52 protein-coding genes (1 of these 52 running past the window's edge) are annotated in these 57,671 nt (G+C 40.5%); 5 read left to right on the forward strand and 47 right to left on the reverse strand.

What is annotated here, in order from left to right:
- From glgD to glgB, 3 genes are all read right to left on the reverse strand, one after another.
- Positions 1 to 907: glucose-1-phosphate adenylyltransferase subunit GlgD (gene glgD, locus AB5754_RS03980; RefSeq protein ID WP_368259471.1), on the reverse strand; the 907-nt coding region annotated here is incomplete at its 3' end.
- Complete coding sequence (locus AB5754_RS03985) at positions 897 to 2,039, reverse strand: glucose-1-phosphate adenylyltransferase (RefSeq protein WP_311833323.1); 1,143 nt, start codon at positions 2,037 to 2,039, stop codon at positions 897 to 899. The genes AB5754_RS03985 and glgD, both read right to left, overlap by 11 nt.
- A 34-nt stretch (positions 2,040 to 2,073) precedes the next feature.
- A complete protein-coding gene (glgB, locus tag AB5754_RS03990) occupies positions 2,074 to 3,987 on the reverse strand; it encodes a 1,4-alpha-glucan branching protein GlgB (RefSeq protein WP_368251994.1) in 1,914 nt (637 codons plus the stop codon).
- A 746-nt stretch (positions 3,988 to 4,733) separates the two neighbouring features.
- Between glgB and AB5754_RS03995 the strand changes: the two genes are divergently transcribed.
- A complete protein-coding gene (locus AB5754_RS03995; protein WP_368259472.1) occupies positions 4,734 to 5,375 on the forward strand; it encodes a hypothetical protein in 642 nt (213 codons plus the stop codon).
- A gap of 254 nt (positions 5,376 to 5,629) precedes the next feature.
- Here AB5754_RS03995 and AB5754_RS04000 read toward each other — a convergent pair whose 3' ends face one another.
- From AB5754_RS04000 to parE, 7 genes are all read right to left on the reverse strand, one after another.
- Positions 5,630 to 6,070, reverse strand: a complete 441-nt coding sequence (locus AB5754_RS04000; protein ID WP_311833320.1) for a hypothetical protein — start codon at positions 6,068 to 6,070, stop codon at positions 5,630 to 5,632.
- A gap of 108 nt (positions 6,071 to 6,178) precedes the next feature.
- Positions 6,179 to 6,991, reverse strand: a complete 813-nt coding sequence (locus tag AB5754_RS04005; RefSeq protein WP_368259473.1) for a DUF1803 domain-containing protein — start codon at positions 6,989 to 6,991, stop codon at positions 6,179 to 6,181.
- A gap of 77 nt (positions 6,992 to 7,068) precedes the next feature.
- Positions 7,069 to 7,998 (reverse strand): manganese-dependent inorganic pyrophosphatase, encoded by a 930-nt coding sequence (locus AB5754_RS04010; RefSeq protein WP_368252248.1) that lies wholly within the window; start codon positions 7,996 to 7,998, stop codon positions 7,069 to 7,071.
- Positions 7,999 to 8,083: 85 nt separating this feature from the next.
- On the reverse strand, positions 8,084 to 8,857 hold the full coding sequence (gene pflA, locus AB5754_RS04015) for a pyruvate formate-lyase-activating protein (RefSeq protein WP_311833317.1): 774 nt from the start codon (positions 8,855 to 8,857) through the stop codon (positions 8,084 to 8,086).
- Between the two features lie 113 nt (positions 8,858 to 8,970).
- Complete coding sequence (pflB, locus tag AB5754_RS04020) at positions 8,971 to 11,250, reverse strand: formate C-acetyltransferase (RefSeq protein ID WP_311833316.1); 2,280 nt, start codon at positions 11,248 to 11,250, stop codon at positions 8,971 to 8,973.
- A 269-nt stretch (positions 11,251 to 11,519) separates the two neighbouring features.
- Positions 11,520 to 13,985 carry a DNA topoisomerase IV subunit A gene (gene parC / locus AB5754_RS04025; protein ID WP_368252250.1) on the reverse strand — a complete coding sequence of 822 codons (2,466 nt, stop codon included), beginning with the start codon at positions 13,983 to 13,985 and terminating at the stop codon, positions 11,520 to 11,522.
- A 33-nt stretch (positions 13,986 to 14,018) separates the two neighbouring features.
- Positions 14,019 to 16,049, reverse strand: coding sequence for a DNA topoisomerase IV subunit B (parE, locus tag AB5754_RS04030; protein ID WP_368252251.1), 2,031 nt, complete (start codon positions 16,047 to 16,049; stop codon positions 14,019 to 14,021).
- 148 nt (positions 16,050 to 16,197) lie between these two features.
- On the opposite strand from parE, the gene plsY reads away from it, so the two are divergent.
- On the forward strand, positions 16,198 to 16,824 hold the full coding sequence (gene plsY, locus AB5754_RS04035) for a glycerol-3-phosphate 1-O-acyltransferase PlsY (RefSeq protein WP_311833313.1): 627 nt from the start codon (positions 16,198 to 16,200) through the stop codon (positions 16,822 to 16,824).
- 105 nt (positions 16,825 to 16,929) lie between these two features.
- On the opposite strand, the gene AB5754_RS04040 is transcribed toward plsY, so the two are convergent.
- From AB5754_RS04040 to AB5754_RS04140, 21 genes are all read right to left on the reverse strand, one after another.
- Positions 16,930 to 17,805 (reverse strand): aldose 1-epimerase family protein, encoded by an 876-nt coding sequence (locus AB5754_RS04040; protein ID WP_368252252.1) that lies wholly within the window; start codon positions 17,803 to 17,805, stop codon positions 16,930 to 16,932.
- A 72-nt stretch (positions 17,806 to 17,877) separates the two neighbouring features.
- Positions 17,878 to 18,669, reverse strand: a complete 792-nt coding sequence (gene codY, locus AB5754_RS04045) for a GTP-sensing pleiotropic transcriptional regulator CodY (protein ID WP_368252253.1) — start codon at positions 18,667 to 18,669, stop codon at positions 17,878 to 17,880.
- Between the two features lie 18 nt (positions 18,670 to 18,687).
- A complete protein-coding gene (hslU, locus tag AB5754_RS04050) occupies positions 18,688 to 20,082 on the reverse strand; it encodes an ATP-dependent protease ATPase subunit HslU (RefSeq protein WP_368252254.1) in 1,395 nt (464 codons plus the stop codon).
- A gap of 11 nt (positions 20,083 to 20,093) precedes the next feature.
- Positions 20,094 to 20,639 carry an ATP-dependent protease subunit HslV gene (hslV, locus tag AB5754_RS04055; protein ID WP_311833309.1) on the reverse strand — a complete coding sequence of 182 codons (546 nt, stop codon included), beginning with the start codon at positions 20,637 to 20,639 and terminating at the stop codon, positions 20,094 to 20,096.
- 47 nt (positions 20,640 to 20,686) lie between these two features.
- A complete protein-coding gene (gene xerC, locus AB5754_RS04060) occupies positions 20,687 to 21,571 on the reverse strand; it encodes a tyrosine recombinase XerC (protein ID WP_368252255.1) in 885 nt (294 codons plus the stop codon).
- A gap of 431 nt (positions 21,572 to 22,002) precedes the next feature.
- Positions 22,003 to 23,301: an FADH(2)-oxidizing methylenetetrahydrofolate--tRNA-(uracil(54)-C(5))-methyltransferase TrmFO gene (gene trmFO / locus AB5754_RS04065; RefSeq protein WP_368259474.1), complete on the reverse strand. Its 1,299-nt coding sequence runs from the start codon at positions 23,299 to 23,301 to the stop codon at positions 22,003 to 22,005.
- 59 nt (positions 23,302 to 23,360) lie between these two features.
- Positions 23,361 to 25,439 (reverse strand): type I DNA topoisomerase, encoded by a 2,079-nt coding sequence (gene topA, locus AB5754_RS04070; RefSeq protein ID WP_311833306.1) that lies wholly within the window; start codon positions 25,437 to 25,439, stop codon positions 23,361 to 23,363.
- A gap of 118 nt (positions 25,440 to 25,557) precedes the next feature.
- Positions 25,558 to 26,415, reverse strand: coding sequence for a DNA-processing protein DprA (gene dprA / locus AB5754_RS04075; RefSeq protein ID WP_368252342.1), 858 nt, complete (start codon positions 26,413 to 26,415; stop codon positions 25,558 to 25,560).
- Positions 26,416 to 26,475: 60 nt separating this feature from the next.
- Positions 26,476 to 27,243, reverse strand: coding sequence for a ribonuclease HII (locus AB5754_RS04080; protein ID WP_368252343.1), 768 nt, complete (start codon positions 27,241 to 27,243; stop codon positions 26,476 to 26,478).
- On the reverse strand, positions 27,236 to 28,099 hold the full coding sequence (gene ylqF, locus AB5754_RS04085) for a ribosome biogenesis GTPase YlqF (RefSeq protein ID WP_368252349.1): 864 nt from the start codon (positions 28,097 to 28,099) through the stop codon (positions 27,236 to 27,238). Before ylqF ends, AB5754_RS04080 begins: the two co-directional genes overlap by 8 nt.
- Positions 28,100 to 28,673: 574 nt before the next feature.
- Entirely contained in the window at positions 28,674 to 31,235 is a 2,562-nt protein-coding gene (gene mprF, locus AB5754_RS04090) for a bifunctional lysylphosphatidylglycerol flippase/synthetase MprF (RefSeq protein ID WP_368252345.1), read from the reverse strand.
- Positions 31,236 to 31,322: 87 nt separating this feature from the next.
- Entirely contained in the window at positions 31,323 to 32,531 is a 1,209-nt protein-coding gene (locus tag AB5754_RS04095) for a hypothetical protein (RefSeq protein ID WP_368252346.1), read from the reverse strand.
- 331 nt (positions 32,532 to 32,862) lie between these two features.
- Positions 32,863 to 33,504 (reverse strand): DUF998 domain-containing protein, encoded by a 642-nt coding sequence (locus AB5754_RS04100; RefSeq protein WP_368252347.1) that lies wholly within the window; start codon positions 33,502 to 33,504, stop codon positions 32,863 to 32,865.
- Positions 33,505 to 33,598: 94 nt separating this feature from the next.
- A complete protein-coding gene (locus AB5754_RS04105) occupies positions 33,599 to 33,919 on the reverse strand; it encodes a DUF4870 domain-containing protein (protein WP_368252348.1) in 321 nt (106 codons plus the stop codon).
- 488 nt (positions 33,920 to 34,407) lie between these two features.
- Positions 34,408 to 34,953, reverse strand: coding sequence for a signal peptidase I (lepB, locus tag AB5754_RS04110; protein WP_311833298.1), 546 nt, complete (start codon positions 34,951 to 34,953; stop codon positions 34,408 to 34,410).
- The gene (locus AB5754_RS04115) at positions 34,931 to 36,376 is read right to left on the reverse strand and encodes a S41 family peptidase (protein WP_368252266.1); all 1,446 of its coding nucleotides are present in this window, start codon (positions 36,374 to 36,376) and stop codon (positions 34,931 to 34,933) included. The genes lepB and AB5754_RS04115 overlap by 23 nt, the downstream gene beginning before the upstream one ends.
- A 29-nt stretch (positions 36,377 to 36,405) precedes the next feature.
- Positions 36,406 to 36,627, reverse strand: a complete 222-nt coding sequence (locus tag AB5754_RS04120) for a YozE family protein (protein ID WP_368252265.1) — start codon at positions 36,625 to 36,627, stop codon at positions 36,406 to 36,408.
- The gene (gene msrA / locus AB5754_RS04125; RefSeq protein WP_368252264.1) at positions 36,624 to 37,142 is read right to left on the reverse strand and encodes a peptide-methionine (S)-S-oxide reductase MsrA; all 519 of its coding nucleotides are present in this window, start codon (positions 37,140 to 37,142) and stop codon (positions 36,624 to 36,626) included. The genes AB5754_RS04120 and msrA overlap by 4 nt, the downstream gene beginning before the upstream one ends.
- Positions 37,143 to 37,146: 4 nt before the next feature.
- A complete protein-coding gene (locus AB5754_RS04130) occupies positions 37,147 to 37,803 on the reverse strand; it encodes a YpmS family protein (protein ID WP_368252263.1) in 657 nt (218 codons plus the stop codon).
- A 5-nt stretch (positions 37,804 to 37,808) separates the two neighbouring features.
- Complete coding sequence (locus AB5754_RS04135) at positions 37,809 to 38,738, reverse strand: SGNH/GDSL hydrolase family protein (protein WP_368252262.1); 930 nt, start codon at positions 38,736 to 38,738, stop codon at positions 37,809 to 37,811.
- A gap of 304 nt (positions 38,739 to 39,042) precedes the next feature.
- Complete coding sequence (locus AB5754_RS04140) at positions 39,043 to 39,885, reverse strand: DegV family protein (protein WP_368252261.1); 843 nt, start codon at positions 39,883 to 39,885, stop codon at positions 39,043 to 39,045.
- 127 nt (positions 39,886 to 40,012) lie between these two features.
- Between AB5754_RS04140 and AB5754_RS04145 the strand changes: the two genes are divergently transcribed.
- Positions 40,013 to 40,663 carry a hemolysin III family protein gene (locus AB5754_RS04145; RefSeq protein ID WP_368252260.1) on the forward strand — a complete coding sequence of 217 codons (651 nt, stop codon included), beginning with the start codon at positions 40,013 to 40,015 and terminating at the stop codon, positions 40,661 to 40,663.
- A gap of 98 nt (positions 40,664 to 40,761) precedes the next feature.
- Here AB5754_RS04145 and AB5754_RS04150 read toward each other — a convergent pair whose 3' ends face one another.
- The 9 genes from AB5754_RS04150 to AB5754_RS04190 all read right to left on the reverse strand — a co-directional run bounded on the left by AB5754_RS04150 (position 40,762) and on the right by AB5754_RS04190 (position 50,138).
- The gene (locus AB5754_RS04150) at positions 40,762 to 41,256 is read right to left on the reverse strand and encodes a dihydrofolate reductase (RefSeq protein WP_311833290.1); all 495 of its coding nucleotides are present in this window, start codon (positions 41,254 to 41,256) and stop codon (positions 40,762 to 40,764) included.
- A 12-nt stretch (positions 41,257 to 41,268) separates the two neighbouring features.
- Positions 41,269 to 42,216 carry a thymidylate synthase gene (locus tag AB5754_RS04155; RefSeq protein ID WP_311833289.1) on the reverse strand — a complete coding sequence of 316 codons (948 nt, stop codon included), beginning with the start codon at positions 42,214 to 42,216 and terminating at the stop codon, positions 41,269 to 41,271.
- Between the two features lie 21 nt (positions 42,217 to 42,237).
- Positions 42,238 to 44,139, reverse strand: coding sequence for an ABC-F family ATP-binding cassette domain-containing protein (locus AB5754_RS04160; protein WP_368252259.1), 1,902 nt, complete (start codon positions 44,137 to 44,139; stop codon positions 42,238 to 42,240).
- A 132-nt stretch (positions 44,140 to 44,271) separates the two neighbouring features.
- Complete coding sequence (locus AB5754_RS04165) at positions 44,272 to 46,392, reverse strand: peptidoglycan D,D-transpeptidase FtsI family protein (RefSeq protein ID WP_368252258.1); 2,121 nt, start codon at positions 46,390 to 46,392, stop codon at positions 44,272 to 44,274.
- A 293-nt stretch (positions 46,393 to 46,685) separates the two neighbouring features.
- A complete protein-coding gene (locus tag AB5754_RS04170; RefSeq protein ID WP_368252257.1) occupies positions 46,686 to 47,924 on the reverse strand; it encodes an LCP family protein in 1,239 nt (412 codons plus the stop codon).
- 222 nt (positions 47,925 to 48,146) lie between these two features.
- Complete coding sequence (locus AB5754_RS04175) at positions 48,147 to 48,347, reverse strand: cold-shock protein (protein ID WP_010753946.1); 201 nt, start codon at positions 48,345 to 48,347, stop codon at positions 48,147 to 48,149.
- Positions 48,348 to 48,425: 78 nt separating this feature from the next.
- Positions 48,426 to 48,914 carry a GNAT family N-acetyltransferase gene (locus AB5754_RS04180; RefSeq protein WP_368252256.1) on the reverse strand — a complete coding sequence of 163 codons (489 nt, stop codon included), beginning with the start codon at positions 48,912 to 48,914 and terminating at the stop codon, positions 48,426 to 48,428.
- A gap of 75 nt (positions 48,915 to 48,989) precedes the next feature.
- Entirely contained in the window at positions 48,990 to 49,589 is a 600-nt protein-coding gene (locus tag AB5754_RS04185) for a superoxide dismutase (protein WP_311833283.1), read from the reverse strand.
- A gap of 117 nt (positions 49,590 to 49,706) precedes the next feature.
- Entirely contained in the window at positions 49,707 to 50,138 is a 432-nt protein-coding gene (locus AB5754_RS04190; RefSeq protein ID WP_368259475.1) for a GtrA family protein, read from the reverse strand.
- Between the two features lie 184 nt (positions 50,139 to 50,322).
- Here AB5754_RS04190 and AB5754_RS04195 point away from each other — a divergent pair, with 184 nt between their 5' ends.
- Both AB5754_RS04195 and AB5754_RS04200 read left to right on the forward strand, forming a co-directional pair.
- Complete coding sequence (locus AB5754_RS04195) at positions 50,323 to 51,135, forward strand: DUF1189 domain-containing protein (RefSeq protein ID WP_368252376.1); 813 nt, start codon at positions 50,323 to 50,325, stop codon at positions 51,133 to 51,135.
- Positions 51,136 to 51,218: 83 nt separating this feature from the next.
- Positions 51,219 to 52,163: an NAD(P)-dependent oxidoreductase gene (locus AB5754_RS04200; protein ID WP_368252377.1), complete on the forward strand. Its 945-nt coding sequence runs from the start codon at positions 51,219 to 51,221 to the stop codon at positions 52,161 to 52,163.
- A 352-nt stretch (positions 52,164 to 52,515) separates the two neighbouring features.
- Here AB5754_RS04200 and AB5754_RS04205 read toward each other — a convergent pair whose 3' ends face one another.
- The 7 genes from AB5754_RS04205 to greA form a co-directional block, all read right to left on the reverse strand.
- The gene (locus AB5754_RS04205) at positions 52,516 to 53,457 is read right to left on the reverse strand and encodes a glycosyltransferase family 2 protein (protein ID WP_311833279.1); all 942 of its coding nucleotides are present in this window, start codon (positions 53,455 to 53,457) and stop codon (positions 52,516 to 52,518) included.
- Positions 53,458 to 53,584: 127 nt separating this feature from the next.
- Positions 53,585 to 53,896 (reverse strand): HesB/YadR/YfhF family protein, encoded by a 312-nt coding sequence (locus AB5754_RS04210; RefSeq protein ID WP_368252378.1) that lies wholly within the window; start codon positions 53,894 to 53,896, stop codon positions 53,585 to 53,587.
- Positions 53,897 to 53,908: 12 nt separating this feature from the next.
- Positions 53,909 to 54,574, reverse strand: coding sequence for a TrkA family potassium uptake protein (locus tag AB5754_RS04215; RefSeq protein WP_311833277.1), 666 nt, complete (start codon positions 54,572 to 54,574; stop codon positions 53,909 to 53,911).
- Between the two features lie 100 nt (positions 54,575 to 54,674).
- Positions 54,675 to 55,304: a response regulator transcription factor gene (locus AB5754_RS04220; RefSeq protein ID WP_311833276.1), complete on the reverse strand. Its 630-nt coding sequence runs from the start codon at positions 55,302 to 55,304 to the stop codon at positions 54,675 to 54,677.
- Complete coding sequence (locus AB5754_RS04225; RefSeq protein WP_368252379.1) at positions 55,301 to 56,395, reverse strand: sensor histidine kinase; 1,095 nt, start codon at positions 56,393 to 56,395, stop codon at positions 55,301 to 55,303. The genes AB5754_RS04220 and AB5754_RS04225 overlap by 4 nt, the downstream gene beginning before the upstream one ends.
- Positions 56,392 to 57,114, reverse strand: coding sequence for a cell wall-active antibiotics response protein LiaF (gene liaF, locus AB5754_RS04230; RefSeq protein WP_368252380.1), 723 nt, complete (start codon positions 57,112 to 57,114; stop codon positions 56,392 to 56,394). Before liaF ends, AB5754_RS04225 begins: the two co-directional genes overlap by 4 nt.
- Positions 57,115 to 57,269: 155 nt before the next feature.
- On the reverse strand, positions 57,270 to 57,671 hold the 3' portion of the coding sequence (greA, locus tag AB5754_RS04235; protein ID WP_311833273.1) for a transcription elongation factor GreA. Its footprint extends 78 nt past the window's final position; only the last 402 of its 480 coding nucleotides appear in the window; its start codon lies off the right edge, out of view; its stop codon occupies positions 57,270 to 57,272.

A 57,671-nucleotide genomic window follows, 5' to 3' on the forward strand; every position in this document is an offset into this window, starting at 1 on the left:
CAATGATACTTCCTGAGGCAAACTGGCTGTTTTCCACATCAGAGCTGTCGGAATAGTAAGTGGGCACTTCATTTTTCAACTTCGTATAGATTTTTTGATTGGAGTACAACAAAGAATTGAATTTCTTCGGATCCAACATATCCATATTGGCTTTGTAATAAGAATCCACATCGTAAATATTGCTTAAATAGCCGGTGTATTCATAGCAAGAGCTATTTACATTCACCACCATATTGCGCATAAAAGTTTCCAAGTTTACGGAAGCATTGGTATTTTGCCCCACGGATAAGGCCTCGATTAGCGCTTGGGTTTGCAGGATGTAAATATCCATGGCCAAGTTATTCTTCTCGCTTAGATTGCTCTCTTTGGCGGCATGGGTACTGATCACTTTCCCATCTTCCGCAACTTCCAAAAGCATATCGCTAGGGTGAATATTATCCCGGCCTACTCGTTTGTACACCACCGTCATATCGTTTTTTTGCATTTGGTGAATCTTTAAAACTGCCCGCAAGTCAATATTGCAAAGCATTTTACTGCCCATAAAGACTACGTATTCAGACTTGGATTTTTTCAAGTAATCAATGACTTTTTCGTAGTAAGCTTTGTGTTCGGCTTTTTGTTTCAATAAATCTTGGTACACGTTAATAAAGAAGCGATTTTGCACGCCATCTAAATTCCATTCTTTTCCCCCACCAATATGGTCAAAAACGGATTGGGTTTCATCGTCGTTAAAAACCATGAAAACTGTATTAATATTGGCATTGACGATACTGGAAAGATTAAAGTCAATCAAGCGATACTTGCAGTCAAAAGGCAAGGTCGCGATGGGTCGGTTTTCAGTCAATGGTAAAAGCTCTTTAAAACGGGTCAAATTCCCCATAATGGCACACATTTTATTAGTTCTCATCAATAGACACCCCAATCACTTCAGAATAGCCGACAACTTCGATTTCATCACTGCCGTCGATTACTGCATTGTCGCCAATAATGGCATTTTCCCCGATTATTGCCCGGTGAATTTGAACATTTTTCCCAATAGTCGCCCCAGACATAATGACAGAGTCGCTAACCTTAGAACCGGTCTTGATTTGCACATCCTCGGATAAAATCGAATGTTCAATGGAACCTGCAATATAGCAACCATCAGAAACTAAGGAGTCTTTCACTGAACCTGTCTCTGTTAAGAAATGAGGCGGTGAAATCGGATTTTTGGAATACACTCGCCAGGATTTATCCCGAATTTCCAAGTTCATTTCCGGATCAATAAATTCCATATTCGCTTCCCATAAAGAATCAATGGTCCCCACGTCTTTCCAATACCCTTGGAAACGATAGGCATAGACATTTTCACCACTATCTAAATAAGAAGGAATCACGTGTTTCCCAAAATCAATCATCTGGCCATCTTTGGTGTAGCTGTTCACCAAAACATTCCGCAAACGCCCCCAGTTAAAGATGTAAATCCCCATGGAAGCCAAGTTGTTTTTAGGCTGTTCTGGTTTTTCTTCAAACTCGATAATTCGATCGTGATCATCGGTATTCATAATCCCAAAACGAGAGGCTTCATCCAGTGGTACTTCAATCACTGCTACAGAAAGAGAAGCGTTGTTTTCTTTGTGTTTTTCCAACATTTCTTCATAGTCCATTTTGTAAATGTGGTCCCCGGATAAAATCAAAACATATTGAGGGTCCATTTGGTCGATATAATCGATGTTTTGATAAATGGCATGGGCAGTGCCTTCAAACCACTTACTGCCTTCTGAGCTGGAATAAGGTTGTAGAATCGTCGCACCAGAATTAATACCGTCTAACCCCCAGCTAGCTCCATTGCCGATATGGCTGTTTAAAATTAATGGCTGGTACTGAGTCACAACCCCTACATTGTGAATGCCTGAGTTGGCACAGTTACTTAAAGTAAAATCAATAATGCGGTAACGACCACCAAAGGGTACTGCCGGTTTGGCGATGTTTTTGGTGAGTTTTCCTAGACGGGTTCCTTGTCCTCCCGCTAGGATCATGGCTAACATTTCAGTTTTCATTTGTACGGTGAAAAAATCTCACCTTATCCCCCTTTCACTTTGAAACTTTTTTGGATTTCCGTGTATTAATTTGATCAGGACGAATGATTAAGGTACCCAGTGCTGGCACAATGGTTTGAATTTGCTGTTCAAACTCTTTAAAGGCAATAGGTAGGCTTTCACAGTCTTGATTGTGTTTGGTCCAAGTACCGCCAAATTCCGCCATTTCGGTATTTAAAACCTCGGTATACGTTCCTTTGTAAGGCACTCCAATGGCAAAGTTTTGCCGTTCCACTGGAGCCAAGTTCATCACGACGATTAAGAAATCTTTTTTGGTCTTTCCTTGGCGAATAAAGCTCAAGATACTGTCGTCCGTATTGTCTGCATCAATAATTTTTATCGTATCCCAAGAGCCTTCTAGTTCCCATAAGGCTTTTTCAGTGCGATACAATTCATTAATGGTTTGGGTGAAGTGCTGCATTTTGAAATTCATGTCATCGTCTAAATCCACCCATTCCAGTCCTTCATCATATTTCCATTCCAAAAACTGGCCCCATTCGCTTCCCATAAACGTCAGTTTTTTGCCGGGATGGCACATGAGATAGGTAAACAATGTCCGCAGTTGAGAAAATTGTTTGTACCGATCCCCCCACATTTTGTGCATCAAGCTCTTCTTCCCATGAACCACTTCATCATGGGATAGTGGCAAGATATAGTTTTCATCCATCATATACATGAAAGAAAAAGTTAATAGGTTGAAATGATGTTGCCGGTACAGTGGGTCCATTTCAAAAAAGCGCAAGACATCATTCATCCAGCCCATGTTCCACTTGTAATCAAAGCCTAATGAGCCGGTTTCAATCATGCCGGTAATCTTGGTTTCTGAAGAACTTTCCTCTGCTACCATGACTACATCAGGATGAGCCAGTTTAATCACCGCATTTAGCTTTTGTAAGAAGTAATAGCCTTCGAAATTACGGTTGCCCCCTTCATGATTTGGCGTCCAAGGGCCATCATCATAATCCCGATACAACATACTCGAAACCGCATCGACTCTGATTCCGTCCAAGTGATACATCTCAATCCAAAACATGGCGCTAGAAATCAAAAAGCTTTGAACTTCGGGCTTGCCCAAATCAAAGTTCATGGAGCCCCAACGAATATTGCGGGCCCGATCTGGATCAGCATATTCAAAAGTTGGCGTACCATCGTAATAAGGCAAGGTGTCGTCATTAATGCAAAAATGCCCTGGTACCCAATCCACAAAGACACCGATATTATTCAAATGACACGCTTCCACAAACTCTTGAAATTCTTCTGGCGTGCCATAATAAGAACTCAATGCAAAATAACCAATTAACTGATACCCCCAACTGCGACCTAGAGGGTGCTCCATTAAAGGCATGAATTCTACATGGGTGTAGTTCATCTCTTTTAAGTAAGGCACCAGTTCTTTTGTTAACTCTTTAAAGGTATAAGGTGTGCCATCACCATGATGTTTCCATGAACTAGCATGGACTTCATAAATATTCATTGGGCGCTTAAACTGATTGGAACGTTTTTTTCGTCCTTGCCACAAGCCATCTCGCCATTTTTTATTAGGAATTGTATAGACTACCGCCGCATCACCAGGACGTTTTTCAAAATAAATCGCGAAAGGATCAATCTTAAAGAGCTCCCGGCCGTCTTGTTGCCGCACTTTAAACTTGTACAAATCCCCTTCTTTTGGCTGTTTTGTCTCTATTTCCCAAATTCCCGATTCCTTTGATAAAGCCATGGGTAAATTATCTTCCCAATCGTTAAAGTCTCCTACTAACCAAACTTGCTGAGCATTCGGTGCCCATACGCGAAAGACATAAGTACCGTTTTCAAGTTGGTGAGCCCCTAAGAAATGTTGGGCATAGAAATTTTCCCCAGTAAGAAACCGGGTTTCAGCGGCTTTTAATTCTGCTACTACCTCTTCAACCATACCATTTTCCTTTCCTTTCACTATTCTTTCCAAATTCCCAGAAAACAAAAGCAATCTTTTTCATAACTAGGCTCTTTTCGAACTTATATTTTCTAATATTATAATAACACAACCTTAATAATTTCAAAGCCTAAAATTACAAAAAAAGACGATTTGAGGGATATTTTTTTGTATTTAAAAATACCGTCTGACTTTATTTTGTTTTTCGTCACGCTTACATTATGTTTGTACTTGATTTTTTCAGTAATCTACAAAAAAATATTCATAATGCTTGTTCTTTTAAAACCCATCATAAAAAATGAGAAAATAAATAAAATATCACTTGTTTTATAAGAAAATAACATTTGACTAGGCTTTTAAGGGATCAATCGTATTTTCCAGCTTTTTTTCAAAACTAAGAATTTGATTATGATAATCTGCCAATTCTCCCGTGTTGCATAATAAAAAGAAAATTTTTGTCCTTGTTCTATCTTTGAAAAAACCACCTTACGCTTCCACTTTCTTCTGCTTATTTATGGAAAATTGCTTTTTTTCATCTTTTCCCAATAAAAAAGCAAAAGCTGAAACGCCAGAAAAAGCGTGATTCATTGCGAAAACTCGGCTTTTTCAGCAAAAATTGTTTTCTAAAAATTCTGTTAACTCGTCTTTTTTCCGAATAATGCTCTTTTTTAATGAGATTATGTCGACTTTTACTTATTATTTTGTTATTATTTTTATATATTAATCAAATGAATAGGAGTTTTGGAATGGATCAACCGTTATTTACCAATCGCAAATCCGGGCATTTAGCAATCTTCAGTGCCTCTATCGCTGTTTTATTTTTTCTCCTCTGTTTATTATTTCTTGATCAAAAGAATGTTTTTTATGCCACACCTTTGCCACTGCATACAGACTTTGCCAATGGAGGACCGGTTTCTGCATTCTTTTACCATCTCTTCATCATTATGATGGTGGTCTTTAGTGGCTTAATTACCCGTTTTGTTAGAATTAATCGTTGGGTGGAATTTCGGGAAGCCTCGCTTTTTACCTTTATTGGCTATCTCTTCTTATTTATGCGGACCTTTATTCTCGTTTTTGACACTCAATCTTTTTCCTATATTCTCGGTACCGGGATTCAAATTTTAATCGCCATTGTGGGAATGATGTTTTACTTGATTAGTTTCATCTCCAACCCTAAAAGCCACTTCATTGCTTTTTTTATGTTACTGGATATTCTTTTTTATCTGGCCAGCGTGCTTTATAGTGTTTTTAGCAGTGAGTTCATTTTGCCAAACTTCGGTACGTTACTAGCTGGAGTTGCAAATATTTGTCTAATCAGCTTTTTCTTCTACTGGTCATTAAAAAAAGATGCCCTTGCCAAGGAAAAAAAAGATACTCTTACAAAATGAAGCAAAACTTTTAACCATACTAAAAAATCCCTTTACACCTGTTGGTTTAAAGGGATTTTTTAGTGATTTTATATCTTCCTACGCATACTTATCTCATACTTTTCCAACAACGAAAATCGATTAGCCCAGCATTTTACATTACTCTCTTTTAATAAAAATGATTCTACTAACGACAAATTGTTTCTGACAGCTTTTAATGCCTTTGCTGTAGGGACAATCTACCACCAGTAGAATCAATTCATTTTTATTACGGCTTATTCCACCACAAGCTCGTGAACTTCACCATTTGTATAGACTTTGTAGATGCCTTCCACTTTCTTTTTCAAGCTTGAAGCAACCACCAAGTAGTAATTCCCATTGCCGTCAAAATCCAACTCCCCGATGGTTTTGAAGTGCAGCCCATTACCGGCATATTTTTCTTCTTTACTCATGTATGCTGCGGCCTGTGACGGAGCAACGATGAAATTAGAGTCTACTAACCAATCTAAAATAACCGGCACGATGGTAGAAGCAGAAACTTCCTTTTGTTTTTGAATGGCTAAAATAATCTCAGCATCGGAGAAATGACTCTCGTCAATTTGGCTCAACTGTAATTCTTTACGCGCCTTTTCGACTTCCACCATAGAAATAAAAGTGACAACCTCTCCTGCTACTTTCGGCTTCTTTGCTACAGTCAAATCCTGATAATTTTCCACTTTGACGTCCTCCTTTTGACTTTCTATCAAAAGTGTACCACGTCACATAAGCTAACACAATCATAACATTTATTATTTTCTAATTATTTTCTATTTCATTTCACAGTTTCATTTTTCTTTATAAAACCATTGGAATAAGCCTTTTTCTTCTTTTTCAACTAAACTTCCTAATAGAATGGTCAGTTCCCAATAATTCAACCCTGTAATTTTATCAATTAATGATGTTTTTTCTGTGATTCTCCTTAAGTAAGGAACTTGTAATTTTTCTTCAGCTAACACTCCTGTTAACTTTAAGCTTTCGAGAAAAATACTCGCTTTTTGAGGGCGCTCTTTTATCACTCGACTTAAAATCCATTGCACTTGTTGAAAATAATATTCTTCATCCACATCCCCAATTAGCTCTCGCAATTTTTGGTAAACGACAGGTTCTGCTAAATGACGATTGGCTTCAAAAAAGCCAGCTAGATCCTGGCTGGTTTCCTGAGTAGAGATACTAAAGACCTGTAATTCGCAAGGGAGCCCCCCGTGATGAAGTGTCCCTAAAGGAAAGTCCCCATTTACAAAATAGGCCCTCTCAGGTTGTGCACTCATCACATTTTGGCAAACTGTTGCTAGTTCTGCCGGAGCTAACGCCATTAGCTCTGTTCTCAGCTGAGTAATTGCCAAACTTTGAGAGCCTTCTTGGTACTCTTTTAGCCCATAGATGGGCAATGCAATACTGTACCGGCGATTTTCTCGCTTAATCCACCCCACTTGGATACAAGATTCCAAGTATTTTATAAAACTCTTTTCAGGAAATTCAGCGGTTAACTGACGCAGCGTGCAATTAGGATTCCTTAGTAAAAAATTCATTAAAGGTGCAAAAGCCGCTTTAGTTTGTAAATCGTATAAAGATTGTTTGTCTTCGCAATATAATCTCATGTCTCACCTCAAAAAAAGCTCGGGATTTCCTATTTTGATTTCTTTCAATCAAACAGTTTAATCCCAAGCTTAATTATTTACCCTTCAAATGCTACCGTTAATTGAGGCACCACTTGTTTTTTACGAGATACCACTCCTGGTAAGAAAGCTCGATTGTTGGTCAAACTTGTGGCAAATGCGGTTTCTACCACATCAATTGGAGCACCAATCGCCAATAATTCAGAATTACTATCCAAAATATCAGTGGCAATCAACAAGAACAAATCATAACCTTTTGCAGCGTTTTCTGCCACCATGGCTGCTTCTAATTCGCTTTGACGGTTAAAGACATCTGCTAGATCCACTGTATTCACTTGGGCAATCCGGACTGTTTTGTCTGCCATAGGGAAGCTTTTCGCATCTAAGTCTAAAAGTTCCATAGCTGACTTATCGCCTAAGTTGGTACCAGCTTTCAACATTTCCAAGCCATAGCTTTCCAAGTCGGTTTTGGCGATTTGTGCTAATTTTTTTGCAGCCTTCACATCTTCTGGAGTACAAGTTGGGGATTTAAACAATAGTGTATCAGAAATAATCGCTGACAACATGATTCCAGCGATTGCTTCAGGAATCTCAACATCGTATTCTTGGTACATTTTGTAAATAATCGTGCTGGTGCACCCCACAGGTTCCGCCCGGTAAAACAAAGGATTTGCGGTTTCAAAATTAGCAATCCGATGATGATCCACCACGGCTAAGATATTTACCTCTGCAATATCAGCCACACTTTGTTGGAATTCATTGTGATCCACCAACATCACCGCATCGGTTTCTGGTTTCACACTTTCAATCACTCGTGGTGCTTTTAGGCCAAAATGATCCAAAGCAAACTGAGTTTCTTCTGAAGGGGTTCCTAGAGCTACCGCTTCGGCCTCCACTTCTAGCGCTTGTTGCAAGTTCGCAAAGGCAATGGCTGCTCCAATGGCATCGGTATCGGGATTTTGATGCCCGAAAACTAAAACTTTTGACATATCTTGATTCGCTCCTTTAATTTATTCTTTCTTATCATAACAAAAAGCAGGAAAGAAATCACTTCTTTCCTGTTCCCCGAAGCATTTATTGCCGGGTCAAATAACCAGTATAGTCGCTGGTGTGCAACAATTGTTTCGCGTTTTCCACCCGATCTTCCGTTGGTGGTTTAATGCCTTTTAATGGATAGGTTAAGTTTAACTCTTCCCATTTGTAACGTCCCATGGTGTGGTAAGGTAGAATTTCCACTTTGTCCACATTGTTTAACCCTTTAATAAAGGTATCCAAGCGAATCAAGTATTCATCATAGTCACTGCGTTCAGGAACTAAGACGTGACGAATCCAAACTGGCTTATTGATTTCAGAAAGGTATTGGGCCATTTCTAAAATTGGTTTATTTGAACGACGAGTCAACTGTTTATGAGCTTCCGCGTCGATTTGCTTAATATCAAACAACAAAAGATCCGTGTATTCCATCAATTCATTGAATTTGCTGAAAAAAGGTTCTTCTCTTGTAAAGGGTTCTCCACAAGTATCAATAGTCGTATTGATTCCCATGGCTTTGGCCTTTTTGAAAAGATCAATCAAAAAGTCAATTTGCAACAAAGGTTCCCCACCGCTGACGGTGATGCCCCCTTTTTGTCCCCAATAGCTACGATAATGCAAAGCTTCTTCTAAAACGTCCTCAGCAGTCCGTTTTCGTGCTTTAGGGTTTTGCAACATCCATGTATCAGGATTGTGGCAAAATTGGCAGCGCATGCGGCAGCCTTGCATAAAGACGATAAAACGAACTCCAGGTCCATCTACTGAGCCAAAGCTTTCTGTAGAGTGGACAATGCCGTATACTTCGTTTTCTGACATTGGTCAATCTTCCTTTCTTGTTTCCTTCTTATTGTCGGAAAAATCCCACGAATAAGAAGCAAAAGGCGGATGAACACCGTCCATCCGCCCTGTATTACCTATTTTGCTAATTCTTACATGTGATCGTGGAATGTCCGGCTAATTACGTCCATTTGTTGTTCACGAGTAAGGTCGATGAATTTAACTGCATATCCAGAAACCCGGATTGTGAAGTTTGCATATTCTTCTTTTTCTGGGTGTTCCATTGCATCCAACAATTTTTCTTTGTTGAAGACGTTCACGTTCAAGTGGTGAGCACCTTGGTTGAAGTAACCATCCAAGACGTGAGTCAAGGAGTCGATTTGTTCGTCTTCGTCATGACCTAATGCTTCAGGGTTGATACTTTGAGTGTTTGAAATACCATCCAAAGCCAATTCGTAAGGCAATTTAGTCAATGAGTTCAATGAAGCCAACAATCCGTGAGTTTCAGCGCCGTAGGATGGGTTCGCACCTGGTGCCAAAGGTTCGCCAGCAGCCCGACCATCAGGAAGAGCCCCAGTAGCTTTACCATAAACCACGTTAGAAGTGATGGTTAAGATTGAAGTTGTTGGTTCAGAGTTACGGTAAGTGTGGTAGTGTTCCAATTTTTCCATGAATGTTTGTAACAACCAAACAGCCAAGTCATCGGCACGATCATCATCGTTACCATATTTAGGGAAGTCGCCTTCGATCTTGTAGTCGATAGCCAAACCATCTTCGTCACGAATTGGTGTAACTTTTGCATATTTAATAGCAGACAATGAGTCAACTACGTGGGAGAATCCTGCAATACCAGTTGCGAAAGTACGTTTCAAGTTTGTATCCATCAAAGCAAGTTCAGCTGCTTCGTAGAAATATTTGTCATGCATGTAGTGGATGCAGTTTAAAGTATTTACATACATACCTGCTAACCATTCCATCATGTCGTCATATTTTTCCATTACTTCGTCGAAATCTAGAACGCCGTCGCCTTCGATACCACGGTATTTAGGTCCAACTTGTGTTTTGCTCTTTTCATCTACACCGCCGTTGATTGCGTATAACAAAGCTTTTGCCAAGTTCGCACGAGCGCCGAAGAATTGCATTTCTTTACCAGTTTCAGTTGCAGAAACACAGCAGCAGATTGCATAGTCGTCTTTCCATACTGGACGCATAACATCGTCGTTTTCGTATTGGATAGAAGAAGTTTCGATAGAGATTTTTGCAGCGTAGTCTTTGAATGCTTGTGGCAAACGAGAAGAATACAAGACTGTCAAGTTTGGTTCTGGAGAAGGTCCCATGTTTTGCAATGTACGCAAGAAACGGAAGTCATTCTTCGTTACCAAAGTACGGCCGTCCATACCCATACCAGCGATAGACAATGTTGCCCAAACTGGGTCGCCTGAGAACAATTCGTTGTAGCTAGGGATACGAGCAAATTTAACCATACGTAATTTCATTACTAAGTGGTCGATTAATTCTTGTGCTTGATCTTCAGTCAATGTACCGTTTTTCAAGTCACGTTGGATGTAGATATCCAAGAATGTAGAAATACGGCCGATAGACATTGCAGCACCGTTTTGTTCTTTAATTGCAGCAAGGTAACCAAAGTAAGTCCATTGAACGGCTTCTTTTGCGTTAGTAGCTGGTTTAGAAATATCATAACCATAAGCTGCTGCCATTTCTTTCATGCGTTTTAATGCCTTGTATTGGTCGTTGATTTCTTCACGAAGACGGATATCTTCTTCAGTGAATTGACCATGGCCACAGTTTGTGTGGTCTTTTAATTTTTCAGCCATCAAGTAGTCAATTCCGTACAATGCAACCCGACGGTAGTCGCCGACGATCCGGCCACGGCCGTAAGTATCAGGAAGACCAGTGATGATTTTGTTACGACGAGCTGCCCGAATTTCAGGAGTGTAAACGTCGAATACACCTTGGTTATGTGTTTTGTGGTAGTCATTGAAAATTTCAGTGTATTTAGGGTTTGGTGTGTAGCCATAGCTTTCTAATGCTTCTTCAGCCATGCGAATCCCACCATAAGGCATAAATGCACGTTTCAAAGGTTTGTCGGTTTGCAAACCAACAACGGCTTCTTTGTCTTTTGAGTTTTCGTCGATGTAGCCAGCGCCATAAGCGTTTGCGGAAGAAACAACGTCAGCTTCCATGTCTAAGACGCCGCCATTTTCCCGTTCTTGTTTTTGTAGTTGTTGCAATTTGCCCCAAAGTTCGTTAGTAGCTTCTGTTGGTTCAGCTAAGAAATCAGCGCTACCTTCGTATGGAGTGTAGTTTGTTTGGATAAAATCACGAGTGTCGATGCCTTCTTTCCAAAGACGACCGTTAAAACCAGCCCATGCAGTTTTATTCATTTCTTCAATATTTGTCGCAGTTGCCATTGAATGAAACCTCCTTAGTTTTGCTGCTCCAAGATATGTAACAGCTTTACGGGATTAGTATAACACATCTCAATCCCAATGCAAGCATTTTCTTTAAACTTGTTCGAAAAAACACGAAACATTAAAATATTCTTGTTAAAAGGGCTTTAAATCAAGGATATCCACTTGTGATTTCTTTATTTTTTAGGCATCCCTGTTATCGAAAGACTTTTCACAAGCATACAAAAAATGGCCATCTGTATCAATACAGGTGGCCATTTCCAATAAATTTATATAACAGAATCTTCTTTCGGCAAGGCAGGGTTCACTAATTCATGGACGTTAATCACACTGCCCCCTTCTTTTTCGTCTAAAACAAAGGAGCCATTAGAAGTACGCTCTCCAATTGGCACTTGGTTGGTAACAACTTCTTTTAATTGGCCTTTTTGGTTTTGTAAAAGAAGGGTTTTGTCTTCTCCTGACCCCATATAAAGGATTCGGTGAGGATTTTTCTTCAACTCTCGCAAGACCATCAAACCTCGTTTTGCTCGACCTAGGGCATTTAGCTCTTGGGCAAGCATTCGTTTAACGGCGCCACGCTGAGTGACAATTACTACCGGTGTATCCCCTTCAGACAAGACTAAAAGACCATTAACCACATAGTCGTCGTCTTTTAAGTTCATGGCTTTTACGCCGGCTGCTTTTGGCCCTACCACAGGGACTTCATTTAAAGCATAGCGCAGTCCAAAGCCACGATGGCTGACTAGAAAAACATCCAATGGTTCATCAGCAGCCACTAAATAGACTGCCACTAATTCATCTTCAGCTTCTTTTAATTTCATCATGGTCAATGGACGACTCTTATAGGTCCGCCACGGTTCAAACTCAGTCATGGCTGTTTGTTTGATTTGACCATTTTTAGAAATCAAGACAAACTGTTTATTCGGGTCTAACTCTTTATAAGGGAAGACTGCCAAAATTGACTCATCTATGGCAAGACTTAACATGGTTTGGCTGATGTGTTCGCCGATTTCTTTCCATTTTAAGTCAGGGAGTTCATGAATGGGCCGATAGATCACATTGCCTTTATTGGTGACCAGTAACAAGTGATCTAAGGTGTTGACCTGACCGGTGTAAAGCACAAAGTCGCCATCTTTCATCCCCAACTCCTCTGGTTTGGAAGCTTGGTAACTTCTAAGACTGCTGCGTTTCAAGTAACCTTCATGGGTTACTGACACCACTACTTCTTCAGCCGGAATTAAGACTTCTGTTTCAATCTTAATTTCTGAAATCTCTGCTTCAATTTTGGTTAAGCGAGGATTGCCGTATTGTTTTTTCACACTGCGCAACTCGGACTTGATAACTTTTAATAGTTCTTGTTCGTCGCCTAAAATCTTATGGAGACTACGAATGGTAGCAGCCAGTTCTTCGGCTTCTGCTCTTAAAGCGGTAATGTCCGTATTGGTCAAACGATACAACTGTAAGTTTACGATGGCTTCGGCTTGTTCTTCGGTAAAACCATGTTCCATAACCAAATTGTTTTTCGCATCTCGTTTGTCTTTACTCCCGCGAATAGTGGCAATCACTTCATCTAAAATCGACAAAGCTTTAATCAAGCCTTCTACGATATGTTGTCGCTTTTGGGCTTTTTTCAATTCAAAGTGACTACGCCGGGTGATTACCTCTTTTCGGTGGGCAATATAACTGTTTAAAATTCGCAAAAGCCCCACTTGTTGAGGACGCATTTCATCAATGGCCACCATATTAAAGTTGTAATTAATTTGTAACTCTGTATTTTTAAATAAATAATTTAAAATACCTTCTGCATTGGCTTCTTTTTTCAATTCCACTACAATGCGTAAGCCCGTCCGATCGGATTCATCCCGAACTTCGGCAATCCCGTCAATCTTTTTGTTTAAGCGCACTTCATCCATTTTCTTGACTAAGGTAGCTTTGTTGACTTCATAAGGAATTTCTGTGATGACGATTTGCTCTTTGCCACCTTTTAAGGTTTCAATATCAGTGACCGAACGCAAAATCACTTTGCCTCGACCAGTCTCGTAAGCTTTCTTAATCTCAGCGGCCCCTTGTAAAATTCCCCCCGTGGGAAAATCCGGTCCCGGGATGAATTCCATGATTTTCTCCAAGGTAGCCTTAGGATGATCAATCAAATAAATCGTACCATCAATGACTTCGGCTAAATTATGAGTGGGAATTTCTGTGGCATAACCGGCAGAAATCCCTGTGGACCCATTGACTAAAAGATTTGGGTAACGCGCAGGCAAGACAGTGGGTTCTTTTTCTGTATCATCAAAGTTCCAAACTAAATCCACGGTTTCTTTTTCAATGTCTGCTAAAAGTTCTTCACTGACCTTGGACAGACGGGCTTCTGTGTACCGCATGGCAGCAGGGGGATCACCATCCATACTCCCGTTATTGCCGTGCATTTCAATTAAGACTTCCCGCAATTTCCAATCTTGGCTCATGCGCACCATGGCTTCGTAAATACTGCTGTCCCCATGGGGATGGTAATTCCCCATGATGTTCCCCACGGATTTCGCCGATTTACGAAAGGCCTTGTCAAAAGTATTACCGTCTTTGTTCATGGCAAATAAAATGCGTCGTTGAACCGGTTTTAAGCCGTCACGAATATCCGGTAATGCCCGTTCTTGAATAATATATTTTGAATAGCGACCGAAGCGATCTCCCATAACTTCTTCTAGGGTTAGCTCCTGAATGCTGTGATTGTGTTCCAAAAAAGCTCCTCCATTCTAGGCAAAAATCTAGGCCTAATCCAAATCAAACAAGCTGATTTCTGTTTCTGGTGTAGCCGTATTTTCTGGCTCTGGTGTAAAAGTAGTTTCTTCTTTTTTCTCTAAAATACTACCGTCTTCTTCTAAGGTGAACTGCACATGGGATTCAATCCATTTTCGTCTTGGTTCTACTTTATCCCCCATTAACGTGGTCACCCGACGTTCTGCTTGGGCTGCATCATCGATTCGAACCCGCACCAATGTCCGGGTTTCAGGATCCATGGTGGTCTCCCACAGCTGTTCGGCATTCATTTCCCCAAGACCTTTGTAGCGTTGGAGCATATAGCCTTTGCCAACTTTTTGAATCACACTTTGCAATTCTTCATCCGTCCAAGCATATTCCAATACCGATTTTTTGCCAGTGCCTTTAGACACCTTATACAGTGGCGGCAATGCGATATACACGCGACCGGCTTCAATCAATGGTTTCATATAGCGATAAAAGAAAGTCAACAACAAAACTTGAATATGAGCGCCATCGGTATCCGCATCGGTCATGATGATGACTTTATCGTAGTTGGCGTCTTCAATGGCAAATTCTGGCCCAACGCCAGCGCCAATGGTATAAATCATGGTATTGATTTCTTCATTTTTCAAAATATCTTGCATCTTGGCTTTTTCGGTATTGATTACTTTTCCCCGCAATGGCAAAATCGCTTGAAATTTCCGGTCCCGCCCTTGTTTGGCACTCCCTCCGGCGGAATCTCCTTCCACCAGAAACAGTTCGTTTTTCTTAGGGTTTCGCGATTGAGCGGGAGTTAGTTTACCGGATAATAAGGATTCTCCTTTTTTCCGTTTCTTCCCGTTGCGGCTTTCTTCCCGAGCTTTGCGAGCAGCTTCTCTAGCTTCTCTGGCTTTCACGGCTTTTCTGACCAACATTTGGCTCATTTCGCTGTTTTCTTGAAGATAAAAGCCCAATTGTTCGCCTAAAACGCTATCCACAGCATTCCGGGCGATGGGGGTTCCTAGTTTTCCTTTTGTTTGTCCTTCAAATTGCAAAAGATTTTCCGGGATGCGCACAGAAAGCACCGCCGCTAACCCTTCACGAAAATCGGAACCTTCTAAATTGCGGTCTTTTTCTTTTAAAAGGTTAACTTTGCGGGCATATTCATTAAAGGCTTTGGTCATGGAAGCTTTTAAGCCAGCTTCATGGGTACCGCCGTCTTTGGTCCGCACATTGTTAACAAAAGACAGGATATTTTCGGAATAGCCATCATTGTACTGAAAGGCGATTTCGACTTCGATGCCCTCTTTTTCCCCGCTGAAATACATCACCGGTGTCAATGTATCTTTTTCTTCATTTAAGTAATCTACAAATTCCTTAATGCCTTCTTCATAATGAAAGACTTCGGTTTTTTCTTCTGCTTCCCGCAAGTCAGTTAAAGTGATTTTCACTCCTCGCAATAAGAAAGCCGATTCCCGCAAGCGTTCCGCCAAAATATCATAGGAAAAATTCAAAGTAGTAAAAATCGTATCATCAGGCAAAAAAGTAACTTTAGTCCCATTGGCCCGTTTGGTTTTGCCGATTTTCTTCAATGTTCCTTGAGGCTTGCCGCCGTCAACAAAGCGTTCTTCGTATTCCACACCGTCACGAACGATATTTACCGTTAACCATTTAGACAACGCATTTACTACACTGGCCCCTACACCGTGAAGTCCACCGGAAGTCTTGTAGCCTCCTTGACCGAATTTTCCACCGGCGTGAAGCACCGTAAAAATCACTTCCACAGTAGGAATCCCTGAAGCGTGCATCCCCACTGGCATCCCCCGGCCACTGTCCACTACAGTAACGCTGTTGTCTTTATTCAAAATAACTTCAATATGATTGCCAAAACCGGACAATGCTTCATCTACCGCATTATCTACAATCTCATAAACTAAGTGGTGTAAGCCCCGACTATCCGTGGAACCTATGTACATCCCGGGACGTTTGCGTACTGCCTCTAATCCTTCTAAGACTTGAATCGAGGCGTCGTTGTATTCATTTTTATTCGTTGATTTCGCCAAAGCAAACTCTCCTTTTTCTGGTCTGCGCCAAAAGGCCACATATTATAATACTTCATATTCCCCCGGAAAAAAAGAGAAAACCTGAAGTTGTATTGTCCCTTATCTGGTTTCATGCTAAAATTGCTCTAGTTCAGAAAAGAGGTTTTATATGAAAATCGTTATTTTATTAGCTGTCGCCTACTTGCTCGGCTCAATTCCTTCCGGTGTTTGGATTGGCAAGCTATTTTACCACAAAGATATTCGCGAGTTCGGCAGTGGCAACTCCGGTACTACCAATACATTCCGCGTCCTCGGTAAACCTGCCGGCATCATTGTCCTTGCCATGGATATTTTAAAAGGTACTTTGGCAACCTTACTCCCTAGCCTATTTCACTTAGATAATATCAACCCACTATGGTTTGGGGTCTTTGCCATATTGGGTCACACTTTTCCTGTTTTTGCCGGTTTTAAAGGCGGAAAAGCCGTGGCGACTAGTGCCGGGATGTTATTAGCCTTTAGCCCTTTATTCTTTTTGTATTCCGTAGTCCTCTTTTTAATCTGTCTTTTTATCACCAGTATGGTTTCCTTATCCAGTATGATTGCCGCCGTCTTAGTGACTGTATCCACTGTGGTTTTACCCTTTATTTGGCCACTGATTTTACCTGAGCACAACTGGCTGTTGACTTTGATTGCCACGGGGGTAACGATTTTTATCTTTATCCGTCATCGGGAAAATATCCAACGTATTAAACAAGGGACAGAAAATCGCGTCCCCTTTGGTTTGAATCAAAAATAGAAAATAGAAAATAGCAATCATACCCAATCAATACCAAAAATAAGAGCTACTCTCAGTTTTTCACAGGAAAGCTGAGAGTAGCTTTTTTTGGCTAGTATAATGTGATTATTTGACAATAATCGCATATTTCGTTTGATATTTTTTCCCAGGAGCTAGACGTTGAATACCTAGTTTTTCGGATAATTCCCCGGTAGCATCCACAGTATCTGCCACCCCAGCCCATGGTTCGATGCAAAGAAAAGGTGCTTCTTTAGGATAAGGCGTCCAAATCCCTACATAAGGCATATTGTTAAAAGCAACTGAAACGCTGTGAGGAGATTTCTCACTGGCGATGGTGATACTCGTGAGTCCTTTTGTTTCATAAATCAAAGCATCTTTTGAAAATTGATCGTGGGTTAAGCGCAAGTTGGTATTGGTCGCTCCTAGAGTTCGCTGACTTATATTGATTAAATCCCCAGCTAAAGGCAACTCAATCCGAGATTTCATTGGCGAAAAAGTTAAGTAATAATCTTCAAAGCTTAATTCGGGACTTAAGGGCACATTAAACGCCGGGTGACCCCCAATGGAAAATAGCATTTCCCTTTGACTGGGATTATTGACTTCATAACGCACTTGCAAGCCTTCTCCTGCCAATTCATAATGAACAGAAAGCTCGAATTCAAAAGGATAAACAGCTCGAGTCGCATCATCAGCAACTAGGAGCATTGTCACAGAGTCTTCTGTCTGATGAGTCACAGTAAATTCCATATCCCGGGCAAATCCATGGCGAGACAGCTGGTATTCCTGGCCTTCATACGTATAGCGTCCCTCTTTTAATGCGCCGACAATCGGGAAAAGAATTGGCGCATGTTTGCCCCAATATTCAGGATCTGCTTGCCAAATAAATTCCAGATTTTCACTACGACTTTTCAAGCTCTGCAATTCAGCACCTTTTTCGGCAATCTTTGCAATTAACTGTCCATTTTCAATCGTTACTGTCATACCCTCTAAGCCTCCTGCTCTTTTATTAACCTTACCTTCCACCACAAACAATTCAATAAACGTCAACGATGATTAATAATTGTGTTTTTCTAATTCTTCTTTGAAGCGATCGTTTAAGACTCGCAAGTAAGTCCCCTTCATTCCTAGTGAGCGAGACTCGATAATCCCTGCTGATTCTAGTTTTCGCAAAGCATTGACGATTACAGAACGAGTTATACCAATTTTATCAGCGATATTAGATGCCGTCAATCGTCCTTCATCCCCATCCAAAGCTTCAAAAATTGCTTGGACAGCTTTTAATTCGCTATAAGACAATGTATTAATCGCCATTTGTACCGCAGTAGCACTACGCACATCTTCTTCAATATGACGGGATTTTTGATACAAGAATTGCATCCCTACCACGGTAGCGCTGTATTCTGCCAAAACCAAATCCTCATCCGTAAAAGGCGCATCAATGCGAGCTAAGATAATCGTCCCTAAACGTTCTCCGGCTCCAAACATCGGTACAACGGTGGTTATACCATTAGGAAATTGTTCCCGACTTTCAACAGGAAATGCCGTCATATCACTATTAATGGAAATATTGGCTTCGGTTTTGCCTAGATGGTCCAATGCATCGGTATATTGTTTAGGAAATTGTTTTTCTACAAACATGCTTTTCACGCGGTCATTATTGACATCGTGCTTTTCATTAAAACCAAGCAACGTTCCTTCGTTATTAATAATATAGCTGTTTGCATCCAAAACATCCCCTAAAATCATCGCCATCTTGTCATAAGGCAGGTCTGATTTCATATCAAAGGTATTTTTTTGTTGCAGTAATTCATTGATTTGACGTGTTTTTTCTAATAAGGATTCCATTTTCTTCTCCACTCTCTCTTACAAAATAAACCGGCTAAGGTCTTGATCGGATACAATTGCCGCTAATTTATCATCCACATAACTTTCCGTAATGGTGATTTGAGCCATTTGCATATCCGGTGCTTCAAACAACAAGTCTTCTAACAGTTTTTCTAAAATCGTGTGCAAGCGCCGAGCACCGATATTGTCCGTATCCCGGTTCACATCAAAGGCGATTTGCGCAATTTTTGCCAAGGCTTCTTGGGTAAAGGTTACTTGAACATTTTCTGTAGCCAACAAAGCGATATATTGTTTAATCAGAGCATTGTTTGGCTCTGTTAAAATCTTCGTAAAGTCTTCTGCAGTTAAATCGTTTAATTCCACTCGAATCGGGAAGCGCCCTTGTAATTCAGGAATCAAATCACTAGGTTTGGACACATGAAAGGCTCCTGAGGCGATAAAGAGAATGTGGTCTGTTTGAATCACACCGTATTTCGTGTTGACTTGAGAACCTTCCACAATCGGTAAAATATCCCGTTGTACTCCTTCTCTGGAAACATCAGCAGATTGTTGGGACTTAGAAGTAATCTTGTCAATTTCATCAATGAAGATAATCCCGTTTGAGCTAGCTAAAGCAATGGCTTCACTGTGAATATCCCCGTCATTGACCAATTTAGCAGATTCTTCTTGAACTAAAAGTTCTCGAGCTTCTTTCACCGTAACCGTGCGCTCTTGTTTTTTCGCAGGTTTTAGGGCCCCTAGTGTTTCATTTAAATCAATGCCCATTTGTTCCAAACCGTTGTTCATTGGAGCAGGCGTTTTCGGTTCTTCCACTTCAATGGTAACTTCCCGTTCATCCAAAAGACCTTTTTCCAATTGTTCAAAAACCGTTTGTCGATTGACTTTGATTTCTTCTGTCAACTCTTCTTTTGGTTCTTCAGTTTGGGCTCCTCCGTTAAACATGCTCATCATTTGTTCGTAAGGATTAACAGATTTCTTTTGTTCCTTTTTAATGCCCGGAACCAAAACCTTCACCAAGCGACGATTGGCTTTTTTAACCGCCCGGGAGTAAACCCGGCTGTATTGTTTTTTGCGAACGATTTGAATGGCGTTTTCCACCAAATCCCGTACCATGGACTCCACATCTCGTCCCACATAACCTACTTCCGTAAATTTAGTGGCTTCAACTTTAATAAAAGGAGCATCCACAATTTTTGCCAAACGACGGGCAATTTCTGTTTTCCCTACCCCAGTAGGTCCAATCATCAACATATTTTTAGGCGTAACTTCTTGTTGCATTTCACTATCTAATTGTTGCCGGCGATAGCGATTGCGCAAAGCCACAGCCACCGCTTTTTTAGCAGCATTTTGACCGATAATATATTGATCTAGTTCTTTGACGATTTCTTTTGGCGTTTGATTCATTGTCGACATAGTAACTCTCCTTACTTGGTTTCTTCCACGATGATATTGTGATTAGTGAAGACACAAATATCCGCTGCAATATTTAAAGAGTTTTCCGCAATTTCTTTAGCAGATAAATCTCCCCCGTACTGTTTCATCGAACGAGCGGCAGCCAAAGCGTAGTTTCCTCCAGAACCAATGGCCAAAATCCCATCGTCTGGGGTAATAACTTCTCCTGTTCCTGAAACTAGGAGCATTTCTTTATCATTCATGACGATTAACATAGCTTCTAGCTTTTGCATCGACTGTTGCGTCCGCCACTCTTGGGCTAGTTCCACCGCTGCCCGTTGCAAATTGCCATTGTATTCATTTAATTTGCCTTCAAATTTTTCTTCTAACGTGAAAGCATCGGCCACACTTCCAGCAAAGCCCACTACTACTTCCCCGTTGTAAATGCGGCGAACTTTACGAGCAGTGCCTTTCATAACCACGGATTCTCCCATGGTAACTTGGCCATCTCCTGCCATAGCAAAGTGTCCATCTTTTTCCACTGCACAAATCGTGGTGGAATGAAATTGTGATTCCATACGTAACTGCCTCCATTTTCTAAATAAAAACCAATCCTTGCGTAAGATTACGCTCGAGGATGAAAGTGACGATAATTTTTTTGTAAGCTTTCTTTGGTAACGTGGGTATAAATCTGAGTAGAAGAAAGATTTACATGCCCCAAAAGCTCTTGCACGGTACGCATATCTGCGCCGTTGTTTAATAAATGGGTCGCAAAGGTGTGCCGCAGCATATGGGGGTGAATCTGGCTGTCCAAACTACTTTTTTTAATCACTTGATCAAGGATGTATTCCACTCCCCGAGAGGTCAATGCGCCGCCGCGACTGTTTACAAAAACATAGTCATGATCCGTTTTCTTCATTAATTTAGGACGCCCCACTTCCAAATACTCCGTTAAGGCTTCTTTGGCATGGTGACTAAAAGGAGCATAGCGTTCTTTATTCCCCTTACCTAAAACCAAAAGAACTTCACCTGACCAGTCGATGTCAGATCGCTTTAAATTGGCACACTCACTAACCCGCAAGCCAGAACCATACAATACCTCTAAAAGACTGCGATTGCGCAAATCTAAGGGCGTATTGCCTGATACCGCATCAAATAATGCCTGCATTTCCTTTTCGTAAAAAAAACGCGGAAGTTTTGCATTTTTTTTCTTTAAGTGAACATAGGTAAAAGGATTTTCCTCAATTACTTCTTCACGGAGTAAATACTGGTAAAAAGACCTCAAACTGGCAATTTTACGGCTGATAGTATTGCGACTGTAGGCTTGGTCATTTAAATAAGCCAAGTAAACCCGCACATCACGATGATCTACTTTCAAATAATCCGGGTTTCCTGAATCATTTAAAAACACTTGAAAATCATGAAAATCCCGAGAATAAGCTTCGATTGTTTTTTTTGAGTATCCCCTTTCAACCTCTAAATAACGATAAAATTCACTGGGCCAATTCATGGTCGAAAGTCCACCTCTTTCTGGCACGAGAATACTGTAACATAACAAATTAAAAAAAACAATTTAATTGTCAGAATTTACCTAATATTTCAAAGTTCGTTCACAATTCCCAAAATTCTCCCTATTTTGTCGAAAAAAGACACTGGAAGTTCTTCTTTCCAGTGAAACCGGGAGCTTATTTCTATCATCTGCATGTCAGGATTTTAGCGCCTGTAACACTATATCACGACTTGTCTTATTTTTGTTAAAAAAAAGCTAAATTGTTTTCGTTTTTTTAACAATTCTTACTATTTCGACTTTACCTTAAAAATCACTCCTTTCTTATTCGTCACAAATCCCTTCACTATCACTAATTGGCCTGCCTTTTCTGCCAGATTTAGCTCAAGACCACACAAAAAAGGGACGAGAATGAAACCCGACCCTTTTGTAGACTAGTATTTTGTTTCAGCTAGAGCTGCCAATGCCCGATTGGCTAACGTTTCATAGCGCGTTTTTTTGTCTTTAATCCGTTCGGGTAACTCTGGCAACAAACCAAAGTTCGCATTCATCGGTTGGAAATGTTTTCCTGCTGCATGGGTGATGTAATACGCCATACTGCCGATGACCGTTTCTTTAGGAAAAGTAATCGGTGCTTCAGCTTTTGCTAATTTAGCCGCATTTAGCCCAGCTACTAAACCACTAGCCGCGCTTTCCACATAACCTTCTACACCGGTCATTTGACCAGCAAAGAATACATCACTCCGTTTTTTTGAAGCATAAGTTTGTTCCAATAACTCTGGAGAATTCATAAAGCTGTTGCGGTGCATCACACCATACCGGACAAACTCGGCGTTTTCCAAGCCGGGAATCATTTGGAAAACCCGCTTTTGTTCCCCCCATTTTAAATGAGTTTGGAATCCGACAATATTGTATAAAGAAGCGGCCGCATTGTCTTGGCGTAATTGAATCACCGCATAAGGACGTTTGTCTGTTTTCGGATCTTCCAGTCCTACTGGCTTCATCGGACCAAAGAGCATCGTTTTAGGGCCTCTTGCTGCCATTACTTCAATGGGCATACAACCTTCAAAGTATTTTTCTTTTTCGAATTCTTTTAATGGCGCAACTTCAGCAGTTAGTAGTGCCTCACGAAAGGCTTCAAACTCCTCTTTGTTCATTGGACAGTTTAAGTAAGCAGCTTCTCCTTTGTCGTAACGGGATTTCAAGTAAACCTTGTCCATATCAATGGAATTTTTTTCGATAATCGGCGCTGCGGCATCGTAAAAATAAAATCCTTCTGATCCATTGAATTCTTGAATCGCCTGGGCCAAAGCAGAACTGGTTAAAGGACCGGAAGCAATTACCGTAATCCCTTCTGGAATCGCAGTAACTTCTTCATGAATCACCGTTACCAATGGATGCTCTTTGACTTTTTTTGTGATTAAAGCAGAAAAACGATCCCGATCCACCGCCAATGCGCCTCCAGCAGGGACTGCTGTTTCATCGGCTGAAGTAATCACCACTGAATTCAAGCGGCGCATCTCTTCTTTTAAGACTCCCACAGCGTTGGCTAAACTGTTTCCTCGCAAAGAGTTAGAACAGACTAATTCCGCAAAATGATCCGTATGGTGGGCTTCAGTAGATTTCACCGGACGCATTTCATATAAATTCACTGGCACACCTGCTTGGGCAATTTGCCAAGCCGCTTCACTGCCGGCTAATCCGGCACCGATTACGTTAACTGATTGACTCATGAAATTCCTCTTTTCTATTGATAAGGTTGAAAAGCTGCCCTCATTCGGACAGCTTTTCTTTATTTTTGGACCGCTTCTTCGTAATCTCCATTGACACAGACTACTTGCTTGCCGCCCTTGACTTTCTTTTCCACCAAGTATTTGCCACATTTCGGACAATCCCGGCCCACAGGTTTATCCCAAGAAGTGAAATCACAGTCTGGGTAACGAGAGCAGCCATAGAAAATCCGATTTTTCTTGGATTTCCGTTCGATGACTTGGCCTTCATGACAAACCGGACACGTTACACCGATTTCTTTGACGATTGGTTTTGTGTTGCGACATTCTGGGAAATTGCTACAAGCGTAGAATTTACCAAAGCGGCCTAATTTAATCACCATGGGATGACCACATAGTTCGCAATCAAAGCCTGCCGGTTCATCTTTAATTTGGATTTTTTCGATTTTTTCTTCGGCTTCTGTCAATTCTTTTTCAAATGGTCGATAGAAGCGATCGACTACTGCCACCCAGTCTTCTTGACCAGCACCAACTTTATCCAAGTCGGTTTCCATTTCCGCAGTAAAGCTCGTATTAATTACTTGAGGGAAGAAGTCTTCCATAATCGTGTTGACGATTTCCCCCAGTTCGGTAGGTTCAAAGCGTTTTTGTTGCAATTTCACATAATAACGCCGTTGAATGGTCTCTAAGGTTGGTGCATAGGTGGAAGGTCGCCCAACACCTTTTTCTTCCAAAGTTCGAATTAACGTGGCTTCAGAATAACGAGCTGGTGGCTGAGTAAAGTGTTGTTTTGGTTCAATAGAAACCGACTGCACCACATCGCCTACGACTAACTCTGGCAATAGATTTTCTTTTTCTTCTTTGCCATCGTCAGTACCTTCAATATAGACAGACATAAAACCTTTAAATTTAACTTTTGAACCATTGGCGATAAAAGTGACTCCGTTTTGTTCCAGAGTGACTTTCATGGTATCTAAAATAGCTGGCGTCATTTGACTGGCTACAAAGCGTGACCAAATTAAAGTATAAAGTTTTAATTGGTCTTTATCCAAGTATTGCTTCACAGCATCCGGTGTGCGCAAAATACTTGTTGGCCGCACCGCTTCATGGGCATCTTGAGCTCCTTGGGCATTTTTGACTTTGACCTTGCCATGGGCGGAAAATTCCGCTCCATAGGTTTCGGTAATAAAATCTGCGGCTTCTGCTTTGGCAGAATCGGCAATTCGTTTTGAGTCCGTCCGCATATAAGTGATTAAACCCACCGTGCCTTGTTTGCCTAATGCAATCCCTTCATAAAGCTGTTGGGCTACCATCATGGTTTTCCGCGTCCGGAAATTGATTTTTCGCGCTGCTTCTTGTTGCAAACTAGAAGTGGTAAATGGTGGTGCCGGGTTACGTTTCCGTTCTTTCTTTTCGACTTTGGTCACATCAAAGTCTTTAGTCGTCAAACGGTCAGTAATTTCTTTAATGCTTTCCCCGTGAGGCAATTTTTTCTTTTTGCCATCTAACCCCCAGAAGTTCGCCTTAAATTTCTTCGTCTTTTTCTTAAAGTTCCCGTCAATGCTCCAGTATTCTTCAGGAATAAACGCCCGGATTTCTTTTTCCCGGTCAATAATCATCTTCACTGCAATGGATTGGACACGTCCGGCACTCAAGCCTTTTTTGACTTTGCGCCAAAGGATTGGACTGATGGAATATCCCACTAGACGGTCCAAAATTCGCCGGGCTTGTTGAGCATCAACTAAGTCTAAATCGATACTCCGAGGTTCTTTAAAGGCTGCTTTCACCGCATCTTTGGTGATTTCATTAAAGACCACTCGATTTTTATCGGCTAAATCCAAGTTTAATAAATGAGCCAAATGCCAAGCAATGGCTTCCCCTTCTCTATCCGGGTCACTTGCGAGATAAACCTTTTGTGCTTTTTTCGCAGCGCTGCGGAGACTTTTAATAACGTCTCCTTTCCCACGAATGGAGATATAATGCGGCTCGTAGTTATTTTCCGTATCAATCCCCATTTTACTTTTCGGCAAGTCCCGAATATGACCAACACTGGCCACCACTTTATAATTGCGGCCAAGGTATTTCTCAATCGTCTTCGCTTTTGCGGGAGACTCTACAATTACTAAATATTTATATGCCATAAAAAAATGAATGGCTCCTTCCTATTCCTACTATAGTATGGGCAGTTTTCATGAACCAATAATCGTAGCTAACTATAGCGATTCAAAAATACTTTGTCAAGGAAGGTCGAATAAATTTCTAAAATTCCGGCAATTCTTCCAGCAAATCTTGAACCCGAAACACGCACTTGGCTCCATCTTGAATTAAGCTGTGGCAGCCATCTTGGCGACCGGATAATACATCTCCCGGTACCGCAAAAACTTCTCGCCCAGCATCTAATGCTTGTTGGGCGGTAATCAATGAGCCACTGCGCGCTTTTGCTTCCACCACACACAATCCTTGACAAAGACCGGCAATAATCCGATTTCGCTGGGGAAAATGATATTTTCTAGGCCCCACACCAGCTGGGTATTCACTGATTAAGAGCTGCTCTGACGCTAAGATTTCATAAAGACGACGATTTTCAGCGGGATAACAGACATCGATGCCATTGCCTAAAACACCAATCGTAAACCCTTGATTGCTAATGGCCACTTCATGGGCGCAACTATCAATGCCTTTTGCCACGCCGCTAACAATCACATAATTTGCAGCTACCATTTCCGGGACAAACTTTGCCACTACTTTGCAACCATAGCTAGAAGCATCCCGTGCTCCTACAAAAGCCAATAACCGCTTTTGTAATAGCTCCTTGCGTCCGGCGTAAAACAAAGCCAGTGGCGGATAAGCCAAATGACGTAACTGCTCTGGATACAAAGGCGAATCAATGGTGAGATAGTCTTGGTTGCCTAGACGTTTCGCCAAACCATCTCCGGCTAAAGACTGCCAACTACTTTCCAAATTTGGCGAAAAGCGCTGATAGCCAAATAAACGTTGTAATTCATGAAAAGTCAAATTTTCTTTGCCACATTTTTTAGCATAATGTAATAACTGCCACTTTTTTTGAATGCCTAATTCTTGGCACAATGCCAAACGCATCAATAATGCTTGTTCCATAAAAAAACCTTCTTTCCGTGAACAATCTATCAGAAAGTTCGTGAAAAGAAGGCAAAATATTTAATTTAACAAAGCGGCTACCGGCGCAAAAGACTTACGGTGAATGTCGGTAACTCCGTGTTCTTGTAGGCCTTGCAAATGAACCTTGGTACCATAGCCCGCATTTTGATCAAAGCCATAATAAGGATATTGTTTATGGTATTCTTTCATCAGTGAATCCCGCATTTCTTTGGCTACAATACTGGCTGCCGCAATGGATACCGACTTCGCGTCTCCTTTGATGATTTTTTCTTGTGGCAAGTCCGAGTCAATGGTCATCGCATCTAATAAGAGATAACTTGGGGGAATCGGCAATTCTTCCACCGCCATTTTCATTGCCAAGCGGCTAGCCTGATAGATATTTAACCGATCAATATCAGCTGGTTCAACTACACCAATACCAATTCCTAGGGCATTTTCTTGAATCTGAGTAAAGAGCTCTCCTCGACGTTTAGCAGACAACTTTTTTGAATCATCCAAGCCATAAACGGGATGCTCCGGTGACAAAATCACCGCACAAGCCACCACGGGACCTGCTAATGGCCCACGCCCCACTTCGTCAATGCCCGCGATAAAGCGGTGCCCTTGTGCTAAGAGAGGCTGTTCAAAGGCCATCATCTCCTGGTATTTGTCTAGTAAAGCGGCTTCTTTGGCTAGACGCTTTTGAGTTTGCTGGACTAGTTTTTGCACACCCAATCGAGTATCTTGTGCTAAAGCTAATAAGTACTCGTCTTTAACATCATGCACATTTTCTAGCTTAAACTTAATGTCTTTAATAGCCTCACTCATGAGCGATTGGGCCTCCTTCATCATAGCGATCTAAAGTAAAGGGGCCTAGTTTATTTTGACGAATCTCCACTACTACCAATTCACTACCTCGATCATAATCATCTTTATAGCCTCGTTTTGCGGTGATTTCCATCAATAGTTCTGCCGGTGGCAAGCTCTCAGCAGTATCAACTAGTTTATAGCGTTGAGCTACTTTCCCGGGATAATATTTACAAAAGAATTCCAAGCCATAAATGGCAATATCATCTAAATGCAAGAGTTGATCTTTAATGGCACCGGTTAAGGCTAACTTTTTGCCGACAGCCGGGTCTTCAAAACGCGGCCACAAAATCCCCGGCGTATCCAAAAGTTCCAGTTCATTGCCTGATTTCAACCACTGCTGACCCTTGGTAACACCAGGTTTATTCCCAGTCTGAGCAATTTTTTTACCTACCAAACGATTCATCAATGTGGATTTTCCCACATTGGGGATACCTACCACCATAGCTCGAATACTACGAGGTTTCAGCCCTCTTGCTTTGTCTTTTGCCCGTTTTTCTTTTAAAACTTCTTTGGCAGCATTTACCACTAGTTTCGTAGCACTGTTTTCATGAGCATTGATGCCCACCGTTAAAAAACCTTGATCTTGGAACCAATTCTGCCATAATTTGGTCTGTTTTGGATCAGCCAAATCTGTTTTATTTAAAATAACTAAACGGGGTTTTTGCTGCAAAATTTGATCTAATAAAGGATTACGAGAAGAGATGGGCAAACGAGCATCCACCAATTCAAAAACGATATCCACAAATTTTAATTTTTCACTCACTTCCCGTTTGGCCTTGTTCATATGCCCCGGGAACCATTGTATGGTTGAAATAGTAATTCCTCCCTTATGTAGCAAGGCTTCTAGCACTTTGCTACACTTAATTTTGTTGAATTTGCCCAAAATTTGCCATCTGTCCATACAATTTTGGGCAAATTATTATACTTAAATTTCAACTTTATCTACAAATTCAAAAAATCACTTGAACTGATTTTTCTTGAGATTTCATTATTAGATGACTGAACTCATAAAGATACTAACGTTTGTTCTAAAGCTCTTGGCTGTAACTGTTACGGTCAATACATCATGACCAAGCATCTTATGATTTTAGCATGAAATTCAATAATTTGAAATGCTGTCTTTGCCAAAGAGAAAGTTTCTTTACTTATTTTATAATCTCCAAAAGAATTACAGAAAACACAAAAAGAAACAGCAGCTTACACTACTGTCTCTTTTACAAAATTATTTTACATCAATCTCGTTAACAGCCACATTGGATACATAACTACTACAAAGCCAATCACCATAATCACTGCTTTTATCGTCATCTGTTGGACAAAGCTCTTCGCGGTAGATAATTAATTGTAAACAAAGTTATAAACTTTACACCTTGCATCTGGGTTTAATCTCAACGAGCTCTTTTTCCCTCACTTACTTTAACCGCTTGATTGTCCACCAGTAAAATCACAATCATCACATAAGCAATCCAGCTATCGCGATGATACAAAGTGTAGCGAGGTATCCATTTGCTGGCATATTTTTCTTTGTATTCCCGCAATCCTTGGAAAGAATAGAAACGAGAACCAAATTCATAAACTAAATTGGCAATGCGCTCTTGGGTAAAGCTTTTTCGTGAATGTCCCACATTTGCTAATGGCGCCATGCCCATATCAAAATAAGAAAAACCGGCCTCTTTCATGTATTCAAAAAGGTGAACAAATAAGAAATCCATACAACCAGAGGGAGCTTTTTCACTGTGGTGGCGCATTAAATCAATGGTCCCAATCTCCTTTGAATAAGTAGGCATTAAATTGGCAAAAGAGACAATTTCTTGTTCGGGATTGCGCACTACTGCAATCGGTCCTCGCTGTAAATAAGACTCTGAAAAGAATCCTAGTGAAAAACCTTTTTCTTTTCGCCCCTTTAACCAAGAATCAGAAATCTCTTTTAAGGTAGCCATCAAAGTATCATCAAAAGGTGGTTCTAGGACTTCGAAGGTATAACCTGCCTTGGTGATTTTATTAACCACCGAACGGGTCCCTTTCATCTTTTTGCCAGCCGTGCTAAAATCAGCCAACCCTACTAGGGCCTCTTCCCCCATTTTGATAAAGTCATAGCCCAACTCGTGTAAAGTGGTGACGCTGGTAGAATTGCATTCATAAAAAATAGGCTGGTAACACCATTGGTCTGCTTCAATGATAAATTGACGCAAAGCAGCATTGAAGTCAGTGGCTTTACCTGTGGGGTCTCCCATGACCACACATTTATTATTATAGGTAGCAAATTGGAAGAAAACCGTGTCTTCTGTGCCGTCATTGTAAAAATAAACGGATTTATCCTCCAAAAAGACTAGCTGGCTCGCAATATTGCCCCCGTAATTTTCTAAAATTCGTAAAACTCGCGCTTCGTCTAATGGGACACCGATTTTTTGTTTTTTACCTTCTAAATAACGCAAGAAAAGCAACATGAACATTGCCACCACGATAATAGCAAGTAAACCGGCAAACCATAATTTTTCGGAAGGAAAGATCAAGAAAGAAATCGGATGGCTTTTTCGGTGATGAGGAAAAGCAGGAGAATTATAAACGCCAATGGCTACATACAGTAATGCCAAAGCGCCAATAATCAAGCCATCGACGGTCATCCACTGCCAAGAATACACCAATTGTTCCCGGTACAGTTCACTGCGAGAAAAGAAAACCATGACTAAAATAACAGCCAGCACGACTACTGCCGCTAAGCTTAGACCAAAGGACAAGGTATAGATAATCGCAATCACCAATAAGAATATCGTAGGAAAATAAGCGCGTTTTACTTGAGCTGCGATTCCCCGCCCCATAATCAATAAGGAAAAGCCAAGAATGATATTAGGAAATTGCGCTACCAAATGATAATGAAAGAAATTCAATTGCTTTAACCAACTAATTTCTGTAAATCCTTGAGGAATCGTTGCTAAAAGCACAATCATAATGCCAGAAAAATACATTAAAAAGACTTCCACTTTATGCAGTATTTCTAAGGTTAAATTGCGGGGAATATCAGAGTAACGAGTATTCACTTGGCTCCAAAGATTTTTGAAAAACAGCAAAATACCAATTAAAAAAGGAATCACATAATAAAACAAACGAAACAGTAACAACCAAACAACGACACTTGCCCGGGGAACACCTAAATTAGTCAGTCCCAAAATCATCATCACATCAAAAGAGCCTAGCGCTCCTGGAATCATAGAAACGATCCCAATAATGGAAGAGGCGATAAAAAGTGGCAAGACATCTACTAAAGAGATGGGCAAGTCCATTAAATACCCAATCAAATAAAAGGTCACCACGACTCCAAGCCATTCAAAAAAAGAAGTGACTGTTAGTTCCCAGCGATATTTCGCCGCAAGTCCACCTAAAAGACCTTTTTTCTTAAAGAAGGTAAACAAGTAAATAATGGGAAAATAAAGACCCCCACCGATTAACCAAGGCCAATATTGGCTGACAAAAGCACTGCTTTGTCCGGTAATCACCAAGCAAAAACTAAGGAGGCTAAAAATGGATAGTCCTGCTTCTAAAAATAATAAAATTTTCGATAAAGCTCCTAATACTTCTTTGCCTTCTTTGTCTTTAGTATAAAATTCTGAGCGCAGGCCAATGCTGATTAACCCACCAAAACCAGCTAAGTTATTTATCGTATTAACCAACCAACTTGTTTCCAAAATATAACTTCTTTTATGCTTTAAATTCAGCATTTTATTCAATGTAAAGTCATAGCCCGTCATAGGCAAAACAGCCACCAAACCTACCACAGCCATGAGGATAATTTTATAAAAAGGAATTTCACTAAAGCTTTGACGGAGTTGAACTATGGAAATGGTTTTACTGATGGATAACAATTCGCTAAAAACAATGACCACCACAGCCATCAAGAAAATATTTTTTAATATTTTACTGTGCTTTTTAACCCATAATACAATTTTGTGCATCACAACCACCTATCACTTTCCTAAAAACCACTTATTCTTTCCAAACACTCTTCTGCTAAGATACACCATTACTTGCCGATTTGCATCTCATGCCTCATTTGTAACTTGCATCGGTAAAATTAAGATACGATCCATATAATCTGGTGGCAAAAAAGGGTACTTGTTTTTCCGATATTTCTTAGCGCCACTTTCAAAAATCATAGCTAGTTCAGTTTCTTCACGATTAATACTGACTTCTTCAACTGCCCGAGGAATCGCTACTGTCGCTGGACCTTTTGCAATGCCCATCAAATTCATTTTCTCCCAACGACTAGGGTCTGGCATCCGGTAACGAATCAATAATTTTCCTTGACGCCGTCCATTGGATTGGCTCACAATCATAATGCCAGATTTTGATAATGAGATTCCTTGCATACGATCCCAGCCGTGATTAAAAGAGCTAATATAGCCAGATTTAATTAAGGATTCAATAAAAACTTTCTCCAATGTTTTTTTATCGGCAGTATCCACCACTTTTGCTAGCATTTCGCTTCCTTGGTCGCTAATTGTTGGGGGAAATCCTGCCTTATTTAAAGGAATCGATACAATCGAACGATAATTTTGGTGAAAGCCGTATTTTGCCACGATTAATTGTTGCTGGTACATGGTAATTGCCGATGTACGAATTCCTAATTGCCAATTGATTTTCTCACTTTTAATGGGGGCTTGTTGTTGGCTTGCTTGATAAGCATCAATCCTTGCTTGATCAAGGTAGCCAAAACCCGCCATTTTATCGGTATCATCGGAATAAATCAGTCGCTGATGGTCATCATCATAAGTAATGCCACCCACATGAGCTTTGGAGTTTAAAATCAAAGTTTTGACATATTTTTTACTCTTTTTATCAATTTGAAAAATTAAGGAATTTAAGTGATGATCTCCATCATAGACACTGACGTAATAGTCATCTGCTGATTGAGTCAAACCTTGGGGTACCCAATCTGTCCCAAAAGCTGCTTGGCCATTTTTAGGATCGATTGACCAAGCTCCCCTTAGTCCAGGAATCACCACAAATTTACTATCGGTTAAAGAAACCTCTTTCCCCGCATTTTTTTGATTGAGTTTTTGCAATTGCCCCTTAACTTGTTTTTCCGATTGTAATGGTCGCACATCGGCTTCCCATTTGGGTACTTGGCTAGGAGTAGCGATTAAATTTTGATAAGTATAGTTATTTTTTATAGTGAGGAAAACAAGCCCTAGCCCCAGCAATAAGACCAACCCAAAAACCGAAAGAATAACCCGCTTTTTCACATCCAAAACTCCCTCCTTTGTAAAAATAAAAAGCACATGCTCTTACTAACGTGTTATAAAATAAGTCAGTTAGCACTGCCCCAGATTGTATTCCTTAGTATTTTCATTGATTTGATATTTCGTCCTTGTTCTCTCTTTCAGTATTGAACGTAATGAAAACCCTTGTCTTAAGTATAATCAATTCACCGAACAGATAGATATCGTTCTTTTTGAGATTTCCCTGAATTATTGAGAATTTCCTTAAGTGTAACTAGTGAGGTTAGTAACTTTTTTCTATTTTGAAACAAAAAAACAAGGAGCGCTTTCACCCCTTGTCCTACTGCAAAAAATCATTAACCTATCCTTTAAAGATCCCTAAGCTTTTTAAACTGACCAATACAAAAGGTAAATACAAGAAAAATAGATTGAGCCTTTGCCAAAGTCCGCGATGACTCACTTGAAAAGCGTTTAATAAGGGGATTTTCGGCATAGCAAAGAGCACCATAAAAATTCCTGAAAGAACAAAGACCAAGATTAAAGTAACCACCATTGGGGAATTTCCTTCAAGATAAAAGAGGCCAATCAATAAAAAAGTGCCCAACAAAAGAGCTACAAAACCGGCACCCGAAGCATAGTTATGAAGCAAACTGGAAAAGCCTACCTCACTGGCATCTTTTGCTCGGGACACAATTCCTGTAATGATACAATCTCCAAGACCAAAAAGCACTAGACAAGCAGCTAATACTAAGGCAAGTTTTGTTGAGGTTGGCTCAAAACGCTGATAAAATGCCGGAGCTGCTAAGAGAAACAGACAGCCATTGACAATTTCCCAAATTCGAAAAGCCGTTCGAGTCTTTGCCCCGGTCTCTCCTAAACTAGAAATAAGCATTTCAATTTGACTGTACCCAGTCACGAAATGTCCTAATACAAAAGGCAGGGTCAGTTCACTAATCACTGCCACAATTAAAATCAAGAATCCATAACGATTTATAAGCCCCATAATTTTTTCCTTCAATCATCTGAAATCCCATAAAGTATACCACATTTCATTTTCTAATAAAAAAGACAAGGCTTAATGCCTCATCCCAGTTAAGCTATGCGACTAAAATTTTAATTCCTCGATACAAGCTGTAAATTGCCGCCACAACATCTACCACCAAAACAAGCAAGATCATTGGAATCCCTACCGTTCCAGTTACAGTAGCATCGTTAGTAAATAAGCCAATCCCCCCAAGGGAAACAAAAAAGAACAGAGTAATTATAACTGGTAAGATGTGAATTTTTAACGCTAGTTTTGCTTCATTGTGATTAAAAGTCCCTTTTTCAGTAAATAACCAAACAAGTAGCGGTAAAAGAAAGGGAGCAAAGAAAAGAGATAAATGTGAAAGAGAACCTAAAATATGATTTTCACGCATAAGATCAACTCCTATAATTTATTTAAACCTAGTATAAACGTTATTTATAACATTGTGTCATCTAAAATTTGCACAACAGCCTAAATTTTAGATAGATTCTCCCATATAAAAACCAGGCTGTGACAATAGTTGGGTCACCATCCTACGAACCGAACAATACCAAACGTGAGACGCAAGCAAAAGAAGGGTATCTTCCATTAAAAATCATTGGAAGATACCCTTCTTTTCATTGCTAAAAATCTTAAACGCTGCCTAACCTTGATTTCATCAAGCTAAGGCAGCGTAATTGCTAGTTGAACTTAGCGATTTTTGCTTAGTTCAACTGTACTAGGCGACTGAAAGGAGCGTAGTAACCTCGTATGGTAATGTCCTCTCTTCGGACTAAGACACAAAAATTGTCACGATTTTTTATCATCCGAATCTTTTTTATCAATAAAAATTAAATGTTCGTTGTTTATCATTTAGGGAATACTTATGTCACGGTCCCTTTATATTAGATGCCAATGTTTCAATGGATAATAAACAAAACGCGCTTTTCCTAAAATATCACTACTGTCAATGGCACCAAAAGAACGGCTATCCTTTGAAGTCCGTCGATTGTCACCGAGAACAAAATAACTGTTCTCCCCTAATTTTTGCTCACCGGTAAGTTCAGCTAAAGAAAAATCATTGGTAAAATCATTGGCTAAATGATCGGCTTTTAACTGCTTTGCTAAGAACGGTTCCTCCACCGGTTTGTCATTGATGTAAAGTTGATCATCTTGGTAGCGCAATGTATCCCCAGGCATCCCGATCACTCGCTTAATATAGGTCGTCCCACTGGAGAGGCGAAAGACCACCACATCAAAGCGGTTGATCTGGGTCATTCGCTCCATGACCACCATATCTCCTTGAGACAACGTGCTTTCCATGGAATTACCGACTACTGGAATGGGAATTAAAAGGAAGCCACGAATTAACAGCGCAGCAACAACAGCTACAATCAAATATTTTACTGCCGACCAAAAGAGGTCAATTTTTTCTTTTTTCGTCACTACTTGCCGCTCCTTCGATTAATTTAGCCACCCCGGTTTGATAGGCAAAATCTTGCCCTTTTAGACTAGCCGTTAATTCAGCTTCAATGGCATCGGCAGTCTCTTTATTGAGTACGCCAGAAACTTCCAACTTATGAGATTGCTGAATGGCTTCAATGGCGTCTTTAGTGGTCTCATCAAACTTCTCTCCCTTGGTTTCATAGCCTAATGCCGCTAAAAACTGATTCAAATAATCAATTTCTTGTCCTGAATCATTAAGCTGGTAATCAGCACTTCTAGAGATTGGCGGTAAATAAGCAAAGCTAGGATAATCAGCTTTAATTGTCGGCTCTAATCCTTTTTCATGAAGCCACGTACCGTCTGGGGTCAACCATTTGGCCACTGTGAGTTTTAAATCACTCTCGTCATCAAGATCTGCCACTTGCTGCATCGTTCCTTTGCCAAAAGTTGTGGTGCCAATAATTTCTCGCTGACCAGATTCTTTTAAGGCTGCTGCAAAGATTTCAGCTGCTGAAGCGGAATTCCCATCTACCAAGACGACCACCTCTTCTTTAACTTTAAAGCCTCCATCTAATGTTTCAGAAGCTACGGTTTTGGTCTTGTTTCCTTGGTTATCCTCAAATTGGACGATTACTTGACCATCGGCTAAAAACATACTGGCCATTTCTTGCACTGCATCTAATAAGCCACCGGGATTTTGACGGACATCTAAGACAAAAGATTTTGCGCCTTTTTTTCGCAAATCTTGAATGGCAGTCTTTAGTTCTTCAGCAGTTCCTTCCCCAAAGGTAGTAATCTGAAGATAACCCACTGTTGGTTCTTTTTCATCTAGCTTGCCATAAACTGTCTCCACAGGAATCACATCCCGAATTACTGAGACGTCAAATGTATCTTGCTCTCGTTTAATCGTTAAAGCAATCTTAGAACCTTTTTTTCCACGAATTTTTCCAACGACTTCATCTAAACTTAAGCCTTCTGTGGTCACATTATCTACTGCTAAAATGAAATCATTGGCTTGTAAGCCAGCTTTGTCAGCAGGTGTTCCGGCAATGGGCGTTTGAGCAATCACAGGCCAGTTATCTTTTTGGGTCAAACTGGCCCCAATTCCTTCAAAAGAATCAGACAATGACTGATCTAACTCTTCCGCTCCAGATGCATCTAAATAATTAGAATAAGGATCATCTAAAGATTCTGTCATGCCTTTTAGTGCCCCTTGAATCAGAGTTTTTGACTCCACTTCTTGATAATAATTTCCTTGAATCGTCTCATAAAGTTGATGGACAGCAGCCAATTCATCCTCATTGTTTTTTTGTTTAGTTAAAAGGATTTGAGCATAGAAGAAGCCGGCAGCACCAAAGAGTACTGCTACCAAAATCAAGCTTATAACGAACTGAGGCGTGGTAAATTTTTTTGCTTTTTTCACAGACTTCTCCTTCATGAAAACTGCTTTTCTTATTTATTATTTTCCAAATAGTTTGCCCAGATACGGTCAAAAATATCCATAGAAGGCAAGTAATCCACATTCATTTCCAAATAAGAAGAAATCTCATGATAATCCTCACTGTGTTTTGGAAATTGAATGTCATGACTGGCATGAGTGGCAAAAATTTGGGCTTCATCTTGGTGACTAGGCCCTTTTACGGCTTGTAAATACTGATAAAAACTCTTTCTCATGCTTGCTCCTCCCAATGCTCTTTCATAAAAGCCGCTCTTCTTGCGTGATTGCGGGCAAAATTTTCTGGATGTTTTCGATAGTAATCTTGGTGGTAGTCTTCTGTAGGATAAAACGTCTGGGCTGGCTCAATCGTAGTCACAATCGGTTGATCAAAACGACCACTGCGAGCCAATTTTTCCCGATTTTCTTGGGCCAATTTTCTTTGTTCTTCATTTAAGTAAAAAATCACCGGGCGATAATTGTCCCCTCGATCTTGAAACTGGCCAAAAGCATCAGTAGGATCTGTCTGTTGCCAATAAATGGCTAATAAATCTTCATAACTCATTACTTCTGGATCGTAAATTATTTCTACGGCTTCTGTATGCCCTGTAGTATGAGTGAGGACTTGTTCATAAGTGGGATTTTTGGTATGTCCTCCCGTATAGCCAGAAACGATTGAAAAAACACCGGGATGTTCATCAAAAGGTTGAACCATACACCAAAAACAGCCTCCAGCAAAAATTGCACGTTCCATATCGTCACTCTTCTTTCTTTGTATCTGTGTTTTTGTCTTTGGGCAAGTATAAACTAAATTGAATCTCATCGTCCAATAGATTAATTCGGTTTGCTTTCATAAACAAACCATTGGCCATTTGAAACTTGTCCAAGCGAATCATAATATTTTGTTCCTCACTGTTGACTTCAATCCACTGAGGGAATTTGAAATTGCGTTTAACCATTTTCATCACTTCACTGACTGGCAGATTCAAGGTTCCCACTGATAAACTTTTGGCCCGCAGTTGCACATTGCCATTTTCCATGACAAAGGGATCAAAATACAAATAGAAAGTTACCGGGAAAGTTAAAATCTCAAATTCACCGGTCAGCATGGCCTCATTTTCTAAAGCAAAATGGTATTGAATGTCCCCATTGTCCAAATATTCTTCCAAGTAATAATCAATCATTTGGTTGACTTTTTCTTTATTAGTATTAATGCTTAAAATCGGATCCCCTTCTCGCTCCACACTAGGGGCCGCTTTGTAATTTGGCTCGCGAATTGCCAAAACACGACTCGCTAAAAAGACACCACTGCCGAGAAGGAAAGCTACTAAAAGAAAAAAGGCTGCTTTCCAAGGATTGATGTGGCTCAGCTTCTTTTTAATTAAGACAGAAAATTTTTCGTTGCTTTTCTTCATTGTCCTCAGTCCTTTTCTAGCCAATCTGCTTGGGTTTTAATCAGTTCATCTCGCACTGCATTGGCCATTAACTGATAACCAATATTATTCGGATGAAACTTATCTTCTTCATATAAGACATTGTTGTCTACTTGGTTTAACCCGATCTCTGCACTAGTGGTGGTATCACTTGTCTCCGTGTCTTCACTACTGTCTAGGGTGAAGTCACTTTCCACGCCGACTTTTTGATCCAAACCTTGATACAAAAGGTCATTAATCGGAATAAAATAAGCCTTGTCAAAAGTTGCCACTATTTCTTTAGTGGCATCATTCCAATGATCCACAATGGTCTGCATGTCTTCAATATCAGGGAAATTTAAATAAAAAGGATTATAAATCCCCAGTAGATAAATCGGCGCTTTTGGATTTAATTCCCGAATTTCCGTTAATAATGTGTCAATCCGCTTTTGGTATTTCTTTTGAGGCTTGTTAAATTTCTTAACCGTTAAGGAGAAAAAGTTATCTTGAAAAACTTTCATCAAATCGTTGCCCCCTACTGTCACAGAGATAAAATCAGCAGAGTTCAGGCTTTTTTGTAAGTCCGTATCCTTTTGCACTCGTTTTAAAATTTGATCGCTGCGATCTCCTGCAACACCATAGTTATCCACTTCAATGCTGCTTAAGTTGTACCGCTCTTGAATGTCCTCGGCTACAATAGGCACAAATCCTCCCCGTTTGCTTTGATCTCCCACACCTTCTGTTAAAGAATCTCCTAGAGCTACATAATGAACGTGTTTCACCTGATCATCTTTGGTATCAGTAGCCAGCGGTTCTAAAATCGGTTGAGCCGCCGGAAAGAACTGATTTAAGGAAACATACACTAATAAGACGGCAATGAAAAATACCAATGCTTGCCACAGCCAAGTAAAGAGTTGTTTTCTGCTTAGTTTCTTCATAAGTCCCCTCCTTAGCTCGTCCTTTGTTTTCTTTAGTGTATCAAAAAATAACGAACTTTTGTTTCCTTTTTTGAAAATCTAAAGAAATAAGGAATACTTTTTCTCTGAAAATACAAAACCCGTTAAAACTGAGCGTTGCAGCTAAACTAGTGAAGGCCCAACCCTAATAAAGATTCATTGCAGACTGAGCATTATGGAATTGTTGCTTTTGAAAATTTTACACTATCTTAGCCCACGCTTAGTCCACGAAAAAACCGAAGCACTCTGCCTCGGTTTTCTTCAAAATTGGGTTTTAACTACTGTTTTAGTCCCGGTAATAGGTAATGGCAAAGGCCCCTTTACCAGTATGAGTAGCGATAATCGGCGTAGTTTGCAATACCGGAATGTGCATTTCTGGAAACATCGCTTCTAATTCATCCCGAAACCACTCTGCCAACTCCAATGCATCGGCATGGGAAATTCCGATTTGTTTGACATCCGATAGTTTAGCAAGCTCGTCCTTAAAACTTTTAAACCAATTGTTAAAAGTTTTATTGCCCCGGCCTTTGACTACTGGAATTAACTCAGAATGATCAAAATCCATCACGATACGCATATTCAAGAAGCTAGAAAGTAAGCCCGTAGCACGGCTGATTCGGCCACCTTTGACTAAATTGTTCAATGAAGACAAGCCAATAAAGAGTTTGGTGTTGTCTTTAATTTCTTCAAGTTTCGCCAAAATTTCTGGTAGTTTGGCACCTTCTAAGGCCATTTCAGCTGCTCGAATCACTTGGAAAGACAATGCTTGGTCGGTGCTATCGCTATCAATAATGGTTACATCGGTCTTACTTAAATTACTAGCTTGGCGAGCCGCTTCCACGGTACCACTTAAGCCCTTGGTCATATGGATGGAAATTACTTGGCTGCCATCTTTCCCCAACTCATCATACAGCTCAACAAATTCCCCAATGGGCGGTTGGCTGGTTTTAGGCAATTCCTTCGCTTGAGCCATCATGCTCATAAAGCGTTCCCCGGACAAGTCATCATCGTCTCGGTACAAAACGCCGTCGATCATCACCGACAAAGGTACTACATGGATATGCAAACGATCACGGACTTCTCTTTCCATGGTGCAGGAGGAATCCGTAACAATTTTGATTGTTGTCATCTTACTCACTCTTCCTTTAAAAAAGCCCCCGAATAGTGTAGAATGCGGGTAGCAGGTTGATGTTGATATATTTCAGTATAACAGAGTGTTTGCCTTTTCACCAACCAAAAAAATGGAGGTTGATTCAATGGAAAAGACTTATTCCCGCAAATATCAAATCGTCAATGAAGTCTTAAACGCGGTGACCCATGGCATTGGCTTTGGCTTAAGTGTTGCCGGTTTGGTGATTTTATTAGTAAAAGGAGCTAGACTCGGTTCGGCGATCCATGTCGTCTCCTACGCCGTTTATGGTTCCATGATGATTTTGTTATTTCTATTTTCTACCTTGTTTCACAGTTTAATTTTTACTAAAGCCAAAAAAGTCTTTCAAGTATTTGATCATGATTCAATCTTTTTGTTAATTGCCGGTAGCTATACCCCTTATTGTCTTTTAAGTGTCAAAGGCTGGCTTGGTTGGACACTGTTCGGCGCAATTTGGGCCATGGCTGTGGGTGGGATTGTCTACAAGTCAATTACTTTACACAAAAAAGAAACCGTCTCAAAGATTTCCACGGCTATTTATATTTTTATGGGCTGGCTGTGTTTAGCCGCCGGACCGAGCCTTTACGCTTCATTGGGTACTACTGGCTTTTGGCTTTTAGTGGCTGGTGGCGTGGCTTATACCCTAGGAGCCGTGATTTACAGCTTTAAGAATATTCCCTTTAACCATGTCGTCTGGCACCTGTTTGTGATGTTAGGAGCTGGGCTAATGTACTTTTCGATTTTATTGTATACGTGAGGAATTAAAAAAACTGTCCGGCGAGTTATTTTCGCCGGACAGTTTTTTAACTAAGATAGCCTAAGGAAGTTTGGCTTTACGAACTTGTTTAGCCTTTTTTATTTTCGCACCCAAGTTTCAAAGCGATGAGGGTAATGATTTTTTTCATCCACGATGCCCTCTTTCGTTTCCTTAAGCTTAAAAGGCGTAAAATCCAATTGGGGAAAATTAGTATCGCCGGTAAAATTCCCTTTAATTACCGTGCGTAAAAGCATGTCATAATGACCTTCAAATGCTTGGTAAACTTTCGCTCCGCCGGCAATATAGACATCGGTTGTCGCCGTTTTAACAAATTCTAGCACTTCTGCTACGTCATGCATTACCAGTACGTTTTCATCTGCCACTTGATAATTTTTATCACTGGTTAAAACAATGGTTTGGCGTTTTGGCAAAGGCCGACTGCCCATGCCTTCAAAAGATTTACGCCCCATCACAATGGTTTTTCCTAGCGTCTGTCCCTTAAAAAATTGCAAATCCGCCGGTAAATGCCAAGGTAAGTGCCCTTTTTGCCCGATGAGACCTGCTTCATCTTGAGCCCAAATCCCAATCAACATCCTACTTTCCTCCTATACCGCAATCGGTGCTTTAATGCTTGGATAAGGATCATAGCCTTCGATTGTAATATCTTCCATTTCAAAATCAAAAACTGACTGCTTTTCTGGATTTAAAATTAATTTTGGCAAAGGGCGTGGCTTGCGACTCAGCTGTTCTTCCATTTGTTCCACATGGTTGTTGTATAAATGGGCATCTCCTAGTGTATGGATAAATTCCCCTACTTCAAGTCCGGTTTCATGGGCAATTAAATGGGTTAACAAAGCATAGCTGGCAATATTAAATGGTACGCCTAAAAAGACGTCGCCGCTTCGTTGATACAGCTGACAAGACAATTTGCCATCATTCACATAAAATTGGAACATGGTGTGACAAGGAGGCAATGCCATACTTGGCACATCTTCTGGATTCCAAGCAGAGACAATTAAACGCCGAGAGTCTGGAGTGGTTTTAATCATGTCAATGACTTCTTTGATTTGATCAATAAAACCGCCCTCTTTGGTTTCCCAATGACGCCATTGGTAGCCATAAATATGACCTAAGTCTCCAAATTCTTTGGCAAAAGCATCGTCTTCTAAAATCCGCTGGCAAAAGGCTTTACTTTCAGCTTGGTACTGTTCATTAAAGGCTGGGTCCACCAAAGAGCGGCGACCAAAATCGGTCATATCAACTCCTGTATAGGCTGAACTTTTAGTATAGCGTTCAAAAGCCCATTCATCCCAAATATGATTGTTGTGTTCTAACAAATAACGAATATTGGTATCTCCTTTTAAAAACCAAAGCAATTCGCTTTTAATCAAACCAAAGGGCACTCGTTTAGTAGTTAATAACGGAAAACCTTGAGAGAGATCAAAACGCATTTGATAGCCGAAGATACTGCGAGTCCCGGTTCCTGTGCGATCTCCTTTGACATGGCCTTCTGCTAACAGTTTAGCTCCTAAATCCAAGTATGCTTGTTCCATTATCTTACTTCCCTTCTTTTACTAGTCTTCTGCAAACTCGCTTAAATATTCCCAGCGATTCATTTTCTCTTCTAATTGTGCTTCCACATCACCCAGTTGATTTTGTAATTCTTGCAACTTGGCAAAATCAGAGCCTTGTTTGTTCATCCCCGCTGTTAAGCTTTCCACCTGTTCTTCTAATGTGGCAATCTCATCTTCAATAGTAGCCCATTCTTTTTGTTCTAAATAAGTCAACTTTTGCTTAGGTTTAGTAACTTTTTTGGCAACAGGAATATCACTCACCCCAGCAGGCTTTTCGGCAGGCTTTGATGTTTGTTCGGCATTTTTTTTATCCAAATAATCCATAATCGAACCAAAATACCTTTCGATTTTTCCTTGGCCTTCAAAGATTAACAGTTTTTCCGCTACTTTATCTAAAAAGTAACGATCATGGCTGACGGTGATTACAGCTCCGGGGAAGCTTTGCAAATAGTCTTCCAAAACGGTCAATGTGGCAATATCCAAATCATTGGTGGGTTCATCTAATAATAAGACATTTGGCTGACTGATTAACAGTTTCAATAGGAATAATCGCCGCCGTTCGCCACCGGAAAGCTTGCTAATTAAACTGCCATGGGTATGTCGCGGAAATAAAAAGCGCTCCAACAATTCCGCCACCGAAATACTGGTACCATCTTTTTGCTTGGCTTCTTCCGCCACTTCTTGCAAGTAGCTAATCACCCGCTGATCTTCTTTAATTGGTTCGGTTACTTGGGTATAATAGGCAATCCGCACCGTTTCTCCCACAATGAGTGTCCCGGCATTTAAAGGCAAGACACCAGCCAAAATATTCAGTAAAGTGGATTTTCCCGCACCGTTTTCTCCGGTAATCCCGATACGATCCCGGGCTTGAACCAAAAGATTAAAGTCTTGTAAGATCACTTTTTCTTCAAAGGCATAATCGCCTTCTTTAATTTCTAGTACTTGTTTACCTAAGCGTTTGGTAGTTAATTCCATGGCGACTTGCTCATCAGTTTGCACTTGATGTAAATTCGCTTCTAAGTCTTCAAAACGTTGAATGCGGGCTTGTTGCTTTGTCGTTCGAGCTTTAGCCCCAGCACGCATCCATGCGAGTTCTTGCTTGTAGAGTTGTTGGCGTTTTTCTTCTTGTTGTACCGCTTGTCGTTCTCGTTCGGCTTTAGCCACCACATAGTCTTCATAGTTGCCCTTGTATTCAATCAACTGCCCATGGGACAGTTCAAAAATACGATTGGTCACCCGGTCAAGAAAATAGCGATCGTGGGTAACCATTAACAAAGCGCCACGGTATTGACGCAAGTACCCTTCTAACCATTGAATGGCTTGATAATCTAAATGGTTGGTCGGTTCATCTAAAAGCAATAAATCCGGTTCTTGAATCAAAACTTGCGCCATTCCCACTCGCTTCTTTTGACCACCGGAGAGTTCTTTAATTTGTTGATCCATTTGACTGATGCCTAATTTTTGCAAAATCGTCTTAGCATTCGTATCCAACAGCCATGCATCTTGTTCATTCATCGCTTCTTCAGCTTTAGTGTAATTCTGTTGAACTTTTGGATCATCCCCATTAGCTGCCAAAGCGATTAGGGCTTGTTCATAGCGACGCACCGTTTGAATCAAGGGTGCATCCCCTTGAAAAACACTTTCCAAAACAGTCAACTCACCAGAAAATTCTGTTTCTTGAGTCAAATAACCGATCTGATAGTCGCCGGCTTTTTGGATAGGACTCCTATCCCCATCCCCGCTATCAAAACCGGCTAATATTTTCAATAAACTGGTTTTCCCAGTACCATTAACCCCGATTAAACCGATTCGATCTTTTTCATGAATCAAAAAGGAGATGTCTTGAAAAAGGGTCTTTTCCCCATAGGTTTTGGTCAGTCCAGTAACTTTCAATTCCTGCATTTCGTCTTCCATCCTTTTTTATTCGCTTTGGCTATTGTACCACAGAGGCAAAGGGGAAACACATAGTTTTTGCTTCAAACTCCTTCATTAAAGCATAAAAGAAACCGGACAAAAAATTGTCCGGTTTCTTTCTTAGTTTGCCATATAAGTATCATAGTAGGCATCCATGATTTCTTTGGCGATGTCGTTGTTCACATGGGCGTCGTCATCTTTTAAGAATGGCAAAACCACACTGACCGCCACTTCCGGAGATTCCACTGGCCCATAGGCTACGATGTTACTATTAATCGTAGTTTCGCCATACGCACTGGTTTCTGCCGTCCCGGTTTTAGCTGCTAAGGTCATTTTCGCTGAAGCCAGTTTCGTAGCAGTGGTATAAGCTTCCGTACCGTGAACTGCGTCATAGAATCCATCTTGAATAATCTTCAACTGTCCTTCATCCAAGTTCACAGTGCCTTGTACAGTAGGTTCAATGGCTTTAATCAAAGAGCCTAGGTTTCCTTGCTCATCGTTGCCATAAATGCCACTGACTACGTGAGGTTGCACCTTTTTGCCACCATTGGCAATGGTTGATACATATTGCGCCAACTGAATCGGTGTATAAGTATCAAACTGACCGAAAGCCTCGTCTAAGATTTTCCCACCATCTTCAACAGGATCTAAATCATTGACTGCTGTTTGAATCCCTGCTGTTTCATTAGGCAAATCGATACCGGTTTTTTGCCCTAATCCAAATTCCGCCATGGCATTTCGCAACTCGGCATAAATCGGTCCTTGTTGGTCAGTGCTCATAATCGTCATATTGTTTGAATAAGTGGTATTCATCATCTTTAAAACAACCTGCACCATATAGGAGTTGGAAGATAGTTCCAACGCTTTTTGGGCGCTTAAGTTGCGGTTACCAGAGCCATCTTTATTAAAAATAGAGGCTTTTACTGGTGTTCCTTGAATATACAAAGGCTGGTCATACAAAACTTCATTGCCGTTTAATGCACCGGTTTGCCAACCAGCTGCCAAAGTTCCCGCTTTCACTACTGATCCGGGGACAAAAGCTGCCGTGATGTTTCCTAGGGCATTTTCTTGTAATTCTTTAGAGTCTTTTTCATGGGAATACCCCGCCATGGATAAAACAGCGCCCGTATTGGGATTCATCACCACCGCATAAACCCCAGGAGACAATGCTGCTTTGCCATTTTCAATTAGGGGTTGATAATTTCGTTGTAAGATTTCTTCTACTTTTTTCTGGAAATCCGTATTAATAGTTAAGACTAAGTTGTCCCCCTTCGCTCCGGCAAAGGTTTCTTTTTGGGAAGAGACATTGCCATTGCGGTCCAATGTGACTTCTGACTGAGACTTCGTACCTTGTAAGACTTCTTCATATTGTTTTTCTAAATAACTAGTACCCACGCGATCATTGCTGGCATAGCCTTTAGCCAAATATTCTTCGGCATCTTCTTTTTGCAAGCCGTTGGTGGAGACTGTCCCTAAAATGCTCTTAATAGAACTTTCAGCACTGTATTCTCGAGACCAGTCTGTTCCTGTGGAGACGCCAGCTAATTCTGCTGAATGTTCAGCCACAGTAGCTAGTTCTTCATCCGTTACCCCGCTATTTTTAATAAAGACGGTATTTAACGAGGTGGCGCCGTTCATGGTAGTGAAAATAGCTGTTTCTTTTAATGCTTCTTCATCAAAATTCAATTCTTCGTCTTTGACTTGGGCTAAAACTAAACTGTATTCTTGACTGCTGTCATCTGCAATGGTTTTTAAATCTTCATCACTTAAACGCTCATAGGCTTTTTTGAAATTGTCCTCATCTGCTAGCCAAAAGTCGGCTTTGTCCCGTTTTCCTAGTTCTGAATCTCTTAATTTATCTGGCACCTCCACGGTAATGAGCTGGTTTAACTTCACAGCTAAATCCCGCAAATCTTGAGCAGTCATTTGATTGCCTCGAGTAAAGGTGATGGCTGCGTTGGCTTTATTGGAGACTAAGGCTTTCCCACTGGCATCGTAAATTACCCCTCGGGGACTGGAATTGCTGACTTTAATAGTGGAAGATTCCTTTAATTGACTGCTAATTTTATCTCCGTTGACAATTTGCAGATGGCCTAATTGACCAATTAATGCAATAAACAAAGCAAAAATAATAAAGAATAAAAAATTCAAACGGAAGGGAATATGAGAGTGTCCGCTACTTGTGGGCTGCTCTTTTCCTGTGTCATTTTTTCCTAAAAATGTAAATCGATTCTTTTTCATGGCCATTTCCTTCCAAACAGAGTTTCTTCGTACCATTCTATCAAAGTTCCCCATTTCGCGCAGTAAAAATCCCCATCTATAGAAATTCTTTTAAACTTTCTACCACTTGTTTCACAAAAAGGATGAGAAATCTCATCTAAACAAATTTCAATTGATGTATTTCCCGTTTTCATCTCGTTTCCATTTTAATATTCTGTGAAACATCTTTTGAACAAACAAAAATTGTGGACAACTTTCTGTGGAGAACCTTGACCATAGAAAAAAGACAGGCTTTACGCACTGTCTTTTTGTCTTTAATAGCCACCATTGTATCCTTCACTGTAGCCTTGATTATAGTCTTGGGTTCCTTGATCTTGGGAGTAATCTTCTGTATAGCCAGCACCTTGGGAATAATCTTGATTGTAATTTGCATCATAGTCCCCATTGTAATCCCCAGTTCCCGTATCGTCGCTATAGGTTGAGTAGCCGTCTGTGGTACTTGCGGAACTGTCATAATAATCCATATATCCCGTATCTTCATTGTAAAACATATAATCGCCATATCCAGAAGTGTACTGATCTCCTGTTGGTAAAGTATCACTAGTCGCTAGGCCTAATTGTTCTTTCAAAGTGTTTTGCGTTTCTAATAAACTAGAAGCACTTAAGAACTGGTAATAAATTTCATTGTAAAGCTGACCTTCCCCTTGTAACTGCAAGGACTCTACGTTTTTCAGCGCACTTTGGTACCCATTGGCCACATCAAGCATATCATTCCAAGTTAAGTCAGTCTTGGTATTTTTTTCAACGGCTTTTAAAATCTTTTGGTAATTGGTCACTGTATCCAATGACATCACTTTATTGATTACTTTTTCGATAACTTCTCGTTGACGCTTTTGACGCCCAATGTCTCCATCTGGATCTCCCATGCCAGTGGCTTCATCGTATTTTCTAAAACGAGCATAAGCCAACCCTTTTTCACCATCTAAGGTATAATCCGTATCCGCTTGTAGTTCCACACCGTCTAACTCAAAATGGTATTGGTTGTGGACTTTAATGCCTCCCACTGCATCAATCAAATCACTCAAACCTTGCATGTTAATGGTGACATAGTGATCTAACGGAATATCCAGTAAGTTTTCCACGGAATCCATGGCCATCTCAACTCCACCATAGGCATAGGCATGATTTAGCTTATCCATGGTATCTCCTTGATAACCCACAATCTTCGTATAAATATCCCGATCCAAACTCAACATGGTTGTTTGTTTTTTGGTAGGATTCACGGTAACCACAATCATCGTATCCGAACGCCCTTGTTCCGTCCGTCCCATGGCCCCTGTATCAAGCCCTAACAGCAGAATAGAAAAAGGATCTGTGGCATCCATATTCACAGCGGTTTCTCGTTTTGTGGAATCCCGATCCACTTTTTCCACGATATTATCAAAGGTGGAGTTCGTATCTTTATAGACTTTCAAGCCATAAATGGTAACTCCGGCAACCAAAAGGGTTACAATCCCCATGATTCCAATGATGATTTTTTGCCATATACGCATAGGACACCTCATCTATCTTATTAATAAATTATCTGAATAACGTTTAAATTTTGCCACACTTCTGCCTTGTCAGCAATTAGTACTGGGTTTTATTACAGAATCTTAACAGTTTTGACACAGGAATGAAACAGAAGTAGGGCACACCTGTTCTATCTTCAAAAAAAGAGAGGAAACTTGGTAAAGTTCCCTCTCCAGCTGATTGCCGAATTATTCAACCTGTGATTATAATTTCGTCACTTCAGCAGCTTGTGGTCCCCGTTCGCCTTCAACGATTGTGAATTCTACGTCTTGACCTTCTTCAAGAGATTTGAAGCCATCACCTTGGATTGCTGAGAAATGTACGAATACATCGTCGCCCCCATCAGTTGTGATAAAACCAAACCCTTTTTCGTTGTTGAACCATTTCACTTTTCCGTGTTCCATGTGCGTGTAGCCTCCAAAAAAATAATGTCCGATTTTCACCGGTACCATTATTATATCGAATCTTGGAAGCGATGACAATCATTTTTCTAAAACATAGTCATTCATCACTAAGCCCGGAGCAATGGCTATTTCAAGGCTATCCATAATTTGAAATCCTTGATGTTTATAAATATTAATGGCGCTTTGATTGTTTTGATTGACCCGCAGTTGTTGCCTGCGCTGCGTCTTTTGTGCCAAATCATCATACCAGGAAAAAAGAAAACGCATCTGTCCTTGTCCTCGTAAACTTTTATGCAAATAGAGTTTACTAATATACAAAATACCAGGTTTTTCCAGTGAATAAGCCGTATAGCCTACCGATTTTCCTTCCCGGTTTTCCAAAACAAAATACGCTACGCCAGCGTTGATTTCTCCCCAAATCGCGACTGATGATTGGTACTCAGCAAGCATCCGTGTCACATTTTCTGCCCCAATCATCTCTGTGAACACTTCTTGCCAAATTTCTTTTACTAACGGATAAAGCCTCTCGACTTCAGCCTTTGTGGTCACTGGCACTCGCTTTAACATAACTTTCATCCCCCAAAAACAAAAGTGGTAGAAAACAATTGTTTTCCACCACTTTATTTTAGCTGATTTTACTCGTTAAGCAAAGTGTTCGTTGACTTTATCCCAGTTTACTAAGTTCCAGAAAGCTTCGATATAGTCTGGACGTACATTTTTATATTTCAAGTAATACGCGTGTTCCCAAACGTCTAAACCTAAAATTGGTTTCTTGCCTTCCATTAATGGTGAGTCTTGGTTGGCAGTAGACATGATTGCCAATTTGTCGCCATCTTTTACCAGCCAAGCCCAGCCAGAGCCAAAGCGACCGGTCGCTGCGGTTTTGAATTCAGCTTTCATGGAATCAAAATCACCAAAGGCTGCGTCAATGGCTTCTTTGACTGCTCCAGTCGGTGCCCCACCTGCATTAGGTGCTAAAATTTCCCAGAAGAAAGAATGGTTGGCATGGCCGCCACCGTTGTTGCGCACCGCGGTTTTAATATCTTCTGGCACACTGTCAAGGTCAGCAATTAATGCTTCCACTGATTTATCCCCTAACTCTGGGTGTTTTTCAATGGCTGCGTTTAAGTTTGACACATAGGTTGCATGATGCTTGTCATGATGCAAATGCATGGTTTCTGTATCAAAATATGGTTCTAGGGCATCATAAGCATAAGGTAGATCTGGTACTGAATAAGTCATGGAAATCCCTCCGAAAAGTTTATTTTCACTACAAGTAAACAGTATCAAAGAAAAAGGCTTTCATCAAAGGATATGCTTACGAGCAAATCCTTTGACAATTCCGCTAAAGAATGTTTATTACTCTTTTTTATCACCGGTGAAAATCAACCATTTGCTAAAGAGATAATTAGCGATGACGACCATTACTTGACTGATGATTTTTGCTAGTAGATCTCCTGAGTGAAATCCTTGCACCAATAACAACACGACTCCCATGTCTAACAAATAAGAAAGAATACGATAAAAGAAAAATTTCCCTAATTCAATAAGATAAGCAGAAGCACCGCTAGTTTTTGAGGCAAAAACCCAACGTTTATTGGTGACAAAGGCAAAGAGTACCGACAAGAACCAAGCTAAAGAATTTGCTACTACTAAATCCCAGTTTAAAATACGACGAGTGAAAAAAAAGACGACTAAATTTACTAACGTGGTCAGTCCACCAAAAAATAAATAAGTAAAGACTTCCCACAAATTTTTTGCGATTAAAAAGCCTTGAATCTTTTTAAACAAACTCTTTCCTCCTTACATTTAGCAACAATCTTACTTTACCTGATATTTTCTTCATTGAATAGTCATCAAAAAGCTTTCTTTAATCGGTTGTATTTCTCAAATCCCTTCGCTACAATAGAGTGAACAACAATCATGGCAAAAGATGCCTTGTTTGTAAACTATTCTAGTTAGGAGTTCAACCAATATGACCTTGCGTCACTTATTTATTGCATCTCTCACTCGTTTTAGCGAGTTAAAAAATGCCCGCCAAATTTCCTTTGGCAAAACCGTGCTTTACTTGCTTTTTTTGAGTTTGATTATGGCGATTCCCTTTAGTGTCCAAGTTTGGCAAGCCTTTCAAGGGTTACAGGCAGACACTCAGAAAATCGCTGCTAAAATTCCTGATTTCACAATTGTAAATGGTAAGCTGACCACTGAAGATACAGAAGGCTTTATTTATCAGACGAATTCGATTATCTTCACCTTTGACCCAGAAGGCAAACGGGGCGTAAAAGATGTAGTAAATGACCAAATGGGTAATTTTTTAAGCATCGGGCTCTTGCCAGAAGAAGTCGTCTTTGCGATTCCCTCTTCTAATGTGAGCACTCAACTATTAGGCAGCAATCAAGTGGAAATTAACTATACCCAAGGCCTGTCTTCTTTAGACGGCGCCCATATCCGAGAGTATTTAGCAGAAAGTCAAATTCCTTGGTGGGTTCTTCTCATCAGCTTATTGGTTTCAATCTATCCTGCATTAATCAACTTACTGATGACCTTAGTAATTGCCACTTTTGGTGGTGTGGTGATGAATAGTTTACGCCGAGTTTCCTTAAGTTATTTTGAAACTTTAAAAATCATCACCTTTGCGGCTACATTACCAGTGATTTTAGCTGCGGTAATTTCTCTAGTTGCACCAAGTTTTGATGTGTCTGTCTTTGTCATCTTAGCCAGTCTCTTCATCTTTAGCCAAGCAACTAAAGATTTGCCAAAACGTTCGACACCACAAAAACCTCAATGATAAATCAGACATTTTCCGTTTGAGAAAATGTCTTTTTTTGGCTTCCTTTGGTACACTGAAGAAAAATGAGAAGAGGAGAAGTTATGACAAATTATATTTTATCCCAACGCGACTTTAGACCTGATTTATTGGAAAAAATCAAAGAAATAGCACCAAATTATCGTTTTGAAACTGATGCCAGTAAAGTAGACTGGCAAAAGGTAAAAATTACCATCGGATGGCAAAAAGACTGGCAGCCTCTTCTTGAAAAAAATCAGAACCTAGCTTGGATTCAATCCCTTTCTGCCGGGGTGGACACACTGCCCCTTGATACCTTTCAAAAACGAGGAATTTTACTCAGTAACGCCAGTGGTATTCACACTCGCTCCATTACAGAACATCTCCTAGCCTGCCTTTTAATGGATGTGCGGGACTTTCCCAAAGCCATTTACAACCAGCAAAAACAAATTTGGGATAAAAGCAACCTACATTACGGCTATCTTAATGAACAAAAAATTGTAATCGTGGGCACTGGTCAAATTGGGCAAACTCTGGCTTACAGCCTAGAAAGTTTAGGCGCTCAGGCTGTGGGTATTAATACGAGCGGTCATTCCGTAAACAACTTTGCCAAAACAGCTAGCATTGATCACTTGGCCCGGGAAGTTGCGGATGCCGACTATGTGATCAATATTTTACCCTTAACTGAAAAGACCTATCATTTATACAATCATGATTTTTTTGCGGTAATGAATTCTAAGGCGGCTTTTTTGAATGTCGGACGCGGTGCTAGCGTGGAAACTGCTGCTTTAACCGAGGCCTTGCAAAACGGTCAAATTCGTCAAGCTTATTTGGATGTCTTAGAAGAGGAACCTTTAGCCTCCAATCATCCTTTATGGACCATGGAAAACTGTTTCATCACACCTCATATTGCGGGGATGACACCTCATTTTCAAAATGCTTTTATGGATATTTTTCTAGCCAACTTGGAAAGCTTTGTGAAAGATGGCAGTCTGGTCAAAAACCAAGTGAAACTGTCAGCTGGTTACTAAATTACGCCTAGTCATCGTCAATAAAAGAGGGATGTGACATAAGTAACTAATAAACAAAAAATAGCGAACGTTTTGATTTTAAGTCAAATAAATGTACGTTTGAAAATTAATCGTGAAGAAGTTGTGTTTCAGTCCGTAGAAGAAACATTACCATACGTGTTCAGAGAAAAAGTGAATTACGGTGACTTAGCTTGATGAAATTAAGGTTAGTCACCGTTTGAAATTTTTAGAAATGAAAAGACGAGACTCTTCCTATGTTCCTTCATGAAAGAGTCTCGTCTTTTGCTTTCGTCTCACGTATAGTAATGTTCGGTTTGGAGGACTGGAATACGACTTTTGTCACAGCCCTCTTTTATTTGCAATCATGTATATCCTCTTCTGTCTCTTTCACTAAATACAAAGGTCTTTTTTTGGTTTCCATAAAAATTTTGCCGATGTATTTCCCAATAATGCCCAAACACAAAAGCTGTAGTCCGCCTACAAAGAGCATGATGGACACCATCGAAGGCCAACCACTAGTCTGATCGCCGAATAACAATGCTCGCACTACGATAAATAACAACGCAATCCCTGAACCGACACAAGACAAAGCCCCTACAATGGAGGCAAGGTTTAAAGGCGCTTCAGAGAAATTCACGATACCATCGATAGAATAACGAAACAAACTCCAAAAAGACCAAGAAGTTTCTCCAGCAACCCGCTCACGATTTTCAAATTCTAAATATTTCGTTTTAAAACCTACCCAACTAAAAATCCCCTTCGAAAAACGATTGTACTCTGTTAATTCTAAAATGGCATCCACCATTTGTCTGGTCATTAAGCGAAAATCCCGGGCCCCGTCCACCATTTCTGTTTGCCCAATTTTATTTACTAAGCGATAAAAAAGCTTGGCAAATAAACTGCGGATGGCGGGTTCTCCTTCACGATTAATCCGGCGTGTGCCAATGCAATCATAGTCCTTTGTTTTTAATAGCCGTAGCATCTCTGGTAAGAGTTCTGGGGGATCTTGCAAGTCAGCATCCATCACCGTGATAAACTCTCCTCTGGCCGCTTTTAAGCCGGCATACAAAGCAGCTTCTTTGCCAAAATTCCGTGAAAAAGAAATAAAACGAACTTTATCAGGGTATTGATGATATAAATTTTTCATCACTTGTAACGTCTGATCTTTAGAACCATCGTTAATAAATATGTATTCTAACCTTTGTTGCATCTCTTGATTAACCTGTTCCACCGCCTCAACAAATAAAGGCAGTGTCGCTTCCTCGTTGTAACAAGGAACAATTATTGATAGCATAGCGGATCTCTCCTTCTTGAAAATTATACCATAATTCAGCACCGCTAAATTGCTCCTCCTTTGAAATAAGGATGACTTAATCTAGAAGAAAGCTAGTTTGTAAAGAAACTTCAAAAAAAAAGAGGCTCTAAAGCCCCTTTTCTTCTCCATTTGGATTAAATTCATATTTAGGTTCATTTAAATTTTCATCAAAAGCCACCACTAAGTCATAACCTTTGAAAAACCAATCATCTGCTTCTTCGGCAAAGAATAAAATGCCCCCTTCATTGGTTTGAACAATGGGTTCATCTGGAGTGTCAATGGTCATCCCCACGGAAAAACCATCGTGAACTTGGGTCTTGCCATAAACTTTACCAAAAAAACGTACTCCTTGGCCTTCAGGAACTGTAACTTCTTCTTGAAACCAAGCCAAAGCTGCCGGTGTCACTGTGATTTTCATCAAATTGCCTCCCTAGTCATTCATCTTATTATCAAGAATATCCACGTCTTCTGTAGTTCCAATTACTAATAGATTATCATTTTTCCGGACAATTTCATCAGCGGTTGGGGATACCACCACCGGGCCACTAGAGCGACGAATGGCGACTACTGTTAAATTAAACCGTTGCCGGAAGTTTAATTCTAACAGTGTCTTATCAAAGAAGCGAGGATTTGAAACGCGAATTTCTGCCATGGAATAATCATCAGAAAGTTCCACATAATCCAAGATGTTTTTAGAAACTAAATTATGGGCGATGCGGACTCCCATATCCCGCTCTGGATGGACGACCCGATCGGCACCAATTTTTTCCAACACCCGCGCGTGATACTCATTTTGAGCTTTCGCTAAGACATCTGGCACTCCCATTTCTTTGACCATTAACGTCACCAAAATAGACGCCTGAATATCTTCCCCGATGGCTACAATCACATGGTCAAAATTGCGAATGCCCAATGATTTTAAAGTCATTTCATCTTGGGCATTGCCCACTACCGCGTGAGTAGCGATATTCATATATTCATTGACCCGATCTTCATTGTTATCAATGGCCAACACTTCTTGACCGGACTCAATCAGCGTACGACAAATGCTCCCACCAAAACGCCCTAACCCGATAATTGCATAGTTCTGTTTCATTTTCTTCTCCTTTACACAGCTTCACTTTAAAGCTTTCAAGCTGTATTTCTTGTCTTTAAGTATAGCAAAGACCTCGCCAATTGACTATTGGCGAGGTCTTTTATTTGGCTAGACCATGCTTAAACGCGTAAATCGCCGCTTGAGTACGGTCTTCTACTTCCAGCTTCGATAAAATATTGGACACATGGGTTTTAACGGTCTTTAACGTAATAAACAATTCATCAGCAATTTCTTGGTTGCTTTTGCCTTGCGCAATCAGCATTAAAATCTCGGCTTCTCGTTTGGTCAAATCCTCATGTAAAACTTGATAACGTCCCGTCATCTTATCCATCATTTTCGTGGTCACTTCCGGTTCTAAAACCCGTTCTCCCCGTTGCGTGGCCCGAATGGCATCGGCAATTTCATGAGCTGTAGAAGTCTTTAATAAATAACCTGCTGCCCCAGCTTCAATAGCCGGGTAGACTTTTTCATCATCAATAAAACTGGTGACAATTAAAATCTTCGCTTCTGGCCAATCCCGCAAAATGAGCTGGGTGGACTCAATGCCGTCCATTTCTTCCATGACCAAATCCATTAAAATCACATCTGGCCGCAAATCCAACGCCTTTTCATAGCCAATACGGCCATTTTCAGCTTCTCCTACTACTTCGATATCCTCTTGAATGGAAAGGTAGGAAGATACTCCTAGCCGCACCATTTCATGGTCATCTACCAACAATACCCGAATCATCCAACCACTCCTTTAGCATTTTTTTCCGGTGCCTTAATCAAAGGAACTTTAATCTCAATACTGGTTCCTTGCCCTTTAAAACTGATAATTTTCACGGTGCCCCCTACTGCTGCAATCCGTTCTCTAATATTCATTAAACCATAACTCCCGGCTTTTGGCTGACTAGTGTCAAACCCCACACCGTCATCAATCACCCGCAATAGAACATTTTGATCAATTTCATGTAAGTACACTTCTAGCTCCTTGGCCTTAGCATGACGCAAAGTGTTGGACAATAGCTCTTGCACAACCCGAAAAAGCTGGTCTTCAATGGCTGTAGCCAGACTGACATCTTCCACGTCCCATTTCAAATCAATCTTAATCTTAGACTGCAATTCCTTTAATAATTGCTCGATTCCTTGGCGCAGACTCTTTCCTTCTAAGCTCACCGGTCTTAAATGCAAAAGCAGAGCCCGCATTTCCGATTGAGAGGCATTAATAATATCAGTTACCATTACCAATTGTTTTTGTTGCGCTTCCGGCACTTGGTCTTTTTTCGCTTTTTCCGTAATCGCTGAAAGCATCATCATCGCCGCAAAAAGCTGTTGGGAAACCGAATCATGGAGTTCTCGAGCTAAACGGTGGCGTTCTATTTCCAAAATTTCTTCTTTGGTCTGCCCATCTAAAAGCCGCGGTTGATTGTTTAATGTTTGTAAGTCAGCAGAAATTTCTTGCATTTTCCCCGCAATGCTTTGTAAATCCTTATCGATCCGAGTCACATAATGATTTTCTGCAGAATGAGGAATCGCCTTAGTGACAATTGGACTATCATAATTCCCACTTGCCATCACCCGTAGTTTTTCCTCAATTTCGCCATACAAACTCCGACGAAACAAAGAAATCAAAAAGAAAGCCAGCAGTCCAAAACCTACCGCGATCACGAAAAGATACAAAATCACCGGGATGAAAAAAATCCGCGTTTCAAATAAGACCTTCCACCAATTGGGGATTTTTTTGGCATGAAGGAAAGAAAACATCACCAAAATTAACGTTAAAAAAGCGGTAATCCCCACATAAAAAGACAACATCCCTTTGGAAAGTTTGGCAATCATATGCGAATCACCTCCACATCCCCTAAAAAGGTACTTGTAATGATTTTGATTCGCCGAGGATTATCATCATAATCTTCGCTATAAACTTTTAAAGACTCATTTCGAAGGGTATTTTGTTCTCCTTCAAAGATTAAATCACCCGCAAAAGTAGCGTGTTCTACCATAATCCCTACGCCTAATGGTACTAAAATCCGCGTTCGGCCCACGCCTTTTCGTACCAGTACCACATTGTCTCGTTTTGGTAAAATGGTGTTACCTAAATCAATAATCGTATCTCCAGAAATCGAGAGTAGATTAATATCATCCCATTCAAACACTTGATTGCCAATCCGTTCATTACCAAATAAAGATTGCTTCACTTTCGTACCACTGTGTGCTTCTGGTTCTTGTCCTTCCACGATGGTAATCTGTTTCTTTTTCCAAAAAGCATTTTTCGAAGGATCAATTCCCGAAACCTCGATACCCTTTAAGCCCACAAAAACAATGGCAAAAATCAGCATCAACCATAATGCGGGACTGGAAACCAAGCTAATAAAGATACTGACACCGCCGATGATATACCAAAAGCCATTATGTTTACGCCGTTTGAGCCCAATGTACAAACACAAAATACCAAAGACTAGTAATATAATTAACTGGGGACTGCTGATAATCTGATAAACTGCCCATAAAAGCAACAATGCTTCTCCTACAAAGAAAAAACGCCATGGATTTTGCACAGCAATCACCTCCTACTCATTTTTATCTTATCATATCGAATCCTAAGGGAAAATCCATCGGTCTTAAGATTGAATTTCCCTTTTTAATAAAAGACACAAAAAAGCTGTGACCCGCAGCCGTTCTTGCCACAGCGGGTCACAGCCCAAATTTTATTTTAGCTTGGGGATACTTGAGTGATTTTAACTGTCATGTCGCCACCAGGTGTAGCAATGATGACTTCATCATCCACCCGTTTGCCTAACAATGCTTGGGCAATTGGTGAATCATTGGAAATCTTGCCAGAAAATGGATCAGATTCCGCACTTCCGACGATGGTGTATTCTTCTTCGTCTCCGTCTGGCAATTCCACAAAGGTTACCGTCTTCCCAATGGAAACTTCATCTTTGTCTACCCCATTGTTATCAATGATTTGAGCAAAACGAATCATTGTTTCTAAGGTCGTGATTCGACCTTCTACAAAAGCTTGTTCATCTTTTGCTGATTCATACTCAGAGTTTTCGGAAAGATCGCCAAAGCCCCGAGCAATTTTAATCCGCTCAATGATTTCCCCGCGTTT

Source organism: Enterococcus sp. 2201sp1_2201st1_C11_2201SCRN_220225 (genome assembly GCF_040925905.1).
Lineage (GTDB): Bacteria > Bacillota > Bacilli > Lactobacillales > Enterococcaceae > Enterococcus_C > Enterococcus_C asini_A.

Bases quoted from the DNA above. Each gene is read 5' to 3' on its own strand.
- AB5754_RS04130 (WP_368252263.1), bottom strand. From the start codon at position 37,803: ATGAAGAAAAGCAACGAAAAATTTTCTGTCTTAATTAAAAAGAAGCTG.
- AB5754_RS04145 (WP_368252260.1), top strand. From the start codon at position 40,013: ATGGAAAAGACTTATTCCCGCAAATATCAAATCGTCAATGAAGTCTTA.
- AB5754_RS04215 (WP_311833277.1), bottom strand. From the start codon at position 54,574: ATGAAACAGAACTATGCAATTATCGGGTTAGGGCGTTTTGGTGGGAGC.
- trmFO (WP_368259474.1), bottom strand. From the start codon at position 23,301: ATGAGTCAATCAGTTAACGTAATCGGTGCCGGATTAGCCGGCAGTGAA.
- xerC (WP_368252255.1), bottom strand. From the start codon at position 21,571: ATGAATTGGCCCAGTGAATTTTATCGTTATTTAGAGGTTGAAAGGGGA.
- codY (WP_368252253.1), bottom strand. From the start codon at position 18,669: ATGGAATCCTTATTAGAAAAAACACGTCAAATCAATGAATTACTGCAA.
- AB5754_RS04225 (WP_368252379.1), bottom strand. From the start codon at position 56,395: ATGATTGCCAAACTTTCCAAAGGGATGTTGTCTTTTTATGTGGGGATT.
- msrA (WP_368252264.1), bottom strand. From the start codon at position 37,142: ATGGAACGTGCAATTTTTGCTGGAGGCTGTTTTTGGTGTATGGTTCAA.
- AB5754_RS04135 (WP_368252262.1), bottom strand. From the start codon at position 38,738: ATGAAGAAACTAAGCAGAAAACAACTCTTTACTTGGCTGTGGCAAGCA.
- AB5754_RS04140 (WP_368252261.1), bottom strand. From the start codon at position 39,885: ATGACAACAATCAAAATTGTTACGGATTCCTCCTGCACCATGGAAAGA.
- AB5754_RS04105 (WP_368252348.1), bottom strand. From the start codon at position 33,919: ATGCGTGAAAATCATATTTTAGGTTCTCTTTCACATTTATCTCTTTTC.
- AB5754_RS04100 (WP_368252347.1), bottom strand. From the start codon at position 33,504: ATGGGGCTTATAAATCGTTATGGATTCTTGATTTTAATTGTGGCAGTG.
- hslU (WP_368252254.1), bottom strand. From the start codon at position 20,082: ATGTCGACAATGAATCAAACGCCAAAAGAAATCGTCAAAGAACTAGAT.
- AB5754_RS04005 (WP_368259473.1), bottom strand. From the start codon at position 6,991: ATGAGATTATATTGCGAAGACAAACAATCTTTATACGATTTACAAACT.
- AB5754_RS04080 (WP_368252343.1), bottom strand. From the start codon at position 27,243: ATGAGTGAGGCTATTAAAGACATTAAGTTTAAGCTAGAAAATGTGCAT.
- glgB (WP_368251994.1), bottom strand. From the start codon at position 3,987: ATGGTTGAAGAGGTAGTAGCAGAATTAAAAGCCGCTGAAACCCGGTTT.
- AB5754_RS04200 (WP_368252377.1), top strand. From the start codon at position 51,219: ATGACAAATTATATTTTATCCCAACGCGACTTTAGACCTGATTTATTG.
- AB5754_RS04160 (WP_368252259.1), bottom strand. From the start codon at position 44,139: ATGCAGGAATTGAAAGTTACTGGACTGACCAAAACCTATGGGGAAAAG.
- pflB (WP_311833316.1), bottom strand. From the start codon at position 11,250: ATGGCAACTGCGACAAATATTGAAGAAATGAATAAAACTGCATGGGCT.
- AB5754_RS04185 (WP_311833283.1), bottom strand. From the start codon at position 49,589: ATGACTTATTCAGTACCAGATCTACCTTATGCTTATGATGCCCTAGAA.
- AB5754_RS04010 (WP_368252248.1), bottom strand. From the start codon at position 7,998: ATGTCAAAAGTTTTAGTTTTCGGGCATCAAAATCCCGATACCGATGCC.
- topA (WP_311833306.1), bottom strand. From the start codon at position 25,439: ATGGCATATAAATATTTAGTAATTGTAGAGTCTCCCGCAAAAGCGAAG.
- AB5754_RS04220 (WP_311833276.1), bottom strand. From the start codon at position 55,304: ATGATTCGGGTATTGTTGGTAGATGACCATGAAATGGTGCGGCTAGGA.
- AB5754_RS03995 (WP_368259472.1), top strand. From the start codon at position 4,734: ATGGATCAACCGTTATTTACCAATCGCAAATCCGGGCATTTAGCAATC.
- AB5754_RS04040 (WP_368252252.1), bottom strand. From the start codon at position 17,805: ATGACAGTAACGATTGAAAATGGACAGTTAATTGCAAAGATTGCCGAA.
- AB5754_RS04210 (WP_368252378.1), bottom strand. From the start codon at position 53,896: ATGAAAATCACAGTGACACCGGCAGCTTTGGCTTGGTTTCAAGAAGAA.
- hslV (WP_311833309.1), bottom strand. From the start codon at position 20,639: ATGGAATCACAATTTCATTCCACCACGATTTGTGCAGTGGAAAAAGAT.
- AB5754_RS04205 (WP_311833279.1), bottom strand. From the start codon at position 53,457: ATGCTATCAATAATTGTTCCTTGTTACAACGAGGAAGCGACACTGCCT.
- AB5754_RS03985 (WP_311833323.1), bottom strand. From the start codon at position 2,039: ATGAAAACTGAAATGTTAGCCATGATCCTAGCGGGAGGACAAGGAACC.
- pflA (WP_311833317.1), bottom strand. From the start codon at position 8,857: ATGTCAGAAAACGAAGTATACGGCATTGTCCACTCTACAGAAAGCTTT.
- AB5754_RS04155 (WP_311833289.1), bottom strand. From the start codon at position 42,216: ATGGAACAAGCATACTTGGATTTAGGAGCTAAACTGTTAGCAGAAGGC.
- AB5754_RS04120 (WP_368252265.1), bottom strand. From the start codon at position 36,627: ATGAGAAAGAGTTTTTATCAGTATTTACAAGCCGTAAAAGGGCCTAGT.
- AB5754_RS04165 (WP_368252258.1), bottom strand. From the start codon at position 46,392: ATGAAAAAGAATCGATTTACATTTTTAGGAAAAAATGACACAGGAAAA.
- AB5754_RS04175 (WP_010753946.1), bottom strand. From the start codon at position 48,347: ATGGAACACGGAAAAGTGAAATGGTTCAACAACGAAAAAGGGTTTGGT.
- mprF (WP_368252345.1), bottom strand. From the start codon at position 31,235: ATGCACAAAATTGTATTATGGGTTAAAAAGCACAGTAAAATATTAAAA.
- AB5754_RS04180 (WP_368252256.1), bottom strand. From the start codon at position 48,914: ATGTTAAAGCGAGTGCCAGTGACCACAAAGGCTGAAGTCGAGAGGCTT.
- AB5754_RS04150 (WP_311833290.1), bottom strand. From the start codon at position 41,256: ATGTTGATTGGGATTTGGGCTCAAGATGAAGCAGGTCTCATCGGGCAA.
- AB5754_RS04195 (WP_368252376.1), top strand. From the start codon at position 50,323: ATGACCTTGCGTCACTTATTTATTGCATCTCTCACTCGTTTTAGCGAG.
- AB5754_RS04170 (WP_368252257.1), bottom strand. From the start codon at position 47,924: ATGCGTATATGGCAAAAAATCATCATTGGAATCATGGGGATTGTAACC.
- dprA (WP_368252342.1), bottom strand. From the start codon at position 26,415: ATGGAACAAGCATTATTGATGCGTTTGGCATTGTGCCAAGAATTAGGC.
- plsY (WP_311833313.1), top strand. From the start codon at position 16,198: ATGAAAATCGTTATTTTATTAGCTGTCGCCTACTTGCTCGGCTCAATT.